Annotated in this window: 49 protein-coding genes (1 of these 49 running past the window's edge); 29 read left to right on the forward strand and 20 right to left on the reverse strand. The window is 56.1% G+C overall.

Features of this window, described 5'->3' with window-relative positions; all coding sequences use genetic code 11:
• The 7 genes from H7F20_RS07390 to H7F20_RS07420 all read left to right on the forward strand — a co-directional run.
• Nucleotides 1–6,559 (forward strand): hypothetical protein (locus tag H7F20_RS07390; protein WP_185785462.1); only part of this gene is annotated, 6,559 nt, incomplete at its 5' end.
• Nucleotides 6,560–6,624: 65 nt separating this feature from the next.
• Nucleotides 6,625–8,595, forward strand: coding sequence for a gliding motility-associated C-terminal domain-containing protein (locus H7F20_RS07395; RefSeq protein ID WP_255444003.1), 1,971 nt, complete (start codon nt 6,625–6,627; stop codon nt 8,593–8,595).
• Between the two features lie 61 nt (nt 8,596–8,656).
• A complete protein-coding gene (locus tag H7F20_RS07400; RefSeq protein ID WP_185785854.1) occupies nt 8,657–9,559 on the forward strand; it encodes a type IX secretion system membrane protein PorP/SprF in 903 nt (300 codons plus the stop codon).
• Nucleotides 9,560–9,700: 141 nt separating this feature from the next.
• Nucleotides 9,701–10,231, forward strand: coding sequence for an isopentenyl-diphosphate Delta-isomerase (idi, locus tag H7F20_RS07405; RefSeq protein WP_185785464.1), 531 nt, complete (start codon nt 9,701–9,703; stop codon nt 10,229–10,231).
• Complete coding sequence (locus H7F20_RS07410) at nt 10,228–10,635, forward strand: 6-carboxytetrahydropterin synthase (RefSeq protein WP_185785465.1); 408 nt, start codon at nt 10,228–10,230, stop codon at nt 10,633–10,635. Before idi ends, H7F20_RS07410 begins: the two co-directional genes overlap by 4 nt.
• Before the next feature lie 51 nt (nt 10,636–10,686).
• Nucleotides 10,687–11,646 carry a type I phosphomannose isomerase catalytic subunit gene (locus H7F20_RS07415; RefSeq protein ID WP_185785855.1) on the forward strand — a complete coding sequence of 320 codons (960 nt, stop codon included), beginning with the start codon at nt 10,687–10,689 and terminating at the stop codon, nt 11,644–11,646.
• Nucleotides 11,647–11,701: 55 nt separating this feature from the next.
• Entirely contained in the window at nt 11,702–11,971 is a 270-nt protein-coding gene (locus tag H7F20_RS07420) for a hypothetical protein (RefSeq protein ID WP_185785466.1), read from the forward strand.
• An 88-nt stretch (nt 11,972–12,059) separates the two neighbouring features.
• Here H7F20_RS07420 and H7F20_RS07425 read toward each other — a convergent pair whose 3' ends face one another.
• The 4 genes from H7F20_RS07425 to H7F20_RS07440 form a co-directional block, all read right to left on the reverse strand.
• Nucleotides 12,060–12,755, reverse strand: a complete 696-nt coding sequence (locus tag H7F20_RS07425) for a DUF4369 domain-containing protein (RefSeq protein WP_185785467.1) — start codon at nt 12,753–12,755, stop codon at nt 12,060–12,062.
• Nucleotides 12,756–12,817: 62 nt separating this feature from the next.
• Nucleotides 12,818–14,086 (reverse strand): DUF819 domain-containing protein, encoded by a 1,269-nt coding sequence (locus tag H7F20_RS07430; protein WP_185785468.1) that lies wholly within the window; start codon nt 14,084–14,086, stop codon nt 12,818–12,820.
• A 165-nt stretch (nt 14,087–14,251) separates the two neighbouring features.
• Complete coding sequence (locus H7F20_RS07435; protein WP_185785469.1) at nt 14,252–16,459, reverse strand: DUF5916 domain-containing protein; 2,208 nt, start codon at nt 16,457–16,459, stop codon at nt 14,252–14,254.
• 137 nt (nt 16,460–16,596) lie between these two features.
• Entirely contained in the window at nt 16,597–18,867 is a 2,271-nt protein-coding gene (locus H7F20_RS07440) for a transglycosylase domain-containing protein (protein ID WP_370588488.1), read from the reverse strand.
• 93 nt (nt 18,868–18,960) lie between these two features.
• Between H7F20_RS07440 and H7F20_RS07445 the strand changes: the two genes are divergently transcribed.
• Complete coding sequence (locus H7F20_RS07445) at nt 18,961–19,734, forward strand: S1/P1 nuclease (RefSeq protein ID WP_185785471.1); 774 nt, start codon at nt 18,961–18,963, stop codon at nt 19,732–19,734.
• Nucleotide 19,735: 1 nt separating this feature from the next.
• Here H7F20_RS07445 and H7F20_RS07450 read toward each other — a convergent pair whose 3' ends face one another.
• From H7F20_RS07450 to H7F20_RS07460, 3 genes are all read right to left on the reverse strand, one after another.
• Nucleotides 19,736–20,020, reverse strand: a complete 285-nt coding sequence (locus tag H7F20_RS07450; protein WP_185785472.1) for a TIGR03643 family protein — start codon at nt 20,018–20,020, stop codon at nt 19,736–19,738.
• 76 nt (nt 20,021–20,096) lie between these two features.
• A complete protein-coding gene (locus H7F20_RS07455; protein ID WP_185785473.1) occupies nt 20,097–20,690 on the reverse strand; it encodes an alpha-ketoglutarate-dependent dioxygenase AlkB in 594 nt (197 codons plus the stop codon).
• The gene (locus H7F20_RS07460; RefSeq protein ID WP_185785474.1) at nt 20,687–21,559 is read right to left on the reverse strand and encodes an AraC family transcriptional regulator; all 873 of its coding nucleotides are present in this window, start codon (nt 21,557–21,559) and stop codon (nt 20,687–20,689) included. The genes H7F20_RS07455 and H7F20_RS07460 overlap by 4 nt, the downstream gene beginning before the upstream one ends.
• Before the next feature lie 203 nt (nt 21,560–21,762).
• Between H7F20_RS07460 and H7F20_RS07465 the strand changes: the two genes are divergently transcribed.
• Nucleotides 21,763–22,131: a hypothetical protein gene (locus H7F20_RS07465; RefSeq protein WP_185785475.1), complete on the forward strand. Its 369-nt coding sequence runs from the start codon at nt 21,763–21,765 to the stop codon at nt 22,129–22,131.
• Between the two features lie 137 nt (nt 22,132–22,268).
• Here H7F20_RS07465 and H7F20_RS07470 read toward each other — a convergent pair whose 3' ends face one another.
• Together H7F20_RS07470 and H7F20_RS07475 are read right to left on the reverse strand one after the other, a co-directional pair.
• Nucleotides 22,269–22,904 (reverse strand): MOSC domain-containing protein, encoded by a 636-nt coding sequence (locus tag H7F20_RS07470; protein WP_185785476.1) that lies wholly within the window; start codon nt 22,902–22,904, stop codon nt 22,269–22,271.
• A 166-nt stretch (nt 22,905–23,070) separates the two neighbouring features.
• Nucleotides 23,071–23,424 (reverse strand): DUF6249 domain-containing protein, encoded by a 354-nt coding sequence (locus tag H7F20_RS07475; RefSeq protein WP_185785477.1) that lies wholly within the window; start codon nt 23,422–23,424, stop codon nt 23,071–23,073.
• A 117-nt stretch (nt 23,425–23,541) separates the two neighbouring features.
• Here H7F20_RS07475 and H7F20_RS07480 point away from each other — a divergent pair, with 117 nt between their 5' ends.
• Nucleotides 23,542–24,126 carry an RNA polymerase sigma factor gene (locus tag H7F20_RS07480; RefSeq protein WP_185785478.1) on the forward strand — a complete coding sequence of 195 codons (585 nt, stop codon included), beginning with the start codon at nt 23,542–23,544 and terminating at the stop codon, nt 24,124–24,126.
• Nucleotides 24,116–24,523: a hypothetical protein gene (locus H7F20_RS07485; RefSeq protein ID WP_185785479.1), complete on the forward strand. Its 408-nt coding sequence runs from the start codon at nt 24,116–24,118 to the stop codon at nt 24,521–24,523. The genes H7F20_RS07480 and H7F20_RS07485 overlap by 11 nt, the downstream gene beginning before the upstream one ends.
• Before the next feature lie 7 nt (nt 24,524–24,530).
• Here H7F20_RS07485 and H7F20_RS07490 read toward each other — a convergent pair whose 3' ends face one another.
• Nucleotides 24,531–24,887 (reverse strand): MauE/DoxX family redox-associated membrane protein, encoded by a 357-nt coding sequence (locus H7F20_RS07490; RefSeq protein ID WP_185785480.1) that lies wholly within the window; start codon nt 24,885–24,887, stop codon nt 24,531–24,533.
• Between the two features lie 135 nt (nt 24,888–25,022).
• Between H7F20_RS07490 and H7F20_RS07495 the strand changes: the two genes are divergently transcribed.
• Nucleotides 25,023–26,759 carry an alpha-glucosidase gene (locus H7F20_RS07495; protein ID WP_185785481.1) on the forward strand — a complete coding sequence of 579 codons (1,737 nt, stop codon included), beginning with the start codon at nt 25,023–25,025 and terminating at the stop codon, nt 26,757–26,759.
• An 81-nt stretch (nt 26,760–26,840) separates the two neighbouring features.
• Here the strand turns inward: H7F20_RS07495 and htpG are convergent, their stop codons facing one another.
• Nucleotides 26,841–28,730, reverse strand: a complete 1,890-nt coding sequence (gene htpG / locus H7F20_RS07500; RefSeq protein WP_185785482.1) for a molecular chaperone HtpG — start codon at nt 28,728–28,730, stop codon at nt 26,841–26,843.
• A 345-nt stretch (nt 28,731–29,075) separates the two neighbouring features.
• Here htpG and H7F20_RS07505 point away from each other — a divergent pair, with 345 nt between their 5' ends.
• Both H7F20_RS07505 and H7F20_RS07510 read left to right on the forward strand, forming a co-directional pair.
• Nucleotides 29,076–29,738: a TetR family transcriptional regulator C-terminal domain-containing protein gene (locus tag H7F20_RS07505; protein WP_255444004.1), complete on the forward strand. Its 663-nt coding sequence runs from the start codon at nt 29,076–29,078 to the stop codon at nt 29,736–29,738.
• Nucleotides 29,739–29,745: 7 nt separating this feature from the next.
• Nucleotides 29,746–31,056 carry an AarF/ABC1/UbiB kinase family protein gene (locus tag H7F20_RS07510; protein WP_185785483.1) on the forward strand — a complete coding sequence of 437 codons (1,311 nt, stop codon included), beginning with the start codon at nt 29,746–29,748 and terminating at the stop codon, nt 31,054–31,056.
• A gap of 86 nt (nt 31,057–31,142) precedes the next feature.
• On the opposite strand, the gene H7F20_RS07515 is transcribed toward H7F20_RS07510, so the two are convergent.
• Nucleotides 31,143–33,578, reverse strand: a complete 2,436-nt coding sequence (locus tag H7F20_RS07515; RefSeq protein ID WP_185785484.1) for a prolyl oligopeptidase family serine peptidase — start codon at nt 33,576–33,578, stop codon at nt 31,143–31,145.
• A 219-nt stretch (nt 33,579–33,797) separates the two neighbouring features.
• Between H7F20_RS07515 and H7F20_RS07520 the strand changes: the two genes are divergently transcribed.
• A complete protein-coding gene (locus H7F20_RS07520) occupies nt 33,798–34,805 on the forward strand; it encodes a 3-oxoacyl-ACP synthase III family protein (RefSeq protein WP_185785485.1) in 1,008 nt (335 codons plus the stop codon).
• Between the two features lie 148 nt (nt 34,806–34,953).
• On the opposite strand, the gene H7F20_RS07525 is transcribed toward H7F20_RS07520, so the two are convergent.
• Nucleotides 34,954–37,413 (reverse strand): outer membrane beta-barrel family protein, encoded by a 2,460-nt coding sequence (locus H7F20_RS07525; protein WP_185785486.1) that lies wholly within the window; start codon nt 37,411–37,413, stop codon nt 34,954–34,956.
• 304 nt (nt 37,414–37,717) lie between these two features.
• Here H7F20_RS07525 and H7F20_RS07530 point away from each other — a divergent pair, with 304 nt between their 5' ends.
• Complete coding sequence (locus tag H7F20_RS07530) at nt 37,718–38,086, forward strand: CoA-binding protein (protein WP_185785487.1); 369 nt, start codon at nt 37,718–37,720, stop codon at nt 38,084–38,086.
• On the opposite strand, the gene H7F20_RS07535 is transcribed toward H7F20_RS07530, so the two are convergent.
• Complete coding sequence (locus tag H7F20_RS07535) at nt 38,083–39,561, reverse strand: sodium:solute symporter (protein ID WP_185785488.1); 1,479 nt, start codon at nt 39,559–39,561, stop codon at nt 38,083–38,085. The two genes, H7F20_RS07530 and H7F20_RS07535, sit on opposite strands and share 4 nt — an antisense overlap.
• Nucleotides 39,562–39,699: 138 nt before the next feature.
• Here H7F20_RS07535 and recR point away from each other — a divergent pair, with 138 nt between their 5' ends.
• The 12 genes from recR (at nt 39,700) to H7F20_RS07595 (ending at nt 49,385) form a co-directional block, all read left to right on the forward strand.
• Nucleotides 39,700–40,326 carry a recombination mediator RecR gene (gene recR / locus H7F20_RS07540; protein WP_185785489.1) on the forward strand — a complete coding sequence of 209 codons (627 nt, stop codon included), beginning with the start codon at nt 39,700–39,702 and terminating at the stop codon, nt 40,324–40,326.
• A 74-nt stretch (nt 40,327–40,400) separates the two neighbouring features.
• Entirely contained in the window at nt 40,401–41,882 is a 1,482-nt protein-coding gene (locus H7F20_RS07545) for a dihydrolipoamide acetyltransferase family protein (RefSeq protein ID WP_185785490.1), read from the forward strand.
• 53 nt (nt 41,883–41,935) lie between these two features.
• Nucleotides 41,936–42,712, forward strand: a complete 777-nt coding sequence (locus H7F20_RS07550) for a 3'-5' exonuclease (RefSeq protein ID WP_185785491.1) — start codon at nt 41,936–41,938, stop codon at nt 42,710–42,712.
• A 159-nt stretch (nt 42,713–42,871) separates the two neighbouring features.
• Nucleotides 42,872–43,483, forward strand: coding sequence for a fumarylacetoacetate hydrolase family protein (locus H7F20_RS07555; RefSeq protein ID WP_185785492.1), 612 nt, complete (start codon nt 42,872–42,874; stop codon nt 43,481–43,483).
• On the forward strand, nt 43,483–43,821 hold the full coding sequence (locus H7F20_RS07560; RefSeq protein ID WP_185785493.1) for an Hpt domain-containing protein: 339 nt from the start codon (nt 43,483–43,485) through the stop codon (nt 43,819–43,821). Before H7F20_RS07555 ends, H7F20_RS07560 begins: the two co-directional genes overlap by 1 nt.
• Nucleotides 43,821–45,068: a competence/damage-inducible protein A gene (locus tag H7F20_RS07565; protein WP_185785494.1), complete on the forward strand. Its 1,248-nt coding sequence runs from the start codon at nt 43,821–43,823 to the stop codon at nt 45,066–45,068. The genes H7F20_RS07560 and H7F20_RS07565 overlap by 1 nt, the downstream gene beginning before the upstream one ends.
• A 72-nt stretch (nt 45,069–45,140) precedes the next feature.
• Nucleotides 45,141–45,377, forward strand: a complete 237-nt coding sequence (gene rpmB, locus H7F20_RS07570; RefSeq protein WP_015755567.1) for a 50S ribosomal protein L28 — start codon at nt 45,141–45,143, stop codon at nt 45,375–45,377.
• 27 nt (nt 45,378–45,404) lie between these two features.
• Complete coding sequence (gene rpmG / locus H7F20_RS07575) at nt 45,405–45,587, forward strand: 50S ribosomal protein L33 (protein ID WP_015755566.1); 183 nt, start codon at nt 45,405–45,407, stop codon at nt 45,585–45,587.
• A gap of 6 nt (nt 45,588–45,593) precedes the next feature.
• Nucleotides 45,594–45,746: a DUF4295 domain-containing protein gene (locus tag H7F20_RS07580; RefSeq protein WP_185785495.1), complete on the forward strand. Its 153-nt coding sequence runs from the start codon at nt 45,594–45,596 to the stop codon at nt 45,744–45,746.
• A gap of 128 nt (nt 45,747–45,874) precedes the next feature.
• Nucleotides 45,875–46,837 (forward strand): signal recognition particle-docking protein FtsY, encoded by a 963-nt coding sequence (gene ftsY, locus H7F20_RS07585; protein WP_185785496.1) that lies wholly within the window; start codon nt 45,875–45,877, stop codon nt 46,835–46,837.
• Nucleotides 46,834–47,709: a DUF2911 domain-containing protein gene (locus H7F20_RS07590; RefSeq protein WP_185785497.1), complete on the forward strand. Its 876-nt coding sequence runs from the start codon at nt 46,834–46,836 to the stop codon at nt 47,707–47,709. Before ftsY ends, H7F20_RS07590 begins: the two co-directional genes overlap by 4 nt.
• On the forward strand, nt 47,664–49,385 hold the full coding sequence (locus tag H7F20_RS07595) for an amidase family protein (RefSeq protein WP_255444005.1): 1,722 nt from the start codon (nt 47,664–47,666) through the stop codon (nt 49,383–49,385). The genes H7F20_RS07590 and H7F20_RS07595 overlap by 46 nt, the downstream gene beginning before the upstream one ends.
• A gap of 3 nt (nt 49,386–49,388) precedes the next feature.
• Here the strand turns inward: H7F20_RS07595 and H7F20_RS07600 are convergent, their stop codons facing one another.
• Complete coding sequence (locus H7F20_RS07600; RefSeq protein WP_185785498.1) at nt 49,389–50,501, reverse strand: serine hydrolase; 1,113 nt, start codon at nt 50,499–50,501, stop codon at nt 49,389–49,391.
• A gap of 88 nt (nt 50,502–50,589) precedes the next feature.
• Here H7F20_RS07600 and rimO point away from each other — a divergent pair, with 88 nt between their 5' ends.
• On the forward strand, nt 50,590–51,894 hold the full coding sequence (gene rimO, locus H7F20_RS07605) for a 30S ribosomal protein S12 methylthiotransferase RimO (RefSeq protein ID WP_185785499.1): 1,305 nt from the start codon (nt 50,590–50,592) through the stop codon (nt 51,892–51,894).
• A 7-nt stretch (nt 51,895–51,901) separates the two neighbouring features.
• On the opposite strand, the gene H7F20_RS07610 is transcribed toward rimO, so the two are convergent.
• From H7F20_RS07610 to H7F20_RS07630, 5 genes are all read right to left on the reverse strand, one after another.
• The gene (locus H7F20_RS07610) at nt 51,902–54,121 is read right to left on the reverse strand and encodes a DUF349 domain-containing protein (RefSeq protein ID WP_255444006.1); all 2,220 of its coding nucleotides are present in this window, start codon (nt 54,119–54,121) and stop codon (nt 51,902–51,904) included.
• 100 nt (nt 54,122–54,221) lie between these two features.
• On the reverse strand, nt 54,222–54,974 hold the full coding sequence (locus H7F20_RS07615; protein ID WP_185785500.1) for a shikimate dehydrogenase: 753 nt from the start codon (nt 54,972–54,974) through the stop codon (nt 54,222–54,224).
• 1 nt (nt 54,975) lies between these two features.
• A complete protein-coding gene (locus tag H7F20_RS07620) occupies nt 54,976–56,007 on the reverse strand; it encodes a DUF368 domain-containing protein (RefSeq protein WP_185785501.1) in 1,032 nt (343 codons plus the stop codon).
• Nucleotides 56,007–56,936: a DUF368 domain-containing protein gene (locus H7F20_RS07625; RefSeq protein ID WP_185785502.1), complete on the reverse strand. Its 930-nt coding sequence runs from the start codon at nt 56,934–56,936 to the stop codon at nt 56,007–56,009. The genes H7F20_RS07620 and H7F20_RS07625 overlap by 1 nt, the downstream gene beginning before the upstream one ends.
• A gap of 27 nt (nt 56,937–56,963) precedes the next feature.
• Nucleotides 56,964–57,671: the 3' portion of a lipopolysaccharide assembly protein LapB gene (locus H7F20_RS07630; RefSeq protein ID WP_185785503.1), read on the reverse strand. It continues 693 nt past the right edge of the window; only the last 708 of its 1,401 coding nucleotides appear in the window; its start codon lies beyond the right edge, outside the window; the stop codon is at nt 56,964–56,966.

The following is a 57,671-nucleotide window of genomic DNA, read 5'->3' on the forward strand; positions in this document are numbered from 1 at the left end:
CACCCTTACGGACAACGGGGACGGCACCTTCACTTACACGGATGAGAACGGGGCCACCACGATCTTCGATGCGAAGATCGCCACGGTACTGGACAACGCCGACGGCACCTATACGCTTACGGATGACTTCGGCACCTCGGTGACCATCGACACGAACAACACGGTAACCACCCTGGTGGACAACGGGGATGGCAGTTTTACCTACACCTCGGAAGACGGCACGGTCACCACCTTTACGGAGACCACCAGCTCGCTGGCCGATAATGGGGACGGCACCTTCACCTACACGGATGAGAACGGGGCCACCACGATCTTCGATGCGAAGATCGCCACGGTACTGGACAACGCCGACGGCACCTATACGCTTACGGACGACTTCGGCACCTCGGTGACCATCGACACGAACAACACGGTAACCACCCTGGTGGACAACGGAGACGGGAGCTTTACCTACACCTCGGAGGATGGCACGGTCACCACCTTTACGGAGAATACCAGCTCGCTGGCCGATAATGGGGACGGCACCTTCACCTACACGGATGAGAACGGGGCCACCACGATCTTCGATGCGAAGATCGCCACGGTACTGGATAATGCAGACGGCACCTATACGCTTACGGACGATTTCGGCACCTCGGTGACCATCGACACGAACAACACGGTAACTACTCTTGTGGATAACGGGGATGGCAGCTTTACCTACACCTCGGAAGACGGCACGGTCACCACCTTTACGGAGACTACCAGTTCGCTGGTAGATGCCGGAGGGGGAACCTATTCTTATACAGATGAGGACGGGAACATCCAGCAGATATTTACGGAAGCCGCCAGCAACCCCTACGATAACAGTGGATCCGGACTTGCCGCGAACAACGTTCAGGATGCGATCGACGAGATCAATGCACTGGCAGGTACTGTAGCCCTTGCGGATAACGGTGATGGTACCTATACTTTTACAGATGCCGCCGGGAGTATCACTACCATCAGTGACACTTCCATTTCCACCCTGGTGGACAACGGGGATGCCACCTTTACCTATACGGATGAGGCCGGTACGCCCGTTACAATCAGCATGATCAGTTCGGATGCAAACAACGATATTGTCGTTGGTTCGGATGGTGGATTGTATCTAAATGTGGCTTCTGTTTCTATTGCCGAGACGGTTACCAACCTGACGGACAACAATGACGGATCCTTCACCTATGTCAATGAGAATGGGGTGTCCCAGACGGTCAGCAAGGCCGATGTGACTGACAATGGGAATGGCACTTATACCTTTACCAACAATGACGGCTCGGATGTAACGATCAATACGAATGGCATTGCCATCTCCAATACGGTTACGGGCAACCGTATTGCCACGGTAACCGATGCCGGTGGATCTTCGATAGATATCAATGAGACGGTGACCACCCTGGCAGACAATGGAAATGGCAGCTTTACCTATACATCAGAGGACGGCACGGTAACCACCTTTACGGAAACCGACGACCAGACTGCTACGGAAGTAACTATTGCGGATGCGGGGGGGAACTTTACCTCAGGCGATGTGGAAGGTGCCCTGGCCGAACTGGCCGCTGGTAGCACAGACGACCAGAACCTGACCGGTGCCAGCCTTACAGGCAACACCCTCCAAATCGATATCGAAGACGGCAGCTCTGCGAGTGTGGACCTTTCAGCCCTCGTAGACGATGCCGACGCGGACCCGACCAACGAATACAACACGGCCTTTGCGGTAAACGGGGCCAACCTGGAAATCACCGATGCGGGCAGCACGCTCTCCGTACCGTTAGCAAACCTGGGAAGCGATGACCAGATCCTCTCCACCAGCGGGGCAGCCGGAAATATCCAGATCGAGAACGGCAATACGCTCAACCTGAACGTCAATGACGCCGACGCAGACCCGACCAACGAGATCCAGGACATGAGCCTGACCGGCAACACGCTGAGCCTGACCGGGGATGCCACTACGGTAGACCTTTCCGGCTACCTGGACAACACGGACGATCAAACAGCCACGGAAGTAACCATTGCGGATGCCGGGGGGAACTTTACCTCAGGTGATGTGGAAGGTGCCCTGGCCGAACTGGCTGCGGGCAGCACGGACGACCAGAACCTGACGGGTGCGAGCCTAACGGGTAACACGCTTCAAATCGATATCGAAGGCGGCAGCTCTACAAGTGTGGACCTTACCGCTTTGGTGGATGACGCCGACGCGGACCCTACCAACGAATTGCAGACCCTGAGCCAGACGGGCACGGATGTGACCCTTTCCGACGGAGGAGGTACCATCTCAGTGGCGGATAACGACAATGACGCTACCAACGAAATCCAGAACCTCTCCGGGGTACTGACCCAGGGCAATGATGCAGGAGGCGCAGCGATTGCGAACCTTGCGGATCCCACGGCTGCCCAGGATGCGGCAACCAAGGCCTATGTGGATGCCATTGCCGATGATGATATAACAGGTGCAGCCCTGGACGGCAGCAATGTGCTGACCATCAGCGAAGGCACTACTGATGTAACAGTGGATCTGAGCTCCCTGGTAGATGACGCCGACGCGGACCCGACTAACGAATTTCAGACCCTGAGCCAGACGGGCACGGATGTGACCCTCTCCGACGGCGGGGGTACCATCTCAGTTGCGGATAACGACAATGACCCCTCAAATGAATACAACACGGGTGCAGCCATGAATGCCGGCTTGTTGGAAATAACTGATGCGGGGGGAACGCAATCCGCCAATTTGGTGAGTGCGGATGCAAATAATGATATTACTGCCGGTTCTGACGGAGCACTTTATTTGAATGTAGCCTCGGTAACCATATCAGAAACCGTCACTAACCTGACGGACAACAATGACGGATCCTTCACCTATGTCAATGAGAATGGGGTGTCCCAGACGGTCAGCAAGGCCGATGTCACAGACAACGGGAATGGTACCTATACTTTTACCAACAATGACGGCTCAGATGTAACGATCAATACGAATGGCATTGCCATCTCCAATACCGTTACGGGCAACCGCATTGCCACGGTAACCGATGCCGGTGGATCTTCGACAGATATCAATGAGACGGTGACCACCCTGGCAGACAATGGAAATGGCAGCTTTACCTATACATCAGAGGACGGCACGGTAACCACCTTTACGGAAACCGACGACCAGACTGCTACGGAAGTAACCATTGCGGATGCGGGGGGGAACTTTACCTCAGGTGATGTGGAAGGAGCCCTGGCCGAACTGGCTGCGGGCAGCACGGACGACCAGAACCTGACGGGTGCGAGCCTGACGGGTAATACCCTCCAAATCGATATCGAAGGCGGCAGCTCTGCGAGTTTGGACCTTACCGCTTTGGTAGATGACGCCGACGCGGATCCGACCAACGAGATCCAGACACTGACCTCCTCGGACGGTTCGATAACCCTGACCCCATCTGGTTCGGATTACGACCTGTCGGTAGCCGTGGCAGATGGATCTGAGACGGTAGTAAACGGAGGAGGCATCAATGTGGTCACGGGCAGTGGAACATCAGCCGATCCTTATGTGGTAACCGGTACTGAAGTGGATGGGGATGTAACCAACGAATTGCAGACCCTGAGCCAGACGGGCACGGATGTGACCCTCTCCGACGGAGGAGGCACCATTTCGGTGGCGGATAACGACAATGATTCGACCAACGAATACAACACGGCCTTTGCGGTAAACGGGGCCAACCTGGAAATCACCGATGCGGGCAGCACGCTCTCCGTACCGTTAGCAAACCTGGGAAGTGACGACCAGATCCTCTCCACCAGCGGGGCAGCCGGAAATATCCAGATAGAGAACGGCAATACGCTCAACCTGAACGTCAATGACGCCGACGCAGACCCGACCAATGAAATCCAGGACATGAGCCTTTCAGGCAACACATTGAGTCTGACCGGGGATGCCACTACGGTAGACCTCTCCGGCTACCTTGACAATACCGACGACCAGACTGCTACGGAAGTAACCATTGCGGATGCGGGGGGGAACTTTACCTCAGGTGATGTGGAAGGTGCCCTGGCCGAACTGGCCGCTGGTAGCACAGACGACCAGAACCTGACCGGTGCCAGCCTTACAGGCAACACCCTCCAAATCGATATCGAAGACGGCAGCTCTGCGAGTGTGGACCTTACCGCTTTGGTAGATGACGCAGACGCGGACCCGACCAACGAGATTCAGGCACTGACCTCCTCGGACGGTTCGGTAACTCTGACCCCATCCGGTTCGGATTACGACCTGTCGGTAGCCGTGGCAGATGGATCTGAGACGGTAGTAAACGGAGGAGGCATCAATGTGGTCACGGGCAGTGGAACATCAGCCGATCCTTATGTGGTAACCGGTACTGAAGTGGATGGGGATGTAACCAACGAATTGCAGACCCTGAGCCAGACGGGCACGGATGTGACCCTCTCCGATGGCGGAGGCACCATTTCGGTGGCGGATAACGACAACGATTCGACTAACGAGATCCAGGACATGAGCCTTTCAGGCAACACGCTGAGCCTGACCGGGGATGCCACTACGGTAGACCTTTCCGGCTACCTGGACAACACGGACGATCAGACTGCTACTGAAGTAACCATTGCGGATGCCGGGGGGAACTTTACCTCAGGCGATGTGGAAGGCGCCCTGGCCGAACTGGCCGCGGGTAGCACAGACGATCAGAACCTGACCGGCGCGAGCCTGACGGGTAACACGCTTCAAATCGATATCGAAGACGGCAGCTCTACGAGTGTGGACCTTACCGCTTTGGTAGATGACGCCGACGCGGACCCAACTAACGAATTACAGACCCTGAGCCAGACGGGCACGGATGTGACCCTCTCCGATGGCGGAGGCACCATTTCGGTGGCGGATAACGACAATGATTCGACCAACGAATACAACACGGCCTTTGCGGTAAACGGGGCCAACCTGGAAATCACCGATGCGGGCAGCACGCTCTCTGTACCGTTAGCAAACATGGGAAGCGATGACCAGATCCTCTCCACCAGCGGGGCAGCCGGAAATATCCAGATAGAGAACGGCAATACGCTCAACCTGAACGTCAATGACGCCGACGCCGACCCGACCAATGAAATCCAGGACATGAGCCTGACCGGCAACACGCTGAGCCTGACCGGGGATGCCACTACGGTAGACCTCTCCGGCTACCTGGACAACACGGACGACCAGACAGCCACGGAAGTAACCATTGCGGATGCCGGGGGGAACTTTACCTCAGGCGATGTGGAAGGTGCCCTGGCCGAACTGGCCGCGGGTAGCACAGACGATCAGAACCTGACCGGCGCGAGCCTGACGGGCAACACCCTCCAAATCGATATCGAAGGCGGCAGCTCTACGAGTGTGGATCTTACTGCTTTGGTGGATGACGCCGACGCGGACCCTACCAACGAATTGCAGACCCTGAGCCAGACGGGCACGGATGTGACCCTCTCCGATGGCGGAGGCACCATTTCGGTGGCAGATAACGACAACGACGCTACCAACGAATACAACACGACCTTTGCGGTAAACGGGGCCAACCTGGAAATCACCGATGCGGGCAGCACGCTCTCCGTACCGTTAGCAAACCTGGGCAGTGACGACCAGATCCTCTCCACCAGCGGAGCAGCCGGAAATATCCAGATCGAGAACGGCAATACGCTCAACCTGAACGTCGATGACGCAGACGCGGATCCGACCAATGAAATCCAGGACATGAGCCTGACCGGCAACACGCTGAGCCTGACCGGGGATGCCACTACGGTAGACCTCTCCGGCTACCTTGACAATACCGACGACCAGACTGCTACGGAAGTAACCATTGCGGATGCGGGGGGGAACTTTACCTCGGGCGATGTGGAAGGAGCCCTGGCCGAACTGGCTGCGGGCAGCACGGACGACCAGAACCTGACGGGTGCGAGCCTGACGGGCAATACGCTCCAAATCGATATCGAAGACGGCAGCTCTGCGAGTGTGGACCTTACCGCTTTGGTAGACGATGCCGACGCAGACCCGACCAACGAATACAACACGACCTTTGCGGTAAACGGGGCCAACCTGGAAATTACCGATGCGGGGAGCACGCTCTCCGTGCCATTATCCAGCCTGGGCAGTGACGATCAATATGACGATGAGGTCCTCCTAAGGACACCCATTGATGTGGACGAAGGAGGTGAAACCTCCCCGACCAGCGAAACCAATGTACAGGAAGTGATCAATGCGATAGCCCCGATCACCTCGAAAGCAGCCAGGATTTTCTATCCGCCATCCATTGCGATCGACGCATCGGCAAATGGCACGGGCTTGACGGAAAATCTTTATGCCCAATACATCGCTCAATTCGGGACACCGGCCGTTGCAAGTGCCGGGGCACCCGCCGCATTGCCTACCTATGCCGCCAGTGAACTATACTATTATGTCACCTATGCAGACCCGACCGTATTTGCGAATATGAGCATCGATGCGAATGGGGTGCTCACCTACGACATTATCGGGCAGCCTGCGGATTACAATGCGCTGATCAACGTGGTTTTTGTAGTTAAGTAACCCTTACAACCCATCCATAATTCTTGAAATCCAAGCAGCTTCATACCGCATTAAGAACAGGGATTTTGTTCCTTTTCCTGGGAATTTTCCAGGCTCAGGGGCAATTCCTGCTTCAGGCACCCAGCGCAGGGGATGAATCGAACTATCGTTGGTACGAGGCCTCGGATATGGGAACGGTACTGGGGACAGACTTCTTCTACGAGGCCACCCAACCTGGAATCTATTTTGCGACCTATGACGGGACACTCTGTGGCTCGAATGCCACAGGATATTTCATTTTGACGGATTGCAGCAGCCCCGACAACGAGGTAACCCTGGATATTTCCGCCAATGTGAACGGCGGCGCCAGTGTATCCTGGAATCCGGCGGTAGGAGGGGATCCCTTGCGCCCGGTGGTGATCGCAGACCAGAATGTTACTACGTATACCGCCTCGGTTATCAAGGCAGGTGTGAGTATGCCCCTCCCGTCATTTACAATTGTATGTATGCAGCAGGCCGCGATCCTGGTGGATGATGCCGCAGTCACGGACGAAGATATTGCAGTGGTAATCCCCATTTACAACAACGACAGCAACCTTCCGGTCAGCGGCTCACTTACCGCCACCAATCCAGCGGGTGGTGCCGTAATCATCAACCAGAATGGCACGCCCAACGACCCGACGGATGATACGCTTACATATACGCCCGACCCTGATTTTAATGGGATGGATTCCTTTGATTATACCGTTTGCAACACATCCGGCGATTGCAGTACGGCCACGGTTACGGTAACGGTAAACCCGATTGTGGACGCCATCGATGACGCAATGGCCACTACGGAAAATACACCCGTACAGTGGGATGTAATGAGCAATGACAATGACCTGCCCGCATCGGGCACGGTGACTTCGACGGCCCCGACCAATGGCACGGTCGTTTGGGATGACGGGGGAACACCCGGCGATCCCCGCAACTATATACCGACCTATACACCCGATTTCGGCTTTGTGGGTTCCGATGCCTTTACCTATACCGTCTGTGACGATCTGGGCAACTGCAGTACGGCAACCGTAACAGTAATCGTAAACCCCGGTGGATTGGATATTGATACAGACGACGATGGGATTGTGGACAGCTTTGAGGACCTGGATCCGGACGGTGACGGAAATCCAGCTACCAATCCCACGGATACCGATGGGGACGGGATCCCGGACTACAGGGATATCGACAGTGATGACGATGGGATACCGGATAACGTGGAAGGGCAATCCACCGCCGGATACATACCGCCGGGGGGAACGGACGCCAACATGAACGGCCTGGATGATGCCTATGAAAATGGCGGCGCGGTCGGTATTGTTCCTGAAGACACGGATGGGGATGGAATTCCCGATTACGTGGACAGCGATAGCGATAACGACGGGGTTCCGGATAGCATAGAGGCCAATGACACGGATATGGATGGCATTGCGGAGAATGTGATCGTGGGGTCGGACAAGGATGGCGATGGCCTGGATGACGGATTCGAGGGTACAACGGCCATCGACACAGATGTAAATGACGAAAAGGACGATCCCATCAATGACCTCCCGGATACAGATTCCGATGGGGAACTCGACTACAGGGATACGGATGACGATAACGACCAAATTCCGACTGCCGGAGAAGACGCGAACAATGACGGGCTCTTCTACAATGACGACATAGATGGGGATGGCATCCCGGATTACCTGGAACCGAACAGTTCGGCAGAAGACCTGGAAATATACAATGTGGTTACGCCCAATGGGGACGGTGCGCACGACTACCTGAGCATTGCAGGCATCCAGGATTTCCCGAACAACACCATCCGCATTTACAACCGATGGGGGGTACTGGTGTTCACCACTCGTGCTTACGATACCCAGGGCAACGTATTCGATGGAACTTCCCAGGGGCGGGCAACCGTTGCCCAGGACAATAAACTTCCGGTCGGGACCTATTTCTATATCCTGGATTTCGAAGATGAGAATGGCATTATGCGCACACGAACCGGATACCTGTACCTAAACCGATAAAAGCATGGGACTGCATATGATTTTTGAACCACCTGGCAAATTTCTGAAAGTCTTCCTTTCAATGGGATTGCTATGCTTTTTTTCCGGGGTTTTCGGACAACAGGATGCGCAGTATACCCAGTACATGTACAACACGGTTTCGATCAACCCCGGGTATGCCGGGTCGCGGGGAAACCTCAGCATTGCTGCACTCTACCGCTCCCAGTGGGTGGGCCTCGACGGGGCCCCAAAAACTCAGACATTCAACCTCCATTCCCCTGTTGGATACCGAGGGGTGGGCCTGGGGCTTTCCATCGTCAACGACCAGATCGGACCGACTTCGGAAACCTATTTTGACGGGGATTTTTCCTATACGCTTCAGGTAGGGCCCGAGCAGCGATTGAGCTTTGGGCTCAAGGGAAGCGTCCATTTACTGGATATCCGGTTTTCCGAGCTCAATACGGATCCGAATTTCCCGGATGCCCAGTTGCAATCCGACATCCAGAACCGCCTTTCTCCGAATGTGGGGGCAGGGGTTTATTACCATACCGAGCATTTCTATGCGGGCCTCTCTGTACCCAGGTTTCTGCAGACCAGCCATTTTGACCAGTCCTCCCTTTCCACAGCCCGGGAGCAGTTGAATTTCTACTTTATCACGGGTTATGTCTGGGATTTTGACCCGCTGTGGAAATTCAAGCCAAGCCTGCTGACCAAGGCCACGCTGGGAGCGCCTGTACAGGTGGATGTTTCTGCCAACTTCATGTATAATGAAACCTTTATTTTCGGGGCAGCATACCGCTGGGATGCGGCTTTCAGCGGAATGGTCGGGTTTAATATATCCCGCTCCTTCATGGTGGGCCTTGCCTATGACCGGGAGATCACGGAGCTCGGAAGTGCGGCCTTTAACGACGGTTCCTTTGAGGTGATCCTCAGGTACGATTTTCTTCGGATGGTTGGCAATATCAAATCGCCCAGGTTCTTCTGAGTTTCCTGCAAGGATGCGTACTGCTTGCGGTTTGCAGCAGTGGGGGCTACCTTGATTTTGGGTGGGAGGGGAGGCCCATTCCCCACATTTTATGAACCTCTTAACCCAAAAATACCCCAAAGGCCGTATTTTTGGGGCGTTATGGAAGAAGAAGTCATACTGGTAAATGAACAGGACGAAGTCCTCGGCACCATGCCCAAAATGGAGGCGCACGAAAAGGCCCGGCTGCACCGGGCATTTTCCGTTTTTATACTCAATGAAAAAGGGGAGACCATGCTGCAGCAGCGGGCTGCCCACAAGTACCACTCCCCCTTGCTGTGGACCAACACCTGTTGCAGCCACCAGCGGGTTGGGGAAACCAATATCGGGGCTGGCAAGCGCCGGCTGATGGAGGAGATGGGTTTCAAGACCGACCTGCAGGACCTGTTTTCCTTTATCTACAAGGCCCCTTTTGACAATGGGCTCACCGAGCACGAACTCGACCATGTGCTCCTTGGTTATTTCGATGGGGAACCCCAACTCAATCCGGATGAGGTCGCTGCCTGGAAATGGATGAGGCTGGAGGATATCCGGGAAGACATGAGGACCCACCCGGACCGCTATACGGCCTGGTTCCGGATCATTTTTGACCGGTTCTATGCGTATATCACCGCAAATAATCTGATCAAATGAAAGTAAAAGTAAGCCGCAAGGCCCATTTCAATGCAGCCCATCGGCTATACCGGCCTGACTGGGATGACGCGCGCAACCGGGAAGTATTCGGAAAATGCAGCAACCCTCTGTTTCACGGGCATAATTACGAACTGGTGGTGAGCGTTACCGGGCCCATCGATCCCGAGACGGGCTTTGTGGTGGACATGAGCGTCCTGAAAACACTCATCCGCAACGAAGTGGAGGAGGCCCTGGACCATAAAAACCTGAATGAGGAAGTCCCGGAATTCCGGGACCTGAATCCCACGGCAGAGAATATTGCCGTCGTGATCTGGAACAAACTCCGCCCGCACCTGAAACCTGCCTGCGACCTGGAGGTTACTTTGTACGAAACCCCCCGTAATTTTGTAACCTTCGGCGGATAAATCCGCGAAACCGTATCTTTTGGCAGGACTTCTAATAAGAAACCAATGGAAATCTATCCCCTGAAATTCAGACCGATCTTCAAGGAGCGCCTGTGGGGTGGCACCAAATTGCAAACGGTCCTTAAAAAAGGGGTAAGCGGGGACCGCGTGGGTGAAAGCTGGGAAATTTCCGGCGTACCCGGGGATGGTACTGTGCTCAGCAATGGCCCTTACGCCGGGAAGAGCCTGCCGGAACTTATCGAAATGGACCCTGAAGGACTGCTGGGAAGCCGTGTACTGGATCGTTTCGGACGGGAATTCCCAATCCTTATCAAATTTATCGATGCCCGCCTGGACCTTTCCATACAACTTCACCCGGGAGATACGCTCGCCCGAAAACGCCATAACAGTTTCGGCAAAACCGAGATGTGGTATATCATGGATGCGGACCCCGGAGCCCAGCTGATCATTGGCTTTAAAGAGGACGTGTCCCGGGAGGCCTACCAGGAAGCGCTCGATGCAGGGAAACTTCCGCAGCTGTTGCATTACCAGAACGTTTCTCCCGGGGACGCGTATTTCATCAACAGCGGTAAAATCCATGCAATCGGCGGGGGCATCCTGCTGGCGGAGATCCAGCAGAGTTCCGACGTCACCTACCGGGTGTACGATTTCAACCGGCGGGACGAAGACGGGAACCTTCGTGAACTGCATACGGAACTGGCACTGGATGCCATCGATTACGAGCGTCGGGAGGATTTTATCCTGGATTACAGTGCGGAACCCAATAAAGTCAACGAGGTGGCCAGCAGCCCGTATTTTACTACCCGCTACCTCAAGCTGGACCGGGACATGGAACGCAGTTTCAACGGGGATGCCTTCACCATCTACCTGTGCACTTCAGGGGAAGCTACCCTGACGGCGGGGGATACGGCAGTTTATTTCCGGGCCGGGGAGACCCTGATGCTCCCTGCTGCATGCAGGCATCTGCACCTCGCCACCCGGAAGTGTGAATTACTGGAGGTAACCGTCTGAAAAAGATACGTACCGGTTCGGGCGGAAGTTGTATTTTTGGCATAAATCTAGCACCATGGCAACCATCCGGGATCTCAAGAAAGATATCAACAGCGTTTTGGGCGGCATTATCGAGGCGGTCTATATCGCCGAGCAGAGCAGTAACCAGGAAGGCTCAAAAGAAGGGTCCGAAATTATCGACAAGGCAATCGACACCTTTGATTCACTGATTGCAGAAGTCAACAAAAAGGACGTAGAAGACCGGAAAAAACACCTGAAAGGCGTTCGCCAAACCCTGGAAAAGGAGGCCACCCAACTGGTGGACCGTGTCAACAAACTCGCCTGATCCGATTTTTTTTTTTGCAAAGGGCGGTAAACCGGGCAGGGGATTTCAGGATCCATCAGGAAAGAGGGTCGCATGGACCTTTTGCGTTCTATTCTTCCAGTAATTCCTTTAACTGCTTTCCGTATTTGGAGGCCGCTATGTCCGGCGGGAGTGCCTGGTAGATGGAATCCAGGTATTTCGGGTTCGCATCCGAAACCTCGGTAATCGCTACAAAGGGGGCCAGGTAAGAATCCGTGTTGTTCATCGCAAAATTCAGCGCATACAGGTAGGACCGGAGCGTCAACCGCTCCCCTGCGCGATCCAGTGAATCCAGGGCCGCGCTGTCGGCAGGGCGTTGCAATTCCCCCATGGCTCTTGCCAGTTCCAATTGCTGTACGTGGTACCGGGACTGCACTTTGCGGTATTCGGCAAATTTCTCATTGGCAGCCGACCCCGTAATATTTGCAGCCGTTTCGAATTCATCCCAACGCGTATCGATGCGTATAGTGCCGGGTTCTGCAAAAAAGATGATCCGGTCATTCAACTGGTTGTTGTCTGCCTTATCCAGGTAGAGGTAATAGATGTCGGCACCGTCAACCGGGCTGCTCAGCCGGAATTCTCCGGTCCCGCTGACCAAAATGGAATCCAGGTTCACCAGGGTGGTATCTGCAACCTGCTGCAGGTAAAGCGTCCCTTTTTTCAGCCCTCTCACATTCCCCTCCACAATGAGCTCATCTGAAGCCCTGTCAGGTCCGCAGGCTACAAGCAACAGGCCCGCTGCCGCGATCAGAATCCGTTTTTTCATCCTTGAATATTAGCGCGGCAAAGATGCCATTTTTTTTCCAATCCCGGAAGGCCGGTTAAGTACTATCCGGCGGCCGGGGCAACAACCTCCATCAGGTAGGCGCATGCGAGTGCCCCGCCGGTCCCCACCACATAACCCAGTACGGCGAGCAATACGCCCACCGAGCTCAGGGAGGGATGGAATTCTGCTGCCACAACCGGGGCAGAGGCCGCGCCTCCTACATTGGCCTGGCTCCCCACGGCCAGGAAAAAGAACGGGGCACGGATCAGTTTGGCCACCAGGATCAGCAACCCGGCGTGGAAACCGATCCAGATCAGCCCCAGCAGCAGCAACCCCGGGTTTTCCAGGATCCGGCTCAGGTCCATCTGCATGCCAATGGTCGCCACCAGGATATAGATGAAGACACCACCAATTTTACTGGCACCCGCCCCTTCGTAATTCCGGGCCGGCGTAAAGGAGAGGGCAATCCCGAACAGGGTTGCCAAAACAATCATCCAGAAGAACTCCCCGCTCAGGAACGATAAGAAGCTTTTGGGGTCGCTAACCAGCCGGGACCCTTCGCTGAGGGCCGCACTCAGGTAACCCCCCGCCCAGTGGGCCAGACCAACCGCAGCAAATGCCAGGAAAAGCAGAACCATATAATCATTCAGGGTGGGTACCCGGGTGATCCGCTCAGAAAACTCCGTCACCTTTTTTTTCAACACCTCAATGGAGGAGGCATCCGCCTTGAGCCACCGGTCAATCCGCCGGGTCTTGCCCACGCCCAGCAGCAGGATGGCCATCCAGAGGTTGGCCACCAGGATATCCACCAGCACCATTTCCCCGAACCGATCCGGGTTGAAGCGAAATATTTCGAGCATGGCGGCCTGGTTGGCCCCGCCACCGATCCAGCTGCCGGCAATGGTCGCCAGGCCCCGCCAGACGGCATCAAAACCGACCCCGCCAACCGTCTCCGGCGAGATGGCAGAAACCAGGAGGATGGCCAGCGGCCCCCCCAGGACAATCCCCACCGTACCGGTCAGGAACATGATCAGCGCTTTGGACCCGAGGTTACGGATCGCCTTCAGGTCGATACTGAGGGTCATCAGGACCAGAGCGGCCGGCAACAGGTACCTGCTCGCCATGAAATACAGTCGGGAAGTATCCCCCGATATGATCCCCAGACTCGAAAAAACAGCTGGAAGCATATAACAAAGCAGGATGGCCGGGACAATGTTGTAGAATTTCCCCCAGAATCCCTTACCGATCCCCGAGGTATAGAAAACAAAGCCCAGGCAACAGGCAAGCAGGCCAAAGACAATCGCGTCGTTGGTAATAAGTGGTTCGTCCATGGTTGGCAGTTTCAGTACGGGCGAAAAGATACTCGTTTTTTGGCAGAGCCAACGGTGGTTTGTCGGGTCATCGGCCGATCCCGCGCCAGGAAGTCAGATGCCCGGCCAGCTATTCGGCTGGCAGGTCAGCTGTTCAGCCAGAAATTCAGACGTTGCGCTAGCAGGTCAGATGTTGAGCCAGTAGGTCAGTTTCAGGTTGATGGTCCGGAAGCGGGGGCTGAACCGGCTCACGTAGTAGTTGTCCGTGTAGACCAGGAACAGGTCGGAAAGGGGGGCAAAACGCCATTGAAGCCGGGCGTTCACCCCAAAATTATCCCGCTGGTTGCTGTACTGCACCAGGGTCGACAGGAAGAGCGACTTGGAAAAAGTGAGCTCTATCTTCGGGGCGACCAGCCAGATATCCGCACTGGGGTAGGGGTCCGGCAGCGAAATCCGGTCGTAGTTCAACTGCATGGAAATAAATGCCTTGGGCTGGATCCGGAGGGTTGTGCTTCCTTCCACCGAAAACCGCTCCCCGTTGAAAAAGTCCCCGTAGGTGGTTTGCACCCGGTAGGCAAAAATGCGCCGCTGGTCCGAACTGTACTGCATGTCCAGGCTGTTGTAGTAGTATTCGGAATCCGCGGGAAGTTCCAGGGCCCCGTCCGTCCCGGTGGGGTCGAAGGAGTCGAACAAATAGGTGTAATCATTGGTCCACTGGATTTGCATTTGCTGCTGGTTCCGGAAGCGCGCCTCCCACCGCGTCCGGATGGTGTAATCCGTATTCTGCATATCCGCGCTGGGCCTCCAGGTATATACGGGGATAATGGAAAAACTGTGGTTGTTGATAAACCCGCTCTGCGGCCAGAATACCCTTTCGATATTGCCGACTCCCTTAAAGATGTCGGTTCTCCGGACAAACCCCAGGTCGGAATCGAAATTCTCACCCAGGTAAACCCATTTGGTAAAGCCATTCCAGTTCCGGGAATTAAACCGCATGCTGGCACCTGCAGACCAGTCGTTATCGTTGACCCCCTCGTTGAAGGATTTGTGGATGTAGTATTTCCCGCTCCAGACGTTGTCCGCGGAAATCAGGTTGTAATCGATGCCCGCCACCCGGTTGTAGCGGTTTTCCGGGGTGATAAAGTCTTCGTTGCCGAACGATTGCCTGTTGATTATGAACATACCGATATTCGAACGGGAAAATACCAGGTGTTGCAACGCCAGCATGCTGTTGTTGTTCGACGCGATTTCGTTCGCGACGTCTGCTTCTGTCTGAATACTGAAAAAGCCCAGCCGCAGTTTCTGGTTGAGCTTACCACTCAGGCGCACCCCGCCCAGGATGCTATTTTCAATAGTATTCCCCGCCGTATCCTGGGCGATTCCAATACGCCTGGAAAAGAAGGGGTTGGCATCCCTGTCATCCCCGAAACCTGCAAAGAGGTCATTGTTGTCGATGAAAAATTGGCGTTTTTCCGGTAAGGAGACTTCAAAACGGGTCAGGTTGGTCACCTGGTCGTCCACTTCCACCTGGGAAAAATCCGGGTTTGCCGTGATGTCCAGGTTCATGCTGTTGCCAATGGAGACCTTGACATCCCCGCCAAACTTTACAGAGGACTCCGCCTGGTCCGCTTCCCGGTCGCTGAACCAGCCAGTATTTACATAAGGGATCAGGGCCATGGGCGTCCTCGACCGCCCCAGGGGCTTTTCAAAGACCATCTCGCCCATAAAGGTGAGCCCGTAGATATTCTGGTTCTGGGGGATACGTGCCCAGGTACTGCTTTCGTTGGACTGGGTGTCGAACCGGTAACTGTTGAACCTCCAGCGGGTTTCCCCTTCCCGGAATTTAAAGGAGGTCAGCGGGATGATCAATTCCGAGGTATAGTGGTTCTCATAAATCTGGGATTCCCCCCGCCATTTCACATCCCAGGAAATGGTAAATCCCGACAGGTCCAGCCCGCCCCCCGAAACCAGGCCTTCCCGGCGTACCCCGTAGGGATTCGTCCCGAACAGGAAGGCATTGTTGCCGTCGTTGAAAGTATCGAACAACAGGGTAATATTGTCCGAATTCCCGGCACGAAAGTCACGCTGCAGCGACTGGATGGCATAATTCCGCCCCGCTGCCTGCACCGAAATACCGATGTACAGGTTTTCATCGTCAAACAGCATTTTGATCCGGGATTGCTGTTTGGCCTGGACACTGTCCACCGGGAAGTATTGCCAGAAATTTTCGGCACTTTCCGCTTCCTGCCAGAAGGATTCCTTCAACACCCCGTCCAGGGTGATTTCCTTGGCGAGGTCGGGGATATATTTGACGGTAATGGTTTTGTGGGACTGGTCCTGGGAACGGATACTGAGGGCGCACAGCAGACAGGTTGCCAGGAGGGGGAATCTCATAATTGGAAGGGTTGTCGGTCAGTGGACTTCAAAAGTAAAAAGTATTGGACGGATATCGTGTACTGTTAACACTATATTATATTTTTTCCCGGGAAGTCCTGCAATTTACGCGTCGGGCCATGCCGGGGCGACCATCCTCAGTCCCCGGAGCGATCCCGGAACTTCCGCGTTTTGGCCTTGTCCGGGTTGGAAAACAACCGCTTGAAAAAACCATCCCGTTTTACCGGCGGGCAATCCAACAGGTTCGCGATATCAGGGCCAGGCTCCGGGAAGCTTCCCCCAGTCCATTTCCGGAGACCGGCATCCCGGCTTAATCCCTGATACCACAGGGCAAAAAGCGGCAGGGCGGCGTTGGCCCCCTGGCCGATCCGCGTATTGGGAAAGCCGATTTCATGCGATTCCAACCCTACCCAGCTCACATGCACCAGCCGGGGGGTAAGGGCCACAAACCAGGCGTCCTTATTGTTCTGGGTGGTACCCGTCTTCCCGGCTATATCGCCTTTGAGGCCATAGGTGCCACGGATACGGGAAGCCGTACCGCCTTCCACCACCGAGCGGAGCATTTGCAGCATCAATTGGCGGGTGCGCTCGCTATAGGCCGGTGCCGCTACAGTTTCTTCCTCATGCCGGTAGATTTCATTCCCGTCCCGGTCCGTGATGCGACGGATCAGGTAGGGGGTTACCGGTTTGGCATCGTTGATATAGCTGGCATACGCCCCGGCCATCTCCGGGATGCCGATGGATCCCGTCCCCAATGCAAGGGAGGGCGTTTCCGGCAACGGTGCCCCGATCCCCATGGCCTTCGCCTGGGAAAGGACCCGGGGGATCCCAGTTTCTTCAAGGACTTTTACCGCCACGGTATTCACGGAGTTGCGCAGTGCCTCCTGCATGGAATAGTTCAGGTAGTCCTCTTCCTTATCCCCCGAATTGGAGGGCGTCCAGTCCTCCAGGTTCTCGTACCGCACCTCCCGTGCCGAGAAATAGTCGCAAGGGTCCAGGCCTTTTTCCAGGGCTGCCGTGTAGACCACCGGTTTGAAAGTCGACCCGACTTGTCGGCGGCTTTGGGAGATATGGTCGTATTTGAAATGTTTGAAGTCCACACCGCCCACCCAGCTGAGTACGGCCCCAGTCCGGGGATCGATGGCGAGTGAGCCGGTGTTCAGGAACCGGGCATAGTGCAGCAGGCTGTCTACCGTACTGGCCCGGACTTCTTTTTCGCCCTCCCAGTCTGCCAGCACCATGGGACGCGCCTTCCCCAGGGAATCCATAATGGCGGCGTGTTCCAGGCCGGAGGCGGCCAGTTTCTTGTAGGGGGGTGAACTGCGGATATAGCGGTCGATAAACCGATCGTCGGTTTTCCAGGGAGCCCGGTTGCCAAAGGCCTTTTCAAAATCGGCCTGCAGGCGTTTCATGTGCTGCTGCATGGTGCGCTCCGCCACCTGCTGCATCCCCCGCTCCAGGGTGGTGTAAATCTTCAGCCCGGAGGTGTAGAGGTTGAGCATGGAATCCGTCCCAGCCCGGTCGCCAAGCCAGCTGGAGACTTTCCTCCGGACCGCCTCGCGAAAATAGGCGGCCAGGCCTTCATTGGCCGTATAGGGCCTGTAATCGAGGACCAGCGGGAGGGACTGCAGGCTGTCGGCCACCCCGTCTTCCAGGTAGCCGTTCCGCGCCATGGCGCCCAGCACCAGGTTCCTGCGCTCCAGGCTCCGGTCTGGAAAAAGGCGGGGGTTATAGGAGTGGGTTGCCTTGAGCATCCCGATCAGGGCCGCGGCCTGCTCGGGTTTCAGGTCCCGGGTCTTTACATTAAAGAATTTTCGAGCGGCACTTTCGATCCCGAAACTGTTATCCCCAAAGGAAACGGTGTTGAGGTAAAGCCGGAGGATCTCTTTTTTTTCGTGCAGGCGTTCCAGCCGCCGGGCGATAAACATCTCCCGGACTTTGTCTGCTGCCAGTCCTACGGTGCCACTGCCCGTGCGCGGGTAGAGGTTCTTGGCCAATTGCTGGCTCAGGGTACTCCCACCCCCGGCGCTGCTTTCGCCCAGCAGCAGCGTTTTGAAGAAGACCCGCATCAGGCTCTGGTAGTCGATGCCGGAATGCCGGTAAAACCGTTCATCCTCGATGGCGACCAGGGCATCGAGCACGTGTCCCGGGATCTCTTCCATCCCAATGGGCTGTCGGTCTGCCAGGTAGTACTTGCCAATCAGTACGCTGTCCGCGGAATACACCTCCGATGCCCGGTCCTGGCGGATTTCACGGAGTTCGGAATACCCGGGGATCCGCCCCCACAACCCGAAATAAACCGTCCCCACGAAAAGTACGGCAAGGGCGGTCCCGGATAACAGGGCTGCCAGGAGGTAACGGAACCAGGCCGGGCGGATGGAGCGGAAGGCGTTGAAGAAACTTTTCACATTGCGAAGTTCAGATAATCCGGAGGATTGAGTGGGCAAATTAACAATTCCTTAATTCCCGAATCCCTACTTTTGAAACCAATTCAACCTCATATGAATCGCGTATTCCTCCTATTGCTCTGCCTGCCATTTTTAACACTGGCCAAACCTCCCGACTGGGGGCGCACAGGCCACCGGGTCATCGGGGAAATTGCCGAGAAACATCTCTCCCGAAAGGCGCGCAAGGCCATTGAACAGTTATTGGAGGGTGAATCCCTGGCCCGGGTCTCCACCTTCGCCGACGATATCAAATCGGATACGGCCTATCGCCGCTACAGTCCCTGGCATTATGTAAACCTGCCCCCGGACAAGGGGTACGGGGAGATCGCGCATTCCCCCCAGGGAGATGTCATACAGGGCATTGAAAAATGCATTGCCCTCCTGAAAGACCCGGGCAGTTCCCGGCCGGAACGCGTTTTCCACCTGAAACTCCTGGTCCACCTGGTTGGGGATTTGCACCAGCCCTTGCACGTAGGACGCTCAGAGGACAGTGGGGGTAACGACATCCAGCTCCAGTATTTTGACCGGGGTACCAACCTGCACCGCCTGTGGGATTCCGACCTGATCGAGGATTACGGGATGAGTTACAGCGAACTGGCAGGTACCCTGCCGCGCGTTAGCAGGAAACAGCTCCGGGCCATCCGGACGGGTTCCGTCCGGGACTGGGCGGCGGAGGTACAGCAGCTGGTCTACCGCGTGTACCCTTCCGTGGAAAAAGGGGAAAAACTCTACTACCGGTACCACTACGACTGGTGGGATACCGTGGAGCAGCAATTGCTCCGCGGGGGGCTGAGGCTTTCCGCCATCCTCAACGACATCTACGGGTAAACTACCTGCTTTTCGGGATGGCGTTCCCGCTGATGGCGCGCTGCCGGCTCGATTTAAAGCGCCGGACGCTTTTTGCGCGGAGTTTCAGGTGTTTGGTAGACCGACCCTGCACCCGTTTCCGCCACCTTTTGAAGCTCCCGGGTTTGAGTTGGGCGCGCATCAGAGAAATTACCTCCTGTTCGGAAAGACCGAATTGATAGGTAATGGCTTCGAACGGGGTGCGGTCCTCCCAGGCCATTTCGATGATCCGGTCCGTATCGGCCGGACTGAGCGTTTCCTTTTCCATGGTACAAAAATACGCATCCGGGGGATGACAGGGAAATTTGGGCCGCTCCCTGCTTGCTTAGCCGCCCCCTGTCCGCCTAATATATTTTACGAAAGGTCAGGTTGATCCTGGGCCCGATGGGCCGGCGTGTCTTGGGTAGCTGGTGGAGCCAGTGGTGCTGGGTCGCCCCGGCCATCAGGAGCAGGCTCCCGGGTTCCAGCAGCAACCGGACCCGCAGGTCCTTGCGCTGCCGGTGTTTCAGGTGGAAGATACGGGGACTCCCCAGGGAGAGGGAAGCAATGGCCGGGTTTTGGCCCAGTTCCGGTTCATTGTCTGCGTGCCACCCGTTGCTGTCCGAACCATCCCGGTACAGGTTGAGCAGGCAGGTGGTGTATTCCTGTCCGGTGGCCCCGGATACTTTTTCCAGCAGCTCCTGTAACAGGGGGGTGAAGGGATGGGGTTGCATCTCAATACCGGAATAGGAATAGGATTTCCCGTTATTCCCGTAGAGGGCGGTTAGCCGGGGCTGGGGGTAAGTCTTGCCAAAGATGCGAATCGGGTCCTGTCGCCAGGGGGTGTCCCGGTACAGGGTTTCAAAGCAGGCGCCGGCCTTTTCCGCATCCAGGAATCCCGCCTGGTAGCGGATGGTCGCGTCGGGGAGCTCCTCCAGTTCGGGTAACGTGGATTTCATCGCATCACGGTCTTCAGCTGGTTCCGGTATTCGGAAGGGCTCATACCTGTAAAGGCCTTGAAGGACTTGTTGAAATGGGAGAAGTTGTTGAATCCGCTTTCAAAGCAGATTTCGGTAATCGACATTTCGTTCTCCGAAAGCAGGTTGGAGGCGTGCACCATCCGGTACTCGTTCACAAACTGCACAAACGTCTTGTTGGTGACCTTTTTGAAATACCGGCAAAACGACGGGACGGTCATGTGCGTCAGGTCGGCCATTTCCTCCAGGGAGATGGGGTCCCGGTAATTTTCCTTGACGAAATTGAAAATGGTGTTGATCCGGTCGTTTTCCTTGGTCTGGGTTTCCACCGAGAGGTGGTCGGCGTTCAGTATCTGGAATTCCGAAGTGCTGCCCAGCTCATTGAGGATATTTAAGATGGCCAGCAGCCGTTGGAAATCGGATTTATATTCAAGGATTTCGATTTTCTCCCCGATTTTCTTTTTCGCATTGCCCGTAAAGGCAATCCCTCCCTTGGCTTTTTCAAAAAGCTGCCGGATATGGCGCATTTCGGGAATGGAGAAAAAATCGGATCCCAGAAAATCCGTTTTCATCTGCACCACAGATTCGCTGGTGTTTCCGGTGCAGGCGTCGGTAAATCCGCAATGCGGCATGTTGGAACCGATCAGGATCAGGTCCCCCTGGGTATAATAGGACACATGGCTGCCAATCTGCCGCTTCCCGTTGCCCCCGTTTACATAAACCAATTCGATTTCCGGGTGGTAATGCCAGACAAGGTTCTTATTGGGTTTGTGCGCGTCGAATTTCTGGTAGGTAAAGGACTGCCCGAAATCCGGTTCAATCGCTTCAAAAGCAGGTTTGAGTTTAAGCATATCCATTTATTCTATACTAAAGATACGTTGACCAATGTCCTGTGGACTATGCAAAATTACCCAAAACCTGTGGCATATTACCATTTTACAATTAATTAACACTAATTCATGTGAAAATAGCACATAAACTGGATAATGCCGTAGTAGTATTCCCGCAACATCCGCCCTAGATTTGCCTTGTGTAATTCAAAAAACAACCAGTTATGAAAAAAAATGTAATGACTATTTCCGCGGCTTTCCTGATGATAGCCGGAACTACAGTAGCCACGGCATCGGTTAACCCCGTGAAGCCGGTGGCCGGAATGATCGAAAAAATCGCCGATGCGGACCCGTATATGCGGAAGCACGGAGAGAAAGTATATCTCAACTACCTCAACCTCGAGGGGAATACGGTAATCGTCAAGGTTACCGACCAGGAAAACCGGGTACTCTATATAGAGCGCTTCAAGGATTCTCCGGTTGTCGAGAAGGCTTTTAACTTTGAAAGTGCCAAATCAGGTATCTACAAAGTTGAAGTAGAGGTAACATCAGGAGATAGAACCTATTCAGAATCCCTGAAAGTTGTCAGGTAATGGATGTTTAGTTTAGTTTGTTTAATTCGGGAAAGGGGGAGCACTTGTGTTCCCTCTTTTTTTTGGGGTGGTTCGGTAAGGGGTGACGGTCTGGGTCCCTGGTTTCGGTTTGCCGCGGCGGCGAACCGGTTCCCGGGCTACGACAGCCAGCGCATAAGCTGTTTCCGGGATTTTTCCGGCAGCACTTCCGTTTCAAGTGCCCGGGTGAGGAGCCGCTGATCCTTCTCCTCGCTGTACAACAACCGGTAATAGGCAGCAATATCCGGCGCCTTTTCATCGGAATCTATCAGCAGGAAAGGGTCCCGCGGGCGTACCCTGCCCGGTTCAAGGACTTCCCCGTAGGCCCCGGGTCTGCCCCGGTCGATGAACTTTTCAATGATCCCCTGGTCCCTAAAGCGGATACCCAGTTTAAAGCAGGGTTCCCGGGGCGTGGTAATACGGATGACAGCCCCACCCAAGCGATAGACGGCTCCCATTCTCAGGTTTTTTTCTTCCAGGCCCCGGATGGTGAGGTTTTCCCCGAACATGCCAAAGCCCCAGTCCGGCAGCGGGTAAAGCTGCTTCCAGTACGGGTATTCCTCCCCGGCGAACAGGTAGCAGGCCTTCAATTCGCCCCCGTGTACCTCCGGATTGCCGATCCGGTCTTCCCGTATCCCGGCCCGGTCCAGGAAAATCCCTTCTTCCCGGGGCTTTTTGTAGATGCCTGTTTGTTGTTCCCGCCCTTTCCAGCGTATGGTTACGAGGTTTGCAGTATTGGTGCTGAGGATTTCCATGGTAGTGCCACCAAGTTACAGGATTCCGGTGAAATTCCGGGCAGGGGCCTGCAATTTTACGGCCTGTCAGAGGAAGACCTGTCCGGGTTGGGAATGCAGGGAATAAAAAAACCGCCCGGGACCGGGCGGTTGATGCATTTGTGAAAGTGTTGCTAAAAAAAGGTCGTCAGGATTCCTTCTCGTCCATTTTTTTGGTGATAAAGAACCCGATAAGCAGGCCGGTACCCGCCAGCAGGAAGATGGATCCCGGCATGGCAATGTCGTCGTCCACCCCGCCGATCTGGGCAAGGCTTCCCCCGATCATCACCCCGGCCCCGATCCCCATCAGCAGCAACGCCAGGTTGAGGATCAGGATTTTCCATAGCGGTTGCGACGGGCGCTTCCCCTGTACAAAAATACTGGCATCGGCCCCTTTCTCGATCAGTGCCATGCGCTCCTTGTTCCGTGTTGAAAAGTAGAGGTAGGCAATCCCGAAGAAAACCGAGAACATTGTGATAAAAACGATAATTTCTCCTCCCATGATACTATTGGTTTTTGATTGAGTTTATACCCCATTGGACGGCACGGCTCGCGAAGAGGTTACAGAATCTTCGTAAATTATGTAACCCGGCACGCCTGCCGGGCGTCTAAAAGATACATGAGCCAACAACTTACCGACGGGGAATTGATCGAGCAGGTGCTCCATGGGCGGGAAAGCGCTTATGAAGTCCTGGTAGACCGTTACAGCCATATGGTATTTACCCTGGCCTGCAAAATGTTGCAGAACCGGGAACTCGCCGAGGAAACCGCCCAGGACGTTTTTGTCAAGGCCTATACCTCCCTGTCGGGATTCCGGGGAAACGCCAAGTTTTCGACCTGGCTGTATACGATCGCCTACCACCGCATCCTCGATGTGGCGGCCCGTGAGAAACGCCGCCAGCCCTACCGGTCGGATATTGTGCCGGAGGGCATGCCGCTCCGGGACCTGGAGGATACCTGGTCCCGGCTCATGGACCGGGAACGGGGCGAACTGCTCCGGGGGGCGCTGCAGGAACTGGCCCAGGAGGACCGCGTGCTGCTCAGCCTGCATTACCTGCAGGAGCAGTCGCTGAAGGAAATAGCGGGAATTACCGGTATCCGGCCCGGCACGGTTAAAGTGAAGCTCTTCCGCGCCCGGGAGCGGCTGCGGGACTTACTGTCGGCATCGGCCGGCTATCAAACACTCAGGGAATATGGACGATAAGCAACAAGAAGCAATTTACCGGAAGATCCTCAGGGAATCGGCCTTTGAAGAAGCCCCGCCCGGGTTTACCAGATCCGTCATGGACCGGATCCGGAAGGAAAAGACCGTTCAGGTGCAGGCCCCGCTCATTTCGGGCAAGGTTTGGGCCGGTATTGCTGCCGGCGTGGCGGGGTTGGCGCTCTGGGGGATGACCGCGTCGGGGGGCTCCGGGGAAGCCCCCGGATTTATCGGCTACCTTTTTGACAGGTCAGCGGCCCTGCGGATCCCGAAGATGGGCTTCCCGGAACTCCCCGAGCTACCGGCACCCTACCTATACGGGGTCGGATTCCTGCTGGTATTCGCCATTTTCCAGATGGCATGGGTGAAACGGTACCTGGACAGCCGCTATTCACTGTAATACCCGGTTAGCCCAGATAGACATACGCCCAGTAGACCAGGCCAGCCTGCAAGGGGAGACGCAGCCAGAGTAACCACCCAGGCAACCCCCCCGCTGCCCGCTTGTCCCTCAGCATGTGGATGTGGACCGGCAGGAACAGCACAAGCATCGCCATGATCGCGTAAAGGGCCGGGTCCTTCGCATGCGGGAACAGGAGGGCAATGCCCAGGCCTGCTTCCAGGACCCCGCTTCCCCAAACAGTAAATCGTTTGAACGGTATCCAGGGGGGGAGGATCCTGCCATATACCCTCGGGAAGATCCAATGTGCAAATCCGGCCACCACGTACATGCCGGCCATCAAGTAATAATGCCATGAATAAGCCATGGGGGTAAGATACCGCTTTTACCCCGGGTATGGGCTCTTCGGGTTCCCGGTTTCCCAATTGGCCCGAAAAGCCATGGAGTTCCTTTCGGTTCGCGGAATATCCTTATCTTTTTGGGTATCCGAAAATACCGCGTTATGAAAAACTACCTCATCGTCCTTTTCGCTCTGCTGCTGGGGGTTTCCTGCGGGGAAACACCCGAAAAGGCACCGCCGGCAATCGCTGGCAAAACCTGGTGGAAAGAAGCGGTCATCTACCAGCTGTACCCCAGAAGCTTCAAGGATTCGGACGGGGACGGGGTGGGGGACCTCAACGGGATCATCCAGGAACTCGACTACCTGCAAAGCCTGGGGATTACTGCTATCTGGCTGAACCCCATCTACTCATCCCCCAATGCAGACAACGGGTACGACGTCAGCGATTACAGGGGCATCATGGAGGAGTTCGGGACGATGTCGGATTTTGACCGGATGCTGCAGGGTATGCACGAGCGCGGGATCCGCCTGATCATGGACATCGTGGTTAATCACAGCAGCGAGGAGCACCCCTGGTTCCTTTCGGCCAGGAGTTCCCGGGACAGCCCGTACCGGGACTATTACCATTGGTGGCCTGCCGAAAAAGGTGTCCCCCCTTACCGGTACAGCCTCTTCGATGCCACGGGCAACGCCTGGAAATTCGATTCCGTGACCAATGCCTATTACCTCCACTATTTTTCGGCCCAGCAGCCGGACCTGAAATGGGAAAACCCGGAGGTGCGCCAGGAAGTCTATGACATCATGACCTTCTGGGCGGAAAAAGGGGTGGACGGTTTCCGGCTGGACGCCTTCCAGTTCGCCGCCAAGGATACCACCTACCCCGAATTCCCCGAGGGCTTCGAGAAGGATTTTATCCAATACTACGCCATGCAGGACGGTTTGCACGGTTACCTGAAGGAAATGAACCGGGAGGTCCTGAGCCGGTACGATGTTATGAGCGTTTCGGAGGGGGCCGGTCGGAACTTTGAGGATGCCCACATGCTGGTGGATGCGGATCGGGAGGAACTCGACATGGCCTATGCGTTCGAAGGGGTGGACATCCCGAAATACGAAGGGTACGACCTGGATACGATGAAGGAGGTATTTGGCCGGTGGGATGCGGAGTTCGCAACCCAAGGATGGCTTTCCATCTTCCTGGCCAACCACGACCAGGCACGCATGGTCAGCCGCTGGGGAGATGACCGGCCGGAATTCCGGGATGCCTCTGCCAGCCTGCTTAATACGTTTATCCTCAGTATGCGGGGGACGCCCTACTGTTATTACGGGGACGAATTGGGCATGACCAACATGGATATGGACAGCATTTCGGAATACAACGACATCGCGGCAATCAACGGCTATGAGAAGGCCCGGTCGGAGGGGGCGGATATGGCGGCATTCATGGAACGCCTCAATTTCACCTCCAGGGACAATGGCCGGACCCCCATGCAGTGGACCGATGGCCCCCATGCCGGTTTTACAACCGGGGAACCCTGGCTGCCGGTCAACGAAAACAAAGACCGGATCAATGTCGCCCGTCAGGATACCCTGCCTGGTTCCGTACTGAACCATTTCCGAAAGCTCACCCGCCTGCGCAGGGAGAGCGACGTGCTCATCTACGGGGCCTATGAGCTGGTGGATGCCGGCAACCCGGATATATATGCATATACCCGTTCCCTGGGGGATGAGCAAGTGCTGGTCTTATTGAATTTCAGCTCTGAAGCGGCAGGTTATAGCTTGCCCGGCAGCCTGGTTCCCGGAAACCGGCTCATCGACAACTACGACCCGGATGCAATGGCCCCGCTGGATGCCGGGACCCTGCGCCCGTGGCAGGCGGTTATCTGCAAGTTGGGAAGGTAGTAGCTGGCGGCCATCTGTCAGGTAGGGCAAAAAAAAGCCGCCCGGAATTCCGGGCGGCTTTTTTCGAAGGTCCGGGCCGGATTATTTGACCATTTCGTAACTCCGCCGGATAAAGGCGGTAAGCGCCTCTCCCTTGAGCAATCCCTTGGATAGCCGCGCCAGGTCCAGGGACTGGGAAATGAGGCGGCTACGCTTCTTGTCTGTTTTTGTGCCGAGGATTTCCCCCACCAGCGGGTGGTTCGTATTGACCACAAGGTTGTAGAGTTCCGGCATGTTGCCCATGCCGAACATGCCCCCGCCGGTCTGCTGCATCTCCTTCATGCGCCGCATGAACTCGGGTTCGGTAATCACAAAGGGTGCCTGGTCGCTGTCCATGGCCTCCAGCTGGACGGTATACGGGCTTTTTTCGCCCAGCACCTTTTCGATCTGCCCTTTGAGGGTTTCCTGTTCCTTATCCGACAATTTGGAGATGGCCGGTTCGTCCTTCCGGATCAGTTTGTCCAGGTGGTCGGCATCTACCCGTGCAAAGGAGATATCCTCCTTGCTGGTTTCGAGTTTCTGCATCAGGTGGGAAACGATCGGGCTGTCCATCAGGAGGATCTGATACCCCTTGGCCCGCGCGGCTTCAATGTATGCATGCTGCGCCTCGGTGTCCGAGGCATACAGCAGTACCCGCTTGCCATCCTTGTCGGTCTGGTGGTCTTTTACCTTTTCGATGAGTTCGTCAAAGGTGAAATAGTCGCCGTCCACCGTTGGGTAGAGTGCGAATGTATCCGCCTTTTCAAAAAATTTCTCATCTGAGAGCATCCCGTATTCGATGACGATCTTGATGTCGTTCCACTTTTCCTCATAGGCTTTACGGTCGTCCTTGAAGAGAGAGGCCAGTTTGTCGGCCACTTTCCGGGAAATATAGGAGGATATCTTTTTGACTGCCCCGTCGGCCTGCAGGTAGGAACGGGAGACGTTCAGGGGGATATCCGGGGAGTCAATCACCCCGCGCAACATGGTAAGGAATTCCGGTACAATACCCTCGACGTTATCCGTAACAAATACCTGGTTCTGGTAAAGCTGGATGCGGTCCTTCTGCAGGTTGATGTCCCCGGTCAGTTTGGGGAAGTACAGGATGCCGGTCAGGTTAAACGGGTAATCCACATTCAGGTGAATGTGGAAAAGCGGTTCCTCGAACTGCATCGGGTATAGTTCCCGATAGAATTTTTTGTAGTCGGCCTCCTCCAGATCCGTGGGCTTCTGGGTCCAGGCCGGGTTGGGGTTGTTGATGATGTTGTCCACTTCCCGGGTTGGAGCCGGATCGTCTTCCTTGGCGCCTTCCGGTTTGGGCAGGGTCTCTGTGCGGGTGCCGAATTTAATGGGCACCGGCATGAATTTGTTGTATTTGACAAGGAGTTCGCGAATGCGCGCCTCTTCCAGGAATTCCCGGGAATCTTCGGCAATGTGCAGGATAATTTCGGTCCCCCGCTCCGTCCTTTTGCCTTTTTTGATGGTGAATTCCGGATTGCCTTCGCACACCCAGTGGACGGCGGGGACGTCCTCGCGATAGCTTTTTGTCAGGATCTCAACTTTTTCGGCCACCATAAAGGAGGAGTAAAACCCAAGGCCGAAGTGGCCGATGATTCCGGCCTCCTTGCCGGCCTCCTTATACTTGTCCAGGAATTCCCCTGCGCCTGAAAAAGCGACCTCGTTGATGTATTTCTCCACCTCATCCTTACTCATCCCGATCCCCTGGTCGATGATGTGCAACTTGTTCCCCTTCTTGTCGATTTTCACTTCGATAAGCGGATTGCCGTACTCCACTTCGGCCTCGCCGATGGAGGTCAGGTGTTTCAGTTTGAGGGTTGCGTCCGTAGCGTTGGAGATCAGTTCCCTCAGGAAGATCTCATGATCGCTGTACAGGAATTTCTTGATCAGCGGGAAAATGTTGTCGACGGAAACATTAATCTTACCAGATGCCATTTTTCTAAGTTTTGATATTCCAGTACTCAAAAAAAATACCAACCTGCCAGGAAGTGACAAACTGACACAAATACCTCACATCTTGTCAAGAATTCATTTTTAACAAATTTTTGTGTTTAAAAAAGAACAACATAAGTTAAACGTTATTATATTTGAATGATTGCTTTCAAAAATGCTATGAAGAAGCACTTTGAATCAGTAATCAGTTTGTTTATTAATTGGTTAGGTTGTTTGAAGAGCGCGCTTTCAATTTTGAAGGCGCGCTTTTCTTTTTGCTATTTACAGTAATCTTAACACATAAAATGTCTTACAAATAGTAAATTTGTATAAACAAAAAATACTTTCATGAGTGCAGCGAAAAAGAAGGCACCTTCCCTGAATCGTCAAAAGGTTTTTACCGCATATATGACTTCCGTACTGGAAACAGGGCAGTTCCCGGCATCCGTATATAAATTCTGCAAGGAACTAGAGGTCGAGGAGTCTGAATTCTACCAGCTGTTCGGATCCCTCGAATCTGTCAGGGAACAGGTCTGGACAGAATTTTATGACCAAACGATCGGGCGCATCCAAAAGGACAAGAACTATGAAAGCTACTCCAACCGGGAGAAGTTCCTGAGTTTTTTCTATACGTTTTTTGAGATGCTGGCGCTCAACAGGTCCTATGTCCTTTTTGTCCTCGGGTCCGAGCCCAATCCGGCCCGGCAGTTACCCCAGCTGAGCGGGCTGCGGAAAAAAGTGCGGGGATTTGCCCGGGTCCTTATCGAAGAAGGCAATGAACAAAAGCAATCCCGGATCACCCAGCAACAGCCTGCCCTCTTTTCCGAGGGCGCCTGGGTACAGATGTTGTTCCTGCTGCGTTTCTGGATGAAAGACGATTCCGCCGGTTTCGAGAAAACGGATGTGGCCATTGAAAAATCTGTCAACACGATCTTTGACATCTTCGACAACACCCCCCTGGAACGGATTCTGGATTTCGGCAAATTCCTGTATAAGGAGCACCAGTCCTGAAACAACTATGAAAACACTCGACCACATACCCGTTACCAAGATGGAACGCGCCGGGAAACTGGTGCAAACCGGGGTCAAACTGGGGGGCAACTACGTCAAATATTACGGCAAGAAACTCGTAAACCCGGCCATGGACCGGGAGGAACTGGATGCGGATAACGCCCGCGACGTCTATGACGGGCTCAAAAGCCTTAAAGGAAGTGCCCTGAAGGTGGCCCAGATGCTCAGCATGGAGAAAAACCTCCTTCCCAGGGCCTATGTGGAGCGTTTCTCCCTGGCGCAGTTCTCCGTACCTCCCCTGTCGGCCCCCCTGGTGCGGAAAACCTTCCGAAACTATTTCGGGGACTACCCGGAGGCGCTTTTTGACCGGTTCGAACCCGATTCGGTAAATGCGGCGAGTATTGGCCAGGTGCACCGGGCCTGGAAGGATGGAAAGCCACTGGCTGTAAAGATCCAGTACCCCGGCGTATCAGACAGTATCAGCAGCGACCTGGCCCTGGTAAAACCCATTGCCCTGCGCATGTTCAACCTGAGTGGGAAGGATTCGGACAAGTATTTCAAAGAAGTGGAGGAGAAGTTGCTGGAAGAGACGGATTACCTCCTGGAACTCCGGCAAAGCCAGACCATCACAAGAGCTTGCAGCCATATTACAGGGATGCAGTTCCCGGAATACTACCCTGAGTGGTCCTCCGAGCGCATTCTGACCATGGATTGGATGGAAGGCGAGCATTTGGGGGTTTTTACCAAAAAAACCTTTGACAGGGCCACTGGCGACCGGCTCGGACAGGCGCTCTGGGATTTTTATATGTATCAGATCCACGGGTTGCGAAAAGTTCACGCCGACCCCCATCCGGGAAATTTCCTGGTCGGGGGGGATGGCGGGCTGATCGCCATTGATTTCGGGTGCATCAAGGAGATCCCGGATAGTTTCTATACCCCGTATTTTGAATTGGCCCTGAAGGAGAATATTGAAAATGACGACATCCTTACCCGGAAGCTGGAGCAGCTTGAAATTCTGACCCCCTCGGACAGCCCGGAGGAACTCGCCTATTTCAAGGCGTTGTTCCGCGAAATGCTGGAATTATTCACCAGCCCTTTCAACGGGGAAGTGTTCGATTTCTCCTCGACGGAGTTCTGGGGGCGCATCGCCGATCTGAGCCAGCGGTATTCCCGGGACCCCCAGATCCGGAAGATGAATGCCAGCAGGGGTTCCCGCCATTTCCTGTATATCAACCGCACCTTTTTCGGACTGTACAACCTGCTTCACGACCTCCGGGCCCGGGTACGGGTCAACGACTACCGCAAATACCTAGACTAGGCAAGCCCTGACAGGGCAAATGGCAGCCTCGTTATGGGAATATCCCCGCCTGCGCCGTCAGCTTTCCGATCCAGGGGGTCCGGCCGCTACCGCTTGCCTGCAGGGTCTGCCAGGCCGGGCTTCAGGTATTTTTCCAGCCAGCGGTCCTGTTCCCAGAGCAGGTGCAGGATGCTTTCCTTGGCGCGGTATCCGTGGCTCTCCCTGGGCAGCATCACCAGGCGGACGGTGGCCCCCAGCCCTTTCAGCGCATTGAAATAGCGCTCGCTCTGCATGGGGTAAGTGCCCGAATTGTTATCGGCTTCCCCGTGGATCAACAGCAGGGGGGTCTTCATTTTGTCGGCGTGCATGAACGGGGACATGGTGTAGTAGACCTCAGGGGCCTCCCAGTAATTCCGTTCCTCGCTCTGGAAGCCAAAGGGTGTCAGGGTCCTGTTGTAGGCGCCGCTGCGGGCGATCCCTGCGGCAAAGAGGTCCGAGTGGGACAGCAGGTTGGCCACCATAAAGGCCCCATAGCTGTGCCCTCCCACGGCTACGCGGTCCCGGTCAATATAGCCCATGGCGTCCACCGCATCAATGGCTGCCCGGGCATTGGCTACTAATTGTTTGCGGAAGCTGTCATTGGGCTGTTCCTCCCCTTCCCCGATGATCGGGAAGGCGGCGTCGTCAAGCACCACATAGCCCCGGGCAACCCAGTAGATGGGGGAGCCCCAGTAAGGGTAGGTGAATTCATTTGGATTCTGTGTATTCTGGGAGGCACTGTTCTTGTCCTTGAATTCCCGTGGGTAGGCCCAGAGGATCATCGGTTTCTTCTCCCCCGAGGCCGGATCGTATCCCACCGGGAGGTACAGGGTCCCGCTGAGTTCCAGCCCGTCTTCCCGCTGGTAGGTGATTACCTCCTTGTGGACTTCCTGCAGGCTTTTGAAGGGGTTTTCGAAAAAGGTAAGCTGTTCGGGCCCCCGGCGGCGCACCACACTCCGGCTGTAGTAATTCGGGTAGTCGCTGGGGGACTCGATCTGCACGACCAGTTCGTCTTTTTCCGGCTTGTAGTCGATCAGGGTTTCCTTCCGGTCCTGCAACCGGGACTCGTAAAGGCGCGTGGTTTTCGCGGTTTCCAGGTCCATCCTGTCCAGGAACGGGAACTGCCCCTCTTCGGAATATCCGTCGCCGAGGAGGAAGGCCCGGCCGTTGCGGTCCAGCGCCAGTACCTGCCGGTTCATTTCATTGCGGCGGGTTACGAAGTCCCCCGGGTCGCTGTAACGGTCCTGGTAATTTCGGTCGAACAGCAGGGTGGGGGCTTCCGATGGGTCCGAGGGGTTGAAAAGATAGGTTTTGGTATTCCGGTCGTTCCACCAGTAATCACTGGCAATGGCCATCTTATCGGTTCCCCAGGTAATGCCGCTGAAGCGGTTCCGGGTTTTCAAAAGGGGCTTGCCGGGGCCGTCAAAGGGAGCCTCAAGCGTATATACCTGATCCCTGAAAGGCACTTCCACGGCCGGGTCCCCGCCGTCCAGTGCCTCCGCATACACGAGGGTGGCCGGTTGGTCGTCCCGCCAGCTGAGGTCGCGCATGCCGGTACGCTCGGCCATAAAACCTTTGGGAAGGTCCTCGATGAGCGGTACTTCCAGTACGGTCCGTACCAGGTCACCCTGGCGGGTATAGATCGCAGTCCGGGAAGGGAACCGGCTGTAGGGTACCAGGTAGGAAAAGGGCTTTTCCACGGTCACCACCATGACGTAATTCCCATCCGGGGAAAAACTGATCGTCCGGTACATGGCAGCATCCAGCCAATCCGAAACCGCGCCGTCCAGGGTAACCCGCCGGAGTTCGGAGCGAGCAAGTTGTTCAAAATTGAAGGCGTCGTCCGGGTTCTTGATCAGGTCCTGGTAGGTCCGGTTCTGGGCTTTTTTACCGTCGTTGGTGGCAATGGTGGGGCCCGAAGGAACTTTTTCGCTCCGGTCGATCAGCGCTTTCCGGTCGGCTGGCAGGGACTTCACAAGCAGGGATTGGCTGTCGCCGAACCAGTTGATGACATCCCGGAGGTTCGCGTTCAGGTCGGGTCCGGTTAGCTTCCGGGCCATCGCGCTGCCCAGGTCCACGACCCAGAGCTCCGCTCCGGAGTCTGTGGTGTGGGTCATTGCGAGTTTCTCCTGGTCGGGGGAAAGGCTGAAATCGGAAAGGCGCGGTTCCTCCGGCAGGCCGCTGACGGGCCTTGCGGTGGTTTCCCCGGGAACCTGGATTTCCAGGTTGTTGTAAAAGGTGGTGCGACTTCCCGTGTTGGTCATCGGGTTGATCCGGAGCCCGGCCAGTCGCAATTCCGGCTGTGACAATTCGGCGATGGTCTTGTAGGCGCTCCGGTAGAGGAGTACCATATAATCCCCGCTATCGGTCAACCATACATAGGGCGCCAGGGGGGCGTTGACCAGTTCCAGGATCTCTTCGGGGGGTTGCTGGTATTCCAGCTGGTCCTGCCCGGCTACCGGAAACAGGCAAAGGAAGGCGATAATGGCAAACAAATTTCTCATAGCGCAGTAGTTTTTGGTTGAAACAGGGTGGGCCCGGGGGTACCGCCTGCCCTCCTGAGGATTCAAAAAGACGCCCTTAAGATACTAACTTCTGACCAACCGGCAGTCCCGGCAGACAGCCTGCAACTTTTTCTCCGGGATTTGGGCAAAAAAAACAAATATGGGTACCTTTACCTGCTGTCCCCGCCCGGACAGCTTCCAAACTAAACGGCATATCTCATGTACAATTCAAAGATTACCGGTCTTGGGTTCTATGTACCCGAACAGGTCGTTACCAATGAAGATCTCTCAAAGAAAATGGATACCAGCGACGCCTGGATCCGCGAACGGACGGGCATCGAATCCCGCAGGCACGTGGTCCCCGGGGAGGACACCACCACCAGCATGGGGGTCAAAGCCGCCCGCATTGCCATCGAGCGGGCAGGGATCGACAAGGACGAGATCGATTTTATCGTATTTGCCACGCTGAGCCCGGACTACTATTTCCCCGGTCCGGGGGTTCTGGTACAGCGGGACCTGGGGCTTCGCACCGTTGGGGCGCTGGATGTGCGCAACCAGTGTTCCGGGTTTGTCTATGCGGTTTCGGTGGCCGACCAGTACATCAAATCGGGCATGTACAGGAATGTCCTGGTGATCGGATCGGAACTTCATTCCAAAGGCCTGGACATGACCACCCGCGGCCGGGGCGTCTCCGTGATCTTCGGGGATGGGGCCGGGGCGGCAATCCTCAGCCGGGAGACCGATCCAAAAAAGGGGATCCTCTCCACCCACCTGCACAGTGAAGGCCAGCACGCAGAAGAGCTGGCAGTTACGGCCCCCGGCATGGGAAAACGCTGGGTAACCGATATCCTGGCGGATGCCGACCCTGAAGACACCTCATTTTACCCGTATATGAACGGGCAGTTTGTCTTTAAGAATGCAGTGGTCCGCTTCAGTGAGGTGATCCGGGAAGGCCTGGCTGCCAACGGGCTGGAAACCGCGGACATCGATATGCTGATCCCCCACCAGGCCAACCTGCGGATTTCCCAGTTTATCCAGCAGAAATTCGGGCTCTCCGACGAACAGGTCTACAACAACATCATGCGCTATGGCAACACCACGGCGGCAAGTATCCCGATTGCGCTCACCGAGGCCTGGGAAGCAGGCCGGATCAGGGAGGGGGACCTGGTGGTCCTGGCAGCCTTTGGCAGCGGGTTTACCTGGGGCAGCGCCATCATCCGCTGGTAGCGGTCGGCCCGGCCCCTATGCCGATGCCGGGAATACTCGTAAAACAGAGGCTGTAAAATAAAGAACCCCGGCACGGATGCCGGGGTCCCTTTCGACTTGGCCGTGGGGGTTAACCAACCAATTCCCCGCACAAGCCCGCCGGTTCTTTTCAGAAGAGGCCGCCGCCCCCTTCCTTGGTATTGCTGTCGCGGCGTTTGCGCGAGAGCGAACGGTTCTTGCCGCTGCCAAACTGGTAGGACAGGCCCAGGTAGAGTTGCCGGCTTTCCCAGGTGAAAAGGGCTTCCTGGGGGATTGGCTGTTCTGCCCGGATCTCGGCCTGCATCCAGTTGAATACATCGTTGACATTCAGGCTGAGGGTCCCCTTGCCCTGGGCAAAACTGTACCGGGCCCCCGTGTTGATAAAGTACATGGGTTCCTGGGTAAACTGCAGGCTCTGGTTCCTGCCCCGGTAAAAGCCGAATACCTGGAACGTCAGTTTTTTGGTAGCCTGCAGGCTGTTGTTTATCCGCAGGTTCCAGGCGGTATTCTCCACCTCCAGGGATTCCGTGACGATGTCATCGGCGGAGGGATCGGGGATGTCCGAGGGGAGCCGTTCGGTAAGGCCCCGCTGAATTTGCCGGTAGAGATCAAAACTCGCGTTGATATTCCACCACTTGGTTGCCTTGATGCTCCCGGAAACTTCGGCCCCGTAGGCGTAGGTATCATCGAAATTGTCAAAAGTGAGCACGAGCTTGTTCAGGTCCAGGCGGTCCACGAAGATGGCCCGGTTGATCTCATCGCGGATGGTCCGGTAAAATACCCCCGTGGTGAGACTGCCTGTTTTGAGCCGCCGGGTATAGTTGAATTCATAGGAATTGGTGAATTGCGGCCGCAGCGACGGGTTCCCGAAGGACGAGATCAGCGGGGTGCTGAATTCCCGGATCGGGTTGACCTGGGAGAGCCCCGGCCGGTCCACCCGCCGGCTCGTGCTGATCTGGAACTGGTCCTTTTCTGCCGGCGTATAGGTTACAAAAGCCGATGGGTAGAATTCGGTATAGTTGTCCGTGAAGGCCCGCACCTGGTTCGTGTCTGCAATCACCTCCACATTTTCCACACGCACCCCGGCCTGGACGGACCATTTCTCCCCGAAGGAACGGTTGTAGTTGACATAGGCCGAATAGATGTCCATCCCGTAGATAAAATCCGTGCTCGGGGTTGGCTGCAATTCCCCCTGGGCGTTGTAGGATATGCCGGTAGACCGGTAATCGGTGTCCGTCTCAAATAGCCGCGCCTGTACCCCGATTTCGAGCTTGGAGACCGAATCCGGCGGGTTTACGTAATCCAGGTTGATGGTGGTTTGGGTGCGCCGCGTATCCACAAAATCCATATAGTCCGGGAAAACGGTAACCCCGATCGTGCGGAAATCGGCATCCTCGTCATTGTCGAACCGGTTCAGGTCCGCCTCCAGTTCGAGTTCGTGCCCTTCCCGGTCAAATTTGAGCTTGTAGTCAAAGTTGTATTGCTGGCTGAGGTTTTCCTGCCGGCTGTCAAAAAACTGAATGAAATCGCGGTCGGGGTCCGGATCGAACAGGATATCACTGCGCACCCCCAAATCCCCGTCGAAGCTGTTCTGGTTGGTGAAAAAGGAGAGCGTATGGTGATCGTTCAGGTAAAAGTCCATCCCGAGTTTGTACAGGTAGGATTTGTTGTTGCTGAGCACATCGATCAGTTGCCGCGTCTGCTCGGCCGTGCGGTAAATGTTCCCGTCGTTCACATATTTGCCGATGTTGCTTCCGATATTCCCGTAGATGTTGAATTTCCCGTTGCGGTAATTCAGGTCCAGGGAGTTGTTGAATTTCGCCTCCAGCCCTTTGGTCAGCCCCAGGTTCAGGGTCCCGTTAAACCCGATGTTCGCGTTTTTGTGGAGGATGATATTGATAATCCCGCTCATGCCCTCCGGGTTATACTTGGCGGACGGGTTGGTAATGAGCTCGATCGATTTGATGGAGGACGAGGGGAGTTGCCTCAGGAGCTGGGCCACGGGTACATTGGATAGTTTCCCGTCCACCATCACCCGCACGTTGGTATTGCCCCGCATGCTGAGTTCCCCGGTCTGCTGGTCCACGTTGATCGAGGGGATGTTGTTCATGATATCGGAAGCCGTGGCCCCCGCCGTGGTGAGGTCCTTCCCGATATTGACCACCTTCCTGTCCACCTTCTGTTCGATGGTCGTGCGCTCCCCGACCACTTCCACGCCATCGAGTTCCGTGGCGACCTCCGAAATACGGATGGTACCGACATCCACCTTTTTGTGGCTGCCGTCGATATGGATGGTCCGTGACACCGACTGGTAGCCGATATACTGCACTTCGAGGGTAAAATCCCCGTCGGGGAGCTTTTCGATTTCAAAAGTTCCGTCCTCGCGGGTGATTCCTCCGGTAATGGTCTGCGAGCCGTCCGTGCTTTTGATCACCACGGTGGCGTAGGCTACAGGTTGTTCAAGGGTTTCGTCGATAATGGTACCGGAAACGGTACCTGTGACTGGGTTGGTTTCAGGGTCCGCAGCCATCCCCCGGGCCGGGGCGATGGCGGTCAATAGCAGGACCGCTGCCAGGTAGCAGAATTTCATGACTGTTCGTTTATTGATTAGATTGATTGATTGATGAATCTATTAACAAGACGACAGGGGAGGTAGAATGTTACGGGAATATGGCAATTTAACATCTGCAGGCCCGCGCTGCGGGGCTTTCAGAATGCGAAACCCCGGCTTCCCATTGAAGGTGAGCCGGGGTTTCTTACATTGATAAGCCGCACTAAACACTAACCATTAACTATAAAAATACAGCTGTATCAATGGATTTTTTCTCCCGCTGTTTCCTAAAGACGTGTTACTTTCGCTTTCGTTACACAAACGGGTTAAAAAAACTGAACTGGTGGACAATTCCAAGAAAACCCTGGTTTTCGGGGCTTCCCTGAAGCGCAACCGATACAGCAATCTGGCGATGAAGCGCCTGGCAGAAGCGGGGGTAGACACCGTAGCCTTCGGCCTGGTCGAAGGTAGGGACCACGGTATTGAAATTACTCGTAATCTTTCTGATTTCCAAGGGATTCATACGATAACTTTATATATGAACCCGCGTCGTCAGGAACCGTTTTACCAGGCGATTGTCGACCTGGCACCCAAGCGGGTGATCTTCAACCCGGGCACAGAGAACCGGGAGTTTTACAACCTGCTCAAAAAAAAGGGTATTCAGGCCGAGGAAGCCTGTACGCTGGTCATGTTGTCCATGGGTACTTATTAGACAACTGGATCACCCACGGGTTTCCGGCGGATCAAAAGCAGGCCCAGGAAGGTCAGCAGGCCGTTCAGCGGCAGGAGTTCATAACCAATTTCATAGCCGCCCAACAGTTCCGGCGGCAGGTTGGCCAGGAGGGAGACCAGCAGGATCACGACCAGCGCGACAATCCATACCCTGGAATCCTTCAGGGCGTATGGGGTGAGGATACCAAAGGAAAACAGCCCGAGCAGCGGCCCGTAGGTATAGGTGGCAACGGTCAGCAACCCGTCGATCACGTTGCGGTCCAGTACGTATTTAAACAGGATCACCACCCCGATCAGTAGCAGGCTCATGCCAATATGCACCCGCTTGCGCAGGCGCTTCTGCAGGTTGGCGGGCATGCGGGCAATCCCCATGAAATCCACGCAAAAAGAAGTGGTCAGGGAAGTCAGCGCGCTGTCTGCACTGCTGTAGGCCGCTGCGATGAGCCCCAGCATGAAAGTAACGGCAACCACCGGCCCCAGGCCGCTGTTGAGCGCAATTTCCGGAAATAGCAGGTCCGGTTTGGGGGTTCCGTCCATCAGGGGGGTCCCAATGCCGAACCGGTCCGCATAGATGAAAAGCAGTGCGCCAAGCAACAGGAACACCAGGTTGACCACCACCAGCACTGCGGAAAAGGAGAGCATGTTTTTCTGGGCGTCCCCCAGGCTCCGGCAGGTCAGGTTCTTTTGCATCATATCCTGGTCCAGGCCGGTCATGCAAATCGTGATAAACATACCGCCCAGGAAGGATTTGACCAGGTGGTTTTTGTCGGCCAGGGAGTCGGTAAACAGGATCTGGCTGTACGCCCCGAGCTCTTCGGATTCCAGGAATTCGGCCAGGCTCCAGCCGAGGCTCTGGTTGATGAAATAGATGGACAGGCCTACCGCCAGGAGCATGAAAAGGGTCTGCAGGGTATCCGTCCAGACGATGGTCTTGATGCCCCCCCGGAAGGTATAGACCCAGATCAGGGCTATGGAAAGGACTACTGTGGCCTCGAAGGGCACCCCCCAGGCATCGAAGACAAATTGCTGCAATACGATGGCTACCAGGAAGAGGCGGAAAGCGGCCCCCAGCACCCTGGAGATGAAAAAGGAGAGGGCGCCCACCTTGTAGCTCACCCAGCCAAAACGCTGCTCCAGGTACTCGTAGATGGAAGTGACTCCCAGACGGTAGTAGAGCGGCATCAGGACCAGGGCAATGACTACATAGCCCGCAAGGTACCCGAAAACCACCTGCATATAGCTGAACTGGGAACTCTCCACCCAACCGGGGACGGAAATAAAAGTAACCCCTGAAAGGGAAGCGCCGATCATGCCAAAGGCTACCAGGTACCAGGGGGATGACTGGCCGGCCTTAAAAAAATCCTCGTTGGAATCGTTCTTGCCGGTAAAGTAGGAGATCAGCAACAGGAGGGCAAAATACAGCCCGATGAGCAACAGGATGTGGGAGGCGTTCATAGGTCAGTCAGCTTGCCGTAACCGGGGTTCTGCGCCTTTGGATCCGGGCGGGAGGCGAGGGCGTTGCCCGGGTTGGACATTCCATTTAATTTGGTGTCCAAAGTACAAAACTTAAAATAGATACGTAATTTTGCGGTTATGGAAATCACATCCAAGTTACTCCAAAAAGCGGTGGACGAAGTATCCCAGTTGCCGGGTATCGGCAAACGCACGGCCCTGAGGCTGGTACTGCACCTGTTGCGCCAGCCCGAAACCCGGACAGAGCGCCTCGCAGACGCCCTTACCAGTCTGAGGACGGGTATTTGCCAGTGCAGGGAATGCCACAACATCTCGGACTCGGACCTTTGCGATATCTGTGCAAGCCCCAAGAGGGACCGGTCGCTCATTTGCGTGGTGGAGGACATCCGCGATATCATGGCCATTGAGAGCACGGGACATTACCGGGGGCTCTACCATGTGCTGGGGGGCAAAATATCCCCCATGGAAGGGATGGGCCCGCAGGACCTGAATATCGGGTCCCTGGTCCGCAAGGTGCGCGAAGGGGGAGTCGCGGAGTTGATACTGGCCCTTAGCGCTACCATGGAAGGGGATACCACCAACTTTTATTTGTTCAGGCAACTGGAAGGGACGCAGGTGAGGCTTTCGACCATTGCCAGGGGGATACCGGTGGGGGATGACCTGGAATACGCGGATGAGGTGACCCTGGGCCGCTCCATCCTGCAGCGGATCCCCTTTGAAGGGTCCTTTCACGGCCAGGGAAAATAGATAATCCATTAAACCGCCCTGTTTTTTACTATTTTTGCAAAAAATAACTTCAGGTAAGGTGTCAAAATAAGAATATGTCAAAGTTTGAATTGAAATTGCCGCAAATGGGGGAAAGCGTGGCTGAGGCGACGCTGACATCCTGGCTGAAGGAAGTGGGGGATGCCATAGAGGCGGACGAGGCCGTATTCGAAATCGCAACGGACAAAGTGGATTCCGAGGTGCCCAGTGAAGTGGACGGGGTCCTGCTGGAGAAACGCTTTGATGTGGATGACGTGATCAAGGTAGGACAGGTGGTGGCGGTTATCGAACTAAACGGGGAGGCATCCGGGGACGCAACGGATTCCGGGGCTGGTTCCACCGAAACCGAAGCGGAAGTACCTGAAGCCGATGCACCCGAAGCACCGGAAACTGCAGCGCATGCCGCCGCCGGGGCGGAGGCCCTGATGGAAAAGGCGGAGCAGACCGCCCGCCCCTCCACACCACCTGCATCACACGGCGACCGGTTCTATTCACCCCTGGTGCGCAACATGGCCCGGGAAGAAGGCATCAGCCAGGAAGAACTGGACCAGATACCCGGGACCGGCAAGGAAGGCCGGGTCACCAAGGACGATATGATCTCCTATATTGCAGCCCGTGGGGGGGAGACGGGTAAAGCAGCCTCGGCAACAGCGCAGGCCGATTCAGAGCCTGCTGAACGGGCAGGGACCTCCCAACCCGGGAACGCGCAGGCCCCGGGCGGCCAATCCGGAACCGAAAAACCGGAAGTAGGCCATGCCGCATCCCGGCAGGCAGCAGGAACCCCTTCTGCCGCCTCCGGGGCACCGCAACCGCCTGTCGCGATTTCGGAAGGGGACGAGGTAATCCCCATGACGCGGATGGGAAAACTCATCGCCAAACACATGGCAGAGAGCGTTTCCACCTCGGCCCACGTACAGAGCTTTGTGGAAGTGGATGTCACCGCGGTAGTGGAGTGGCGGGAACGCGTCAAGGCCGAATTCGAGAAACGGGAAGGGGAGAAGCTCACTTTTACCCCCATCTTTATGGAAGCCGTGGCGAAGGCGCTCAAGAAATTCCCAATGATGAATATTTCCGTCGACGGGGACCGCGTCATCAAAAAGAAACAAATCAACATCGGGATGGCAGCAGCCCTCCCCGATGGAAACCTGATCGTGCCGGTCATCCGGAATGCCGACCAGCTCAACCTGGTGGGGATGGCCCGTGCCGTAAACGACCTGGCAACCCGCGCGCGCAACAACGCCCTGAAACCCGATGAGGTGAAGGACGGGACCTATACCGTAACCAACGTGGGGTCTTTCGGCAGCGTATTCGGTACCCCGATCATCAACCAGCCCCAGGTGGGGATCCTCGCCCTGGGGGCGATCCGGAAAGTGCCTGCGGTCATCGAAACCCCCGCTGGGGATTTTATCGGGATCCGTTCCAAGATGTTCCTGTCCCACAGCTACGACCACCGCGTGGTGAACGGGGCCCTGGGAGGCCTCTTTGCCAAAGCCGTTGCCGATTACCTGGAGGCCTGGGACACCGGACGGGAAATTTAATTCCCCACGGGCAGGCGGCAATCGTTGTCCCTGCCCCAATAAATTCAGATAGCATGGAACTGAACCTGAGCAAGCCCATATGTTTTTTTGACCTGGAAACCACCGGGACCAATATCGCCACGGACCGGATCGTGGAACTGGCCATCCTGAAAATCCATCCCAATGGCAACAAGGAAAGCAAAACGTGGCTGGTAAACCCGGGAATGCCGATTCCGCCGGAAGCATCGGCTATTCACGGCATCACGGACGAAAAGGTGGCCGGGGAACCCACGTTTCCGGAACTCGCCAGGGAGGTGTACCAGATGATTCAGGGCTGCGACCTGGCCGGGTTCAATTCCAACCGGTTCGACATCCCGCTGTTGGCGGAGGAACTCCTGAGGGCCGGGGTGGATTTTGACATGAAGAATGCGGTTGCAGTGGATGTGCAGACGATTTTCCACAAGATGGAGAAGCGGACCCTGGGCGCCGCTTACCAGTTCTATTGCGGCAAGGACCTTACCGATGCCCACAGTGCGACGGCAGATACGCAGGCCACCTACGAGGTGCTCCTGTCCCAGCTGGAGCGCTACCCGGAGCTCACCAACAACGTCCGGGAACTGGCGGCGTTTTCCACCCAGAACGAAACGGTGGATTTTGCCGGTTTCATCCGCCGGGATGAGAACGGGGAGGAGGTATTTGGCTTTGGCAAGCACAAGGGGCGCAGCGTCCTGGAGGTCCTGGAACAGGAACCCGGCTACTTTGGCTGGATGCTCAATGCGGATTTCCCCCTGTACACCAAAAAGGTCCTGACCCAGATAAAGCTCAGTAAACTTAATAACAAACTCGGGTAACCCGGCGGGCTATGGCTTGCCTGCGGGCCAGGGCTTGCCGGCGGCCCGGCAAGCGGTTGCGGCGGCCCCGGATCCGGATCTGTCCGGGAGGATTGCTGCCTGCCCCCGGAGTCCTGACCGACCTGCCATCGTCCGGGAACCCTAAACCATACAATGCCTATGAAACTCGTATGTGTGGGGCGGAACTACGCCGCCCATATCGAAGAACTCAAAAACCAGCGACCCGACTCCCCGGTCCTGTTCATCAAGCCGGATTCGGCCATCCTGCCGCGGGAACAGGATTTTTACCTGCCCGACTTTTCGAAGGAAATCCACTATGAGCTCGAATTGCTGGTCCGCATCGACAAGGTGGGGAAGCACATTGCCCCCGAATTTGCCCACACCTATTACAGCCAGTTGAGCGTTGGCCTCGATTTTACCGCACGCGACCTGCAGCAATCCCTCAAGGAACAAGGGCTCCCCTGGGAGAAGGCCAAGGGTTTTGACGGGTCGGCCGTGATCGGGGAATGGGTGCCCAAATCCCGATTTGAGGGCAGGGACCACCTGGAATTCACCCTGGAGCGCAACGGCGAAACGGTACAGCGGGGGGACACCCGGCACATGCTTTGGAAGACCGATGAACTGATCGCGTATATCTCCACTTTTTTCACCCTGAAGAAGGGGGACATTATCTTTACCGGGACCCCGGCAGGTGTTGGACAGGTGATGCCAAATGATTACCTTTCCGGCAAGTTGGAAGGGATGGAGCTTTTCTCCCTAAATGTGAAATAATGATCTACAATCTCGATAAAATCAATGAAATGGCCGAAGGCGATACAGATTTCGTGCTATCGGTAATTTCGGTTTTCCTGGAGGAGGTACCCGAAGACCTCCGCGAATTGGAGGCGGCGATCGGGGCCTCCAATTACGATCAGGTCTATAAGCTTGCCCATAAGATCAAGCCCAATGTGGACCTGCTGGGGATGGAACAGACCCGGGCCATTGCCCTTGAGATCGAAACCCTTGGAAAAAGCGAAGGGAACATGGCCACCATCCGGGACCGGTTCCCCGTCCTCAAACGGGATGTCGAACAGGTTATAGGTGAATTGCAGAAAGACTTCGATGTCTGATGTATGCTGAAATCCTGACCATAGGCGATGAGATACTCATCGGCCAAATCGTCGATACCAATTCTGCCTTCATCGCCTCCGAACTCCATAAGATCGGCGTATCGGTCTTCCAGATCACTTCCGTGCAGGACAACCGGGAGCACATACTCAAGGCCCTGGAAGAAGCGGAATCCCGCGCCGATATCGTCATTATGACGGGTGGGCTGGGCCCCACCAAGGACGATATTACTAAGCACACCCTCAGCGAATACCTCGGGGACGAGCTCCGGGAGGACCCCGAAGTCCTCCGGCACGTCGAAAACCTGTTCAACACCTACATTTCCACCCCCATCTCCGACCTGAACCGCAGGCAGGCCCTGGTTCCCTCGCGGGCCGAGGTCCTGCCCAATGCCCACGGGACGGCCCCGGGTATGTGGATGAAGGGCCGCAAGGGGATCCTGGTCTCCCTTCCGGGAGTCCCCTTTGAGATGAAGGCCCTGTTCTCCGACCATGTGGTCCCCCGAATCATCGCGGGTTTTGACCGCCCGGTGCTCATGCACCATACGCTGATCACCTATGGTCTGGGCGAAAGCGCAATCGCTGACCGGCTGGAAGCCTGGGAGGATGCGCTGCCGCCCCACATCCGCCTGGCCTACCTGCCCAACCTGGGCAAGGTGCGCCTCCGGGTATCCGCCAGGGGAAGGGACCTGAAAGCAGTGCAGGCCGAACTCGGCCGCTATGTGGGCGAACTCCGGGAACAGCTCAGGGATATCCTGTTCGGGGAGGAAGACGGGGAAACCCTGGAAGCCACCCTGGGAAAATTGTTTACTGCCCGGCAAGCCACCCTGGCAACTGCCGAAAGCTTTACGGGCGGTGCGATCGCCGCTCAGCTGACTTCGGTGCCGGGGGCATCTGCCTATTTCAGGGGCAGCGTAGTCAGCTACGCCACCTCGGTCAAGTCCGGGGTATTGGGTGTCCCGGAGGACCTCATCGATGCGCATTCCGTGGTCAGCCGGGAGGTGGCCGCCGCCATGGCCGAAGGTGCAAGAAGGGTCCTGGGTGCGGATTTTGCCGTGGCCACTACGGGTAATGCCGGACCCGACAAAGGGGAGTCGGACGCACCTGTGGGCACAGTGGTCATCGCGGTTTCCGGCCCCGGCGGTACCCGGGCCGAGGAATTCACCATGGGCAACCACCGGGAGCGGATCGTCCGGAAGTCGGTCCACAAGGCCTTTGAAATGCTCCGGGAAGAAATCATAAAATTCTAAAAAAGAAGTTTGGGGGTACGCGAAAAATGCCGTAAATTTGCAGCCTGTTTTGAACCAAGTAATTAAAGCACAATGTCTAAAGTCTGCGAACTTACCGGTAAACGTGCCCAGTTTGGCAACAATGTATCGTTTTCGATCAACAAGACCCGCAGGAGATTCGATGTAAACCTCTCCAAGAAGCGTTTCTACATTCCGGAGGAAGATCGCTGGATCACCCTGAAGGTTTCGGCCCGGGCACTGAAAGCCATCAACCGGAAAGGGATTTCGGCTGTGCTGAAAGAGGCAAAACAGAAAGGAATCATCCAATAAGGTATCAGATACTAAAGCGTCAGCACCATGGCTAAGAAAGGAAACAGAGTACAGGTGATCCTGGAGTGTACCGAGCACAAGGAGTCCGGAATGCCCGGAACCTCGCGTTATATCACGACCAAGAACAAGAAGAATACGCCAGACCGGCTGGAGTTGAAGAAATTCAACCCCATCCTGAAACGCATGACGGTTCATAAAGAGATAAAATAAGGAATCATGGCTAAGAAAACGGTAGCAACATTACAATCCTCCTCCAAACGGCTTACCAAAGCCATTAAAATGGTAAAATCCCCCAAAACCGGGGCCTATACCTTTGTAGAGGCGGTTATGCCCCCCGAAATGGTAAACGAGTGGCTCAACAGCAAGTAAGGGCCCTCCAGAGATAGCATTCAGACCGCCTTCCATCAGGAAGGCGGTTTTTTTTTACCCCTGTGGCAACGGGTGGCTGCGCGGTCTGAATTGTTAAAACACTATCTTTGCAATTCACCACCAAACCCATGAGTTTATTCAAGAAAATCTTTTCCTCCGAAAAGAAGGAGACCCTCGATAAGGGGCTCGAAAAATCCAAGACCAGTTTTTTCTCCAAGCTTGGCAAGGCCGTGGTTGGTAAATCCCGGGTGGATGACGAGGTGCTCGACAACCTGGAGGAGGTGCTGGTCACCTCGGATGTAGGCGTAGACACCACTTTGAAGATTATCGGGCGGATTGAGGAACGGGTCGCCCGCGACAAATATGTGGGAACGGACGAACTCGACCGGATCCTGCGCGAGGAAATCATGGCCCTGCTGGCCCAGACCCATACTGGGGAAGCGACCGAAATCACCCTGCCCGAGGTGGCGGGGCCCTATGTGATCATGGTGGTTGGCGTTAATGGGGTTGGCAAGACCACCACCATCGGCAAGTTGGCACACCAACTCCGGAAACAGGGAAAGAAAGTAGTGCTGGGGGCCGCGGATACCTTCCGGGCCGCAGCCATCGAACAACTTGAAATCTGGGCAGACCGCGTAGGGGTACCCCTGGTGAAGCAGCGGATGGGCAGCGATCCGGCTTCAGTAGCCTTTGATACCCTGAGTTCAGCGGTTAACCAGCAGGCAGACGTGGTATTGATCGACACGGCCGGGAGGCTGCACAACAAGGTCAACCTGATGAATGAGCTTACCAAGGTGCGGCGGGTGATGCAGAAGGTGATCCCGGATGCCCCCCACGAAGTGCTGCTGGTCCTCGACGGATCCACCGGGCAGAATGCCTTTGAGCAGGCCAAACAATTTACCCGTGCCACAGAGGTCAACTCCCTGGCAGTCACCAAACTCGACGGCACTGCCAAGGGGGGCGTGGTCATAGGCATTTCGGACCAATTCGGTATCCCGGTCAAATACATAGGGGTAGGCGAGGGGGTCGAAGACCTGCAGGTATTCAACAAATACGAATTTGTGGACTCCTTTTTCAACCTTAAGTCTTGAAATACATTTTCCTGATAGGTTTTTTCCTGCTGGCCCCCCGCGGCCAGGCACAGCTGCGGCATCCCAAAGCCAGCCCGGCACAGGAAATACGGCAGGAGGTAGGCCTTTGCAACATCGGGGTTTCCTATTCCAGGCCGGCAGTACGCGGCCGGAAGATCTTCGGTGACCTGGTGCCCTACGGACGCATCTGGCGGGTAGGGGCCAATGAGTCCACCAAAATACGGCTGAGCTGCCCGGTAAGGGTGGGACCCCATGAGGTGCCGGCCGGGACGTATGCTTTGTATGCATTCCCGGAAGAAACCCGGTGGGAAATCGTATTCCACAGGGACACCACGCACTGGGGGGACGGCCGGGACGCCTTTGATCCTGCGGAAGATCTGTTTCGGTACCCCGTATCTCCGGAAATAGTCGCCGGGTCCCGTGAAAATTTTGAAATAAGCTTTGACAGCATCCGTCACGACGGGGCACAGATGATCTGGAGATGGGACCATGTACAGGTCCGTATCCCAATCTCCCTGGACACCCATAGCGCCATGGAGGCCGAAATCCGGCAGGCCCTGGATGCGGATCCCTCCGCACAATCCTACTATGAGGCCGCCCGGTACCTTCAGGAAACGGGAAGGGAGCCCGAACGCGCCCTGGCCTATGTGGACAAGGCGCTTGAGCTTGGCGGGCATACCTATTACTTCCACCGGGTGCGCTCCCTGATCCTGGCCGACCTGGGTGCATTGGGCGAAGCGGTCCGGGAAGCGGAATGGTCCCGGGATCTGGCTGGAGCCGAGGGAAAGGACGAGTTCGTCCGGATGAACACCAAAAATATCAGACGATGGAAAAAACAACTTGCTTCCGAAGGTTCAAAGCATTCACCCTGACCGGTATGGCCCTGCTGTGGGTCATGGCCTGCGGGGAAAGTGGCCCGACTCGCGGAAACCGTCCTGTAGATGTGCCCGAAACCGTTTGGCAACCCTACGATGATTCTGCAGAAGTGGCTGCGAATGCGGATCACGAAAACCCCCGAATGCGCTATAAACTGATTCAGTCGCAGGTAACCGACAAAAACGATATCTTCAAGCCCCTATACGGCGAGGCGATGTCCCTGGACCCGGACCGGTACGCCGAGTTGCGGGAATTGGTACTGGGCCATACCATACCGGAAGTGCAGCAGCAAATCCGGCATGGGGCCCTGAGTTACGAAGAGCTCACCCGTTTTTTCCTCTACCGCATCTATACCTACGAGCTCCCGAATGGCAGCACCCTCAACACCGTACTGGCGATTAACCCGGATGTCCTGGAAGAGGCCCGGGAAAGGGATGAGGTGCAGCGGCTGCTGCCCGATGGGCACCGGCATCCCGTGTTCGGTATGCCGGTGCTGCTCAAGGACAATATCGATACGGAGAACATGCCGACCACGGCCGGTGCCGTGGCCCTGAAAGACAACCGGACCGGGGATGCATTTATCGTAAACCAGCTGCAAAGGAATGGCGCCCTGATCCTCGGGAAGGTAAACCTGAGCGAATGGGCCTATTATTTCTGCGGGGGTTGTCCCGTGGGCTACAGCGCGGTGGGCGGCCAGACCCTGAACCCTTACGGGAGGAGGGTTTTTGAGACCGGCGGGTCCAGTTCGGGCAGCGGTACCTCGGTAGCTGCGGGATACGCCATGGGGGCCGTGGGGACGGAGACCTCCGGTTCCATCCTGTCCCCCTCGGGCCAGAATTCCGTGGTGGGGCTCAAACCCACCGTCGGGGTGTTGAGCCGGACGGGGATCGTCCCCATTTCGTCTACCCTCGACACCCCGGGTCCGATGGCCCGGACGATTACGGATGCAGCCATCCTGCTGGATGCCATGATAGGCCAGGACTATGAGGATCCGGCGTCCCGCGGGGTCCCCAGCCTGTTCGAAGGGGCGGGAGTACAGGTTGCAGACCTGAGAGGGAAGCGCCTGGGCGTATTCAGCAGCCTGCTGGATTCGGATTCCCTCTATCGGAAGGCCGTCATACGCCTGCGTGATGCCGGGGCGTTCATTATCCCTATCGACCCCCCTGAAACCGACCTCGATGGATTTACCCAGCTGCTCAACGGGGACATGCGGCGCGACCTGCCTGCCTACCTGGACACCCGGGTCCTCGACCGGGACGCCGTACCCGTGGCGGATGTAGGGGAGGTGGTGGCCTTCAACCGGAAAGACAGCCTGATCCGGGCACCTTACGGGCAGGCCCGGCTCGAAGGCATCCTGGAAGATACGACCACGGAAGAGGCATTCGTGGCGCTCAGGGAACGCCTGCTCGAGGCCGGCCGCAACTTTTTTGCGACGCCCTGGAAGGAACACCGCCTCGATGCCGTCCTTTCGGTGAACAACCGCCACGCCGGATATGCAGCCCTGGCGCGGTACCCTGCACTCTGCGTGCCCATGGGCTACCGGGCTGATGGGGAACCCGCCGGGCTCACCTTTATTGGGATGGTTTATCGGGAAAAACCCCTGCTGGAACTGGGATTGGCTTTTGAACAGCTGGTGCCTGCGCGGGAAATGCCGCCTGCCTATACCGAGTAACTCTTAAAGTTTCATGTAATCCGAGAGGAGTTCCCAGAGCGTATTGTCAAAGCTGGAGGGCCCTGCCCGGTTTTCCCCGGCATCCTGTCCCATCCGGATGACCACCAGGTCCAGGGAAGGCACGACGTAGAGCTTCTGGTCATTCTTGCCCAGACCGGCCACCAGGTCGGGCGGGGCTTCCGGGACCAGGGACCCTGGGAAGACCACCTGAGAGCCGGGAAGCATGAAACTTCCCCGGCCGTTGAGCCACCACAGGTATCCATAGGAGGCGTTCAGCGATTGGGAAGGGGCCAGCATATCCTCCAGATAGCCGGAATCACCGAGTATCGCCTCCCCGTTCCAGCTGCCGCGCCTAAGGACAAGCAATCCAAAACGCGCCATACTGCGGGCCGTGCTGAAATAGACATTATTGCTGCCATTGGTGCTGAACCAGAGCCCGTCCATCCCAATGCGGTTGCGCAGCCGGCTGTTGAAGTAGGTTGCAAAGTTTTCCGATGCCGCCTGGGCCACAACGGATTGCAGCAGCGTATAGGGGCCATTGTGGTAAGCCCACCGCTGCCCGGCATCGGACATATACTGCAGGCAGCCCGGGGCCACGCAATCAAAGGCCAGGTCGTTGAGCCCTGTGGTCATCCGGAGCTGGTCACCTATAGTGATCAGGGCTTCCTTTTCGGCCGGGGCTGAGGTCCATCCCGTTCCCAGGTACCCGGAAGTGGCATCACTGAGCTCGAGCAAGCCCTCTTCCCGGGCGAGCCCCACCGTGAAGGCGGTCAGGGTTTTGCCCGCCGAGGCCCAGTACCACAGGCTGTCCCGGGTAAAGGAACCAAAGTAGGTTTCCTTGGCGATCCGGCCCCCCTTGAGGATGATCAGGGCCTTGGTGCCCTTGGAATCCAGGTAGGTGTCCAGACCGGCTTCGGCTTCGGCGTCCCAGCCCAGCGCAGAAGGATCCACAGTTTCCCATGGGGCAAAGGCCGTGGGTTCCGGGAAATACAAACCGGTTTCCGGCGGCAATTCCGTGTCGACGGGTTCTGTATCCCCCGAGCACCCGGTAAGGCCTGTAAGGGCGGCCAGGGCGATCCACAGCCCGAAACGCAATCTTTTTGCGGTCTGGTACATAATTAAATAACGAATTCCGCACCCTTTTCGTCTCTGCACTGCCCAACTTAGCCCCCCAGTTCGTACTTTTGCGCCCCAATTGTGTGGTATGCGAACGAAGACGCTTAAAAAGAACCGGATCAACGTGGTGACCCTGGGCTGCTCCAAGAACCTCTATGATTCCGAGGTGCTCATGGGGCAGCTCAAGGCATCCGACAAGGAGGTGGTCCATGAGCAGGATGGCAATATCGTCGTGATCAACACCTGTGGTTTTATCGCCAATGCCAAGGAAGAGAGCGTAAACACCATTCTGGAATTCGTCCGGCAAAAGGAGGCGGGGCTCGTGGAGAAGGTATTTGTCACCGGCTGTCTGAGCGAGCGTTACAAACCGGACCTGGAGAAGGAGATCCCCGATGTGGATGCCTATTTTGGCACCCGCGACCTCCCCCGCCTGCTCAAGGCGCTGGGGGCAGACTACCGCCATGAACTGGTGGGGGAACGCCTGACGACCACCCCGGCCAATTACGCCTACCTGAAGATTGCCGAGGGCTGCGACCGGCCCTGTTCCTTCTGCGCCATCCCCCTCATGCGGGGAGGGCACCGCAGCCAACCGATCGAAGACCTGGTACGGGAAGCCGAAAACCTGGCGGCCAAGGGGGTGAAGGAACTCATACTCATCGCCCAGGACCTTACCTACTATGGCCTGGACCTGTATAAAAGAAGGGCATTGGCAGACTTGCTGCGCGCGCTGGCCGGCGTTGCGGGCATCGAGTGGATCCGGCTGCACTACGCCTTCCCCACAGGTTTTCCCACCGATGTGCTCCAGGTGATGCGCGAAGAACCCAGGATCTGCAAGTATATCGATATCCCGTTGCAGCATATCTCCGACCCCATCCTGAAAAGTATGCGCAGGGGGACCACCCGGGAAAAGACTACCCGTTTGCTGGAGACCTTCCGGAAGGAAGTCCCGGGAATGGCAATCCGGACCACGTTGATCGTCGGATATCCCGGGGAAACTGATGCGGATTTCCAGGTATTGAAGGACTGGGTCAGGGAAACCCGGTTCGAGCGGCTGGGCTGTTTTACCTATTCCCACGAGGAAAACACGCATGCCTACCACCTGGAGGATGATGTGCCGGAGGCCACCAAGCAGGCCCGCGCGTCTGAAATCATGGAACTGCAGGCGCAGATTTCATGGGAACTCAACCAGGAGAAGGTCGGGAAGACCTTCCGCTGCATGATAGACAGGAAAGAGGAGGGGTTTTTCATTGGCCGTACCGAATTCGATTCTCCGGATGTGGATAATGAAGTCCGGGTGGATGCCAGCAAATACTATCTAAGGGTCGGGGATTTTGAGGATATCCGCATTACCGAGGGCGGGGATTTTGATTTGTACGGCGAACCGGCCAACTGAGGCGTTCCTATCCGGCCTGGTGGCCGGCAGCATCTTCCGTATCGGCTTCCCCGGACTCGCTTTCTGCATCTTCCGCCCGGTTCAGTTCGTTGCGCATGATGTTGAGTTTTTTCAACTTTGCCTTCCAACCGGCCAGGGTATTTTTCTGCCGTTCGATATTTGCGACCACGTCTTTTACAAGGGGGTTGTCTTCCGAAGGGTCTGAAAAGAACTGCAGGTTGTTTTCCAATTGCCGGATGGCCCCTTTGTTCTCCTCTATTTTCTTGCGGACAAACTGCCGTTCCTGTTCAATGGCCTGGGTATCATCCTCATTCGAAAGTTTCTGGATCTTGTTGCCGTATTTCAAAATGTCCGCCTCCGCCTTGCTCACCCCGAGCTTCCGGAAAAGCGCATCGACAATCTTATAGAATTTTGAATTCAGGTGTTTTTTGTTGCCGGGTATCCGGCCGACGCTTTTCCACTGGTTGACGAATTCCTGTATCTGTTTCAGGTCCGCTTCCCGCTTCCCGCCCAACTCAAATCCCTTGATTTTTTCCAGGATTTCGTCCTTTTCCCTGAGGTTGTCCTGCTCCTGGGCATTGGATGCATTCCGCCGGCTGTGCAGCCGGTCAAAGTAATGGTTGCACGCAGCTTTGAATTCCTTCCATATCTTATCCGAAAACTTCCTCGGGACATGCCCGGTCTGTTTCCACTCGTGCTGGATTCGCTTCATCTCGGGGGTGGCGGCGTCCCAGTCCTCGCTGTCCTTTAGCTCGACCGCCCGTGCGAGCAGGGCCCGTTTTTTGTCGAGGTTGACCTGCTGCTCCTTTTTGAGGTTTTTGTAATAGGCATTTTTGGTCCGGTTAAACCGGCGAACGGCATTCTTAAAGGCGGTCCAGGTTGTTTCATTGTCTTTCTGGGGTACCTTGCCGGCCTGGAAGAACTTATCGCGCAGGGCTTCCACCTGCTTGATCTGCTGTTGGATGGCCCGGTGGTTGTTGGCCACATGGTCCGCTATCTCCCCGATACCGGCGATGATTTCGTTTTTCTTCCGGAGGTTCTCCTCATATTTCTTTTCCAGTTCCTGGAAGTGCTCCTGCCGCCGTTTATGGATGAGTTTGGTGGCCGCACTGAACCGTTCCCAGATCGCTTCCCGTTGTTCTTTGGCTACAGGGCCCACTTCTTCCTTCCAGATCTTGTGCAGGGTTTGCAATTCCCGGAATGCCTTGTTCAGGTCCGGTTCCTCCGCGAGTGCTTCTGCCCGGGCGATCAATTTTTCCTTCTCGTCCAGGTTGTGCTTGAAATCCAGGTCGCGCAGTTCCCGGTTCAGGTGGAGGAAATCGTAGAAAATTTCCACGTGGTGCTGGTAGGTGCGCCAGACGTCGTTGTACTGGGCGCGGGGTACCGGCCCGGCCTGTCTCCAGCGCTCCTGAAGGTCCTTGAAGGTTTTGTAGGTGGTGTTCATGTCCTCCTCCAGGTTCACCAGCCCCTTGAGCTCCTCGATGATCTCCTGTCGGATGGCCAGGTTCTTTTTCAGGTTCTGTTCCAGGCTTTTGTAATACTGGTTGCGCTTTTCCCGGTACTCGGCATAGAGTTCGTTGAATTGGCGCTTGGTGACGGAGTTGTACCGGAAATCGGCCTCGTTCCCGCCCCGGTCCACGAACTCTTCTTTCTTGTGCTCGATGAATTCGGAGAATTTCTGGTCGAATTCGTGTTTGATGCCCTCCACATGCCGCCGGATGGCCTGAACCTTCTCGGTCCGGAGCAGGCGCTGCAGTTCGCCGACGAGGTTTTCCATAGAAAGGGCGTGGTAGTCCAGGAAGGGGATATGGTGGCGGCGTTCATTCTCGGAGTCTTCGGCATCCTCGGCATTGGAATCGTCAATCTCCTTTTCCGTGTCGTCTTCATCCGGGTCGGCGGATGGCTGGGCTGCCTCAGGGGAAGAGTTGCCGGCCGTCTGGTCGTCCCCAACCGGGGTTTCGCCCGTTTTCCCAGTTGACGTTTCCGTCTCATCGGCGGTTTTTGCCGTAGGTTTTTTATTGCTGTCGACCCCTGCCTTTTTGGCGGAAACCGGATCTGCCTGGTCCTGCGTCTCCCCGTCTGCCCCGGGATCGCGGGCGGTTTCCTGCCTGTCGACCTCCGGTTCCGGGCTGCTGTCCGGTTGCGGGTTTTCCTGCTTTTCTAAGGTGTCACTCCCTTTATTCCCCCCTGCAGTTCCCTGCAGTTCTTTGTTTTCCTCTTCCGACATGCAAATGATTTTTCGGTGCCTGCCCTAATGCCTACCTAAGATACTAACAAGCGGGCGTTAAACAAAGGGTATTCCCTTTCTTTTCGGGTGAGGGTAAGCCCTAGGGTTGCCCGGAGGCGCCGGTGGCCGTCCACAACTTCCATGCGTGCTCGGCCTGTATCTGCAGCATCTCCAGGCCGTTTTTGATGCGTGTCCCCCGGCTCAGGCCCCTGGAAAGGAATTCTGTTCGCTCCGGGTTGTAGATCAGGTCGTAGAGCAGGTGGGCGGGCCCGAGGGCATCGTAGGGCAGGTCCGGGTGTTTTTCAATTTCCGGGTGGGTCCCCAGGGGGGTGCAGTTTACGATCACCTGAACCCCGGCGAGGATGGATGCGTCCAGCTGGTGGTACCCGAGCCTTTCCCCGGACGGGTTCCGGGATACATACCGGTATCCGATCCCCAATTGGTCCAGGGCGTAAGCGACTGCCCTGGAGGCCCCCCCGGTCCCCAGGATCAGCGCGCTGTGGTCGCCGGACCGCAACAGCGGCCTGAGGGATTCCCGGAACCCGGTTACATCTGTATTGTGACCCGAAGTGGTACCGTCCCGGAAACAGATGGTGTTGACGGCCCCGATCCGGGCGGCCTCCGGGTCAATGCGGCCCAGGTAGGGCATCACGGCCTGCTTGTACGGGATGGTTACGTTCAGTCCCCGGAGGTCGGGGTTTTCCCGGAGCAGGCCGGGAAAGTCACCAATGGCATCCAGGTCAAAATTCTCATAGGAATGGTCGTCCAGGCCCAGCTTTTGGAATTTTTCCCTGAAGAACCCCCGGGAAAAAGAGTAGGAGATATTCCTGCCGATAAGCCCGTACCTGTGCATGCTACGGCTGTTTTTTTAAGTTGAGCCTCCTGTTTTTGCCATACCACTCCAGCAGCACCAGGATCCCGATCCCGATCCCGATAAACAGCAGGGCCCAAAGGTTTTCGGAAACCCCCAGGTCGGGCAGGTAGCGCTGGTAATTTGCGATAATCCGGTCCCCGTTGGAATCCAGAAGGGGCTCACCGTCCGGGCCGGTCAGGAAGATGGTCCGTTTCCACGGCCATACCACCCCCAGGGAACCTGTGATAAACCCGATGATCACCGCCGTGGTCAGGTGTTTGTAGTGCTTTAGCACATAGCCCAGCAAGTGGGAGAGGGTAACCAGGCCTGCGGCCGATCCCGCGGTAAATACAGCCAGTATCTGCAGGGTCCGGAGCCGGGGCAGGTTGCGGATAAAGCTGAAATCCCCCACCAGCATCTCGGCAAGGGTGTCGTAGAGCGCATTTACCGAATCCACCAGCAGGAGGACGTAGTTGCCCAGCAGGATCAGGATGAAGGACCCGGAGAGACCGGGCAACGTCATCCCGGAAACGCTGATGATCCCACAGAAGAAGATGAACAGCAGGTTGTCGTTTTCACGGGCGGGGCTCAAAAAACTGATGGAAATCCCGATCACCAGCCCCAGGATGCCTGCGGGTACCGTTTTTTTATTCCAGTGCTCAAAATCCTTGGAGATAAAGTAAATGGATCCGATGATCATCCCGAAGAAGGCGGCCCACACGAAGAGTTCCTTTTGTTCCAGGAAATAATCGAGGACTTTGGAAACGCTGAAATAGCTGAAAAGCATCCCGAGGATCAACATGGAGAGGAAGGGCCCGTTGACATAGCGGTAAAAACTCCGGAACCGTCCCCCCAGGAGGAGTTTAAAGGCTTTCAGGTTTATTTTTTGCAGGGAGTAGATGAATTCCTCATAGAATCCCACTACAAAAGCCACGATCCCCCCGGAAACCCCGGGCACCTTGTTGGCAGCCCCCATGGCGAGTCCCTTGATGAACAAGAGGATACGGTCCGATATGGTTCTGGGCTGGTACATCAGTGGGATACATTCTTTTGATCGGCAAGCCGTTCCAGCAGCAGGATCATTACAAAGCCGGCAATTGCGAGCAGGAGCGCCTGCCAGAGCATGGGGTCCCCGTCAAAATTCCAGGGGGAGACATTCGCTTCCCGGACTACGATGGATTTCCCGTCGTATATCCGGCTTTCGAGAACCTTTTTCCAGGGCCAGATCTTTTGCATGGACCCGATGATAAAGCCGGTAAGCAGCGCCAGGGTGCCGTTGCGGAACCGGACGAACATCCATTTGAGCAGGCGTGCAAAACTGAGCAGCCCGAATACCGCCCCCAGCGCCAGGGTCAGCAATACCGTGAGGTCCCGCTGGTGCACAGCATCCAGAGCCGTTTTGTATCCCCCCAGCAGCACCAGGATAAATGCCCCGGAGATACCGGGGAGGATCATGGCGCAGATGGCCAGTGCGCCGCACAGGAACAGGTACGGAAGCCCGGGATTTGGATCGGCAACGGGCAGTGACACCACCAGGGTGGCAATGGCGATGCCGGCAATGAGCATGGTCCAGACTGCGAGGCGCCAGCGGCTGATCTGACGGGCTACATAGATGATGCTGGCCAGGACCAGGCCAAAAAAGAATGCCCAGAGCAGTACGGGGTGTTCGGTAAGCAGCCAGCTGAGCAGGCGGGAAAGGGAAAATACGCTGATGACGATGCCCGCAAAGAGGGCGAGCAGGAAGCTGCCGTTGAGGGCCTTCCAGAAGGCCGCGAACCCCTGTTTGGACCAGATGCGCAAAAGGCTCGGCCGGATTTGGTCAATGGAGGTGATCAACTCCTCGTAAATACCCGAGATAAAGGCAATGGTGCCGCCTGACACCCCCGGGACCACATCGGCAGCCCCCATGGCCATGCCCTTGACCAGTATCCAGAAGTAGTGGAGTTTCCCCGGTTTATCCATAGCAATAAAAAAGCAAAAGTAGCTTTTTTATTTGGAAGCTTTCCGGCATTCGCCAATGATGCGCTGCGCCCAGGAAGCCCCGTAGAGATCGGGGTATTGTTTTTTGAATTGCTTGAGTTTTCCGGGGGCAGTTTCCAGTGCGGCACGCAGGTGGCCACAGGCCTTCCGGTCCTGGCCGAGGATGCGGCAGACTCCGGCGAGCAGATACCGTACCTCGGCCGCATCCGGATGGAATTCCGCCCCCTGCTTCAGGACTTCCGCCGCCGCGGCGACTTCCTGGTTGGCCAGCAACACGCGGGCCCATTGCAGCCAGGTATCCAGTTCGTAATTCCCGAGGTCCACCGCCATTTTAAAGGCGTAATCGGCCTGGTCCAGTTCCCGGAGGGCCAGGTGAATCCTGCCGCAGCGCGACCAGTAGGCCGCGTTTTCGCCATCGATATTGATGGCCTTGTTGATGTATTCCCGGGCCTTGCCGTAATTCTTTTTCTTGAAATAGTAATCCGTGATGGCCAGCCAGCCCTTGTCCAGCAGCGGGTCTTCATGCACGGTCAGGTAATAGTAATCCCGGGCCTTCTGGTCCATGCCCAGTTTTTCGTGGCAGCGGCCGATACGCAGGTAGGCGTGGGAGGTCGGGTCGTCCATTTCCGTGGTCACCGTATAGTTTTCTATGGCTTCCTGGTACCGGCCCAGTTTTTCGAGCACCCTGCCCTTTTCAAAATAGGCACCCAGGAAACT

Source organism: Robiginitalea sp. SC105, assembly GCF_014243345.1.
Lineage (GTDB): Bacteria > Bacteroidota > Bacteroidia > Flavobacteriales > Flavobacteriaceae > Robiginitalea.

Coding starts and splice junctions, on each gene's coding strand:
- H7F20_RS07400 (WP_185785854.1), top strand. CDS start 8,657: ATGGGATTGCTATGCTTTTTTTCCGGGGTTTTCGGACAACAGGATGCG.
- idi (WP_185785464.1), top strand. CDS start 9,701: ATGGAAGAAGAAGTCATACTGGTAAATGAACAGGACGAAGTCCTCGGC.
- H7F20_RS07410 (WP_185785465.1), top strand. CDS start 10,228: ATGAAAGTAAAAGTAAGCCGCAAGGCCCATTTCAATGCAGCCCATCGG.
- H7F20_RS07420 (WP_185785466.1), top strand. CDS start 11,702: ATGGCAACCATCCGGGATCTCAAGAAAGATATCAACAGCGTTTTGGGC.
- H7F20_RS07425 (WP_185785467.1), bottom strand. CDS start 12,755: ATGAAAAAACGGATTCTGATCGCGGCAGCGGGCCTGTTGCTTGTAGCC.
- H7F20_RS07430 (WP_185785468.1), bottom strand. CDS start 14,086: ATGGACGAACCACTTATTACCAACGACGCGATTGTCTTTGGCCTGCTT.
- H7F20_RS07435 (WP_185785469.1), bottom strand. CDS start 16,459: ATGAGATTCCCCCTCCTGGCAACCTGTCTGCTGTGCGCCCTCAGTATC.
- H7F20_RS07445 (WP_185785471.1), top strand. CDS start 18,961: ATGAATCGCGTATTCCTCCTATTGCTCTGCCTGCCATTTTTAACACTG.
- H7F20_RS07450 (WP_185785472.1), bottom strand. CDS start 20,020: ATGGAAAAGGAAACGCTCAGTCCGGCCGATACGGACCGGATCATCGAA.
- H7F20_RS07455 (WP_185785473.1), bottom strand. CDS start 20,690: ATGAAATCCACGTTACCCGAACTGGAGGAGCTCCCCGACGCGACCATC.
- H7F20_RS07460 (WP_185785474.1), bottom strand. CDS start 21,559: ATGCTTAAACTCAAACCTGCTTTTGAAGCGATTGAACCGGATTTCGGG.
- H7F20_RS07465 (WP_185785475.1), top strand. CDS start 21,763: ATGAAAAAAAATGTAATGACTATTTCCGCGGCTTTCCTGATGATAGCC.
- H7F20_RS07470 (WP_185785476.1), bottom strand. CDS start 22,904: ATGGAAATCCTCAGCACCAATACTGCAAACCTCGTAACCATACGCTGG.
- H7F20_RS07475 (WP_185785477.1), bottom strand. CDS start 23,424: ATGGGAGGAGAAATTATCGTTTTTATCACAATGTTCTCGGTTTTCTTC.
- H7F20_RS07480 (WP_185785478.1), top strand. CDS start 23,542: ATGAGCCAACAACTTACCGACGGGGAATTGATCGAGCAGGTGCTCCAT.
- H7F20_RS07485 (WP_185785479.1), top strand. CDS start 24,116: ATGGACGATAAGCAACAAGAAGCAATTTACCGGAAGATCCTCAGGGAA.
- H7F20_RS07490 (WP_185785480.1), bottom strand. CDS start 24,887: ATGGCTTATTCATGGCATTATTACTTGATGGCCGGCATGTACGTGGTG.
- H7F20_RS07495 (WP_185785481.1), top strand. CDS start 25,023: ATGAAAAACTACCTCATCGTCCTTTTCGCTCTGCTGCTGGGGGTTTCC.
- htpG (WP_185785482.1), bottom strand. CDS start 28,730: ATGGCATCTGGTAAGATTAATGTTTCCGTCGACAACATTTTCCCGCTG.
- H7F20_RS07505 (WP_255444004.1), top strand. CDS start 29,076: ATGAGTGCAGCGAAAAAGAAGGCACCTTCCCTGAATCGTCAAAAGGTT.
- H7F20_RS07510 (WP_185785483.1), top strand. CDS start 29,746: ATGAAAACACTCGACCACATACCCGTTACCAAGATGGAACGCGCCGGG.
- H7F20_RS07515 (WP_185785484.1), bottom strand. CDS start 33,578: ATGAGAAATTTGTTTGCCATTATCGCCTTCCTTTGCCTGTTTCCGGTA.
- H7F20_RS07520 (WP_185785485.1), top strand. CDS start 33,798: ATGTACAATTCAAAGATTACCGGTCTTGGGTTCTATGTACCCGAACAG.
- H7F20_RS07525 (WP_185785486.1), bottom strand. CDS start 37,413: ATGAAATTCTGCTACCTGGCAGCGGTCCTGCTATTGACCGCCATCGCC.
- H7F20_RS07535 (WP_185785488.1), bottom strand. CDS start 39,561: ATGAACGCCTCCCACATCCTGTTGCTCATCGGGCTGTATTTTGCCCTC.
- recR (WP_185785489.1), top strand. CDS start 39,700: ATGGAAATCACATCCAAGTTACTCCAAAAAGCGGTGGACGAAGTATCC.
- H7F20_RS07545 (WP_185785490.1), top strand. CDS start 40,401: ATGTCAAAGTTTGAATTGAAATTGCCGCAAATGGGGGAAAGCGTGGCT.
- H7F20_RS07550 (WP_185785491.1), top strand. CDS start 41,936: ATGGAACTGAACCTGAGCAAGCCCATATGTTTTTTTGACCTGGAAACC.
- H7F20_RS07555 (WP_185785492.1), top strand. CDS start 42,872: ATGAAACTCGTATGTGTGGGGCGGAACTACGCCGCCCATATCGAAGAA.
- H7F20_RS07560 (WP_185785493.1), top strand. CDS start 43,483: ATGATCTACAATCTCGATAAAATCAATGAAATGGCCGAAGGCGATACA.
- H7F20_RS07565 (WP_185785494.1), top strand. CDS start 43,821: ATGTATGCTGAAATCCTGACCATAGGCGATGAGATACTCATCGGCCAA.
- rpmB (WP_015755567.1), top strand. CDS start 45,141: ATGTCTAAAGTCTGCGAACTTACCGGTAAACGTGCCCAGTTTGGCAAC.
- rpmG (WP_015755566.1), top strand. CDS start 45,405: ATGGCTAAGAAAGGAAACAGAGTACAGGTGATCCTGGAGTGTACCGAG.
- H7F20_RS07580 (WP_185785495.1), top strand. CDS start 45,594: ATGGCTAAGAAAACGGTAGCAACATTACAATCCTCCTCCAAACGGCTT.
- ftsY (WP_185785496.1), top strand. CDS start 45,875: ATGAGTTTATTCAAGAAAATCTTTTCCTCCGAAAAGAAGGAGACCCTC.
- H7F20_RS07595 (WP_255444005.1), top strand. CDS start 47,664: ATGGAAAAAACAACTTGCTTCCGAAGGTTCAAAGCATTCACCCTGACC.
- H7F20_RS07600 (WP_185785498.1), bottom strand. CDS start 50,501: ATGTACCAGACCGCAAAAAGATTGCGTTTCGGGCTGTGGATCGCCCTG.
- rimO (WP_185785499.1), top strand. CDS start 50,590: ATGCGAACGAAGACGCTTAAAAAGAACCGGATCAACGTGGTGACCCTG.
- H7F20_RS07610 (WP_255444006.1), bottom strand. CDS start 54,121: ATGTCGGAAGAGGAAAACAAAGAACTGCAGGGAACTGCAGGGGGGAAT.
- H7F20_RS07615 (WP_185785500.1), bottom strand. CDS start 54,974: ATGCACAGGTACGGGCTTATCGGCAGGAATATCTCCTACTCTTTTTCC.
- H7F20_RS07620 (WP_185785501.1), bottom strand. CDS start 56,007: ATGTACCAGCCCAGAACCATATCGGACCGTATCCTCTTGTTCATCAAG.
- H7F20_RS07625 (WP_185785502.1), bottom strand. CDS start 56,936: ATGGATAAACCGGGGAAACTCCACTACTTCTGGATACTGGTCAAGGGC.